Below are 57,671 nucleotides of genomic sequence, written 5' to 3'. Positions count from 1 at the left end.
CGACGGACAAAGTCCAAGCGTGTTTCTGGTTCGAAACGATGCATAACGTAGAAGTACCCCTCAGTGGCGAGTTTCATCGCCAACTCCTCGTTAATGACCGTTTGCATGTTAGCTGGCACAACGGGAATCTTGAACTTACGATTGCCGAGTGTGACAGACGTGTCCGCTTCAGAGCGAGACTCGATAATACACTTGTTTGGAATGAGTTGAATATCTTCGTAGTCGAATACAGTTGAAAAGTCCATTTAAATTCCCCTAAGTTTGAACAATGTTCGTGTTTTAATATTAATTTTGTTGCGTTCCACCCAACAAATCAATTATAACCGAACTAAAAGCAAAAACAAGCACAACTTCTCTATTTATTTGTGAATGTTCTGAGAGCTTGTTATAATAATTAAGTACGAAAGCCGTACATTAACGGGGTCGTTACGGAATCGACTGGCATTGTTCGTGCTAGTACTGCGTTTAGGGGTTGTGGCCCTATAATCCACTCAGAAGAATTAACTGCAAACAATTCACAAAACACTTACGCAGTAGCTGCCTAAAAAACAGCCTGCGTTGCCTATGCATAGCTTTGATTGTGGGTTAAGCTAGGTTTTAAAATTAAGCAATCTGCGCATATTTGTCTCCGCCTGGGGCAGGTATGAAGAGGATAATCAGGCTGGTCTAACTGATCGCCGCGCGGAATGGCGTGCACTAGACGAGATTTAAATTATTCAGCTATGAACGTAGATGTGTTAGTTACGAGATGGTAGGACAGGGGTTCAACTCCCCTCGGCTCCATATATAAGGTTGAAAACGTTGATATACCGGCGTTTTCCTTGATAAATAAGTGATTGGGTCGCAAAAAGGGCCGCAACTATGTTGTACTGAAATGTACTGTTTTGTATTAGTTGCGCCCCCAAATGTGACCCTCTTTTTTATGGGTTGAGACAATAAAAAATACCGTTGCTCGGTCACTGAGTAACGGTATCAATAACATAATTAAATTTAATATTGTGGCTGCCTGCCTTATGTCGTCTTACATGATTGTAAGGCGTTTTTTATTTTATACAAGCGCTCGTGATAATCGTTTACAGTGAGCCGTTAGTCGGGCATACTAGTCTATGCGGTGGATCGGCTTAATTACCCGTTGAAACCGTGGCAAGTTCTGCGATACATGGCGTCACTGTTCTCTCTACAATTTTTCTTGGAACAGGGAGGACATATAAAATGTTTCAAAGATTATCCGGGAGTTTAGAGTGGTTCACTTGGCAGCAAGTGGCATCTTTGCGGTGTTCGTGGTGTTAATTCTGATGTTACCTAAAATCATTCGTGCGATTGTCAGCGGTTACGTTGATGTTAAACGAGTGAATAGCGAGACAAAAGAAAAGACATCCACGTCCGAACACGAAGATGCCTAACCACTAAGAACTCTTGGAACTTGTCAGCCCTGTTAGTGTCCTACCACTAACGGGGCTTTTTCTATACACCTATATTACTAGGAGAAATGGCTAAAAGCAACAAAACAAGAGTAAAAATACAACGACATGCAATACTATGGCAATGGCAAAAACAACTAGTCGGCAATGTATGCCGGCATGTCGTATGTGTCTTGAAATGCTAAGACAAATGTTACCAGCCATTTTGAGTGCACTTTTGTATTTGGTAGCCTCCGGTAGGCTTTAATACCAAGCTTCAGATGATTTATCTGGTAAAACACCGGTATCTATTTTCACTCGAAGTAAGGAGCGCATCGCATGTGTTAGGTAAATTTTGCGAGGGTCATTTTCGGCGCTCCAAGTTGTTGCGCCACCGGTTTTTTTAAAGACGATACGCCCGATATCTGCCGGGTTTGATTTGTGATTTTCGACGTAATAGTGGTATTCAATAGTCGTCGCAGTTTCCTTGATTTTTGTAGTGGTTACCATATGGTTCGCCTGCACAATTTTTTATAAAACGCGTGTGTTCCTTCTCTTAGAATTTTATTGGTGCTTCTATAACAAGTGAGTAACATTCACGACAGCCGTTACCAACGCCAGAAATGCAACCAGCCAGTAAATGCGAATGTTGCTACTGCGACCCATGACAGTGAAAGCTACTGCCAAGATAAGTTGAAAGGCGACCCCGTACCAGGACGTGCTACCGTGAACGATCTCTAGAATTAACAACACAACCATTACAGGGACCAAGGCCCACTGGAATAGCCGTGCCAATTTAGTCATATCAGCCATTGTAATTCTCCCTCTAAATGAATGATGCTTTATCTAATTATCGCGCTACTGGCGGTGCGAATTCAATACTGATTTAGTGGGTTAAATGACAATAACACTTTTTTATTTGTCAAAACAAAGTAGTGGGTCCAGAATAATCGTCGTTGTAATACAAGCCGAAAAAACGGAGGTATCAAACATGGCAGCACATCCAATCGACTATGAAGTGATTGGTGGCAATTTTTCGACGGACAAAGCGCGCCAAATTTGGTCTGAAGAGGCCAAGTTGGAGAAGCAATTTATTGTGGAACAAGCGCTAGCCAAGGTGGAAGGTGCGCAAGGGTGTAATTCCCGCAAGCGCAGCTGACACGATTGTGAACTTGGCGTTCGGCGATTTAGACATTGATCGAATTGCCCAGATTTCACACGAAAAACAACATTCCTTGTTGGGATTAATTCAAGAAATGCAGCGCATCGCTGGCCCAGAAGCTGGTGAGTATGTGCATTTTGGGGCAACCACCCAAGACATTGTAGATACAGGACTTGTTTTGCAAGCTGCTGATCACTATGAACGGTACGAATCCCTTCTGGCAACGTTACGTAAGCAATTAGCAACGTTAACCAAGACGTATGCCCAAACGCCATATATGGCGCGGTCACATAATGTGCATGCGGTGCCAATTACATTTGGGTTTGTTTTAGCACGCTACCTAGATGAAATTCAGCGACACGTTGACCGGTTAACGCAGATGAAGGCCGACACATTAACAGGCGTCTTCGCTGGTGCGGTTGGATCGCATTCGGCACTTGGTATGGCCGGAATTGCGGTTGAAGAATCCTTGATGGCTGAGTTGCATTTACAAACTGAGACCGTTGCATGGCACAACGCACCCGATCGTTTGGTGGCGTACACTGGCGAATTGGCAATGTTGGGGGCAACGTTAGCCAAAATTGGTCGGCAATTCTATAACGAAGCTAGCACGGAAAATCAGCAATTAGCTGAGCCGTTTGTCGGGCAAGTTGGGTCGTCAACGATGCCACACAAGCGCAATCCAGAAAACTTTGAAGCGATTGCTGCATTGGCTGAGCCAATTTTTGCCGCGCAAACGCAGCTGATGCACGCGTTGTTGAGCGTCAATGAACGTGATGCAATTGCGTGGAAGCAATTGTGGCTAGCCTTGCCTGAAATTCACCAGTATGTTGATCGTCAGTTAACCTCGCTCATTGCGATGCTTGATGGTCTAGTGGTGAATGTCGACAAGATGCAGGAGAACGTGGCGCGCCTAGGTGATTTAGTCTATGCGGAGGACATTATGATGTTCTTAGCAGACCGTCTGGGTAAGCAAACCGCGCACGAAATTTTGTTCGAGGTGGCACAACGAAGCATTGACCAGCAAACGGACTTTTTGACCGATTTGATGGCGAATGCAGCGGTTGCCGAGGTAACAAGTTTGTCAGAATTAAAGACGGTGGCGTCATTTGAAAAGACGACCGTCGAAATCCCAACATTGATTGCACATGTTTTAGAGAAGGAAGTAGGTTAAACAACATGATGAAGAATACAAAGATGATGACGTTGGTTGCAGCAGGTGTCGCAGGACTAGCTTTGGCTAACATGCCAGTGCACGCTGCTGAGAAGACGATTACATTGGGATCAACTGGTGTGTCATATCCAACGTCTTATAAGGAAAATGATAAGTTGGTTGGCTTCGACGTTGAAGTTGCGAACAAGGCGTTTGCGGCAGAAGGATACAAGGTGAAGTGGGTTAACGGTGACTTTGATAGCTTGTTGCAACAATTGAGCAGCAAGAAGATTCAAGGTGTGTCAAACGCGGTTGCTTACAACAAGGACCGCGCTAAGCAATACCGTTTCTCAAAGTTGTACGCAACGTATAACCAACAAGTTGCCGTGCCAAAGGATAGCAAGGCCAAGAAGGTCAGTGATTTGGCTGGTAAGACGGTTGGCGCTGTGCAAGGGTCAACGAGCATCAAAAATTTGAATGCGTACAACAAGAAGGTTGATGTACGTGCCTTTGAGTCACGCGATGATGCCGTGACGGCTGCTAACGGTGGCAAGGTTGATGGTGTGACGAACTCAGGTCCAATTTTGAAGGCGGTGATCAAGGACAAGCAATTGGCTTTGAAGATGTTGCCTGACAAGATTGCAGCTGACCATGACGGTGCGGTCTTCACGAAGGATGCCAGTGGTAAGAAGGACGCGAAGACTTTTAACGCCGGCTTGAAGAAGTTGTACAAGGATGGCGAATTGCAAAAGTTGTCACACAAGTACTTCGGTGAAGATATTATCAATGGAAAGGCGCTTAAGTAATGTCATTTGATGTGCATTATATGATTGGTGTGATGCCAAAGCTCTTACCATATGTGCCATTGACCTTACTCTTGACCATCGGAACTGTTTGTAATCGCAACGCTGGTCGGCGCCGTCGTGACCTGGTTGCGTCGTAGTCGATATCGCTGGTTACAAGCGGTTGCTCGGTTCTATGTGTCAGTATTCCGTGCTGTACCCGGGGTCGTGCAAATTTTCTTGGCTTACTACGGTTTGCCTGAAATTATTCCTGCGTTGAAGACCTGGTCGCCAGAAGTGATGGTCATTTTAGCTTTGGGCTTCAAGTATGCGGCGTATATGGCCGAAACGTTCCGAGCAGCCGTTGATTCTGTTGATGCCGGGCAATGGGAAGCAGCCACCTCGTTACAGATTAATAAGTGGGCCTTCTTTAAACACGTGATGCTACCGCAAGCCGCCGTAAATGCAATTCCAGGGTTTGGCAATTACACGATTGGTATTTTGAAGGAAACTGCATTGGCCTTTGTCATTGGGGTGACGGAACTATTTGGTGAAGGTAAATTGATCGCTGGCGGTTCGTTTAAGTATATGGAAGTTTACGCAGCGGTCGCGATTATTTATTGGTTGTTGGTAGTGGCGTATTCGGCTTTGCAAAATAAGTTAGAACGCTATTATCGTCGGTACATGTAGGAGGGGAACATCATGACAATGGCAGTTAAGCAGTTGGTTGTGACGGTGCCAACGAATAAAAAGCATGTCACCAAGGAAGTGTTGCATGAGGTGTCGTTTGACATCCCCACCGCACAAGTCCTAACGATCCTCGGCCCATCTGGTGCAGGCAAGTCAACATTGATTCGCACGTTGAACGGCCTACAACCAGTTACGACTGGCAGTGTGCCAGATTTAGCTGGTCAAACAGCGATGGTGTTTCAACACTTTAACTTATTCGCAAATTTGACGGCGCTAGATAATGTTGCCTCGCCACTTTACCTGACTGGTCAGCAATCGAAAGCGGTCGCCCGCGAACGTGCAATGACGTTACTGGAAAAGTTTAATTTGGCTGGGGTTGCGACACAATATCCCAGTTCACTATCCGGTGGTCAGAAACAACGCATTGGCATTTTACGAGCCTTGATTACGGAAGCGCCGGTGCTGTTGTTGGATGAGCCAACTTCAGCGTTGGATCCGGAATCGATTCGAGAAGTGACGGACATGATTACTGAGGTGGCCAAGTTGCCTAACCGGACAATTATCTTAGTGACGCACGATATTGCGTTTGCACGTGATATTTCGGATGATGTGCTATTACTGGCGGATGGACGGGTCCAAGCGTTTGAACGTGCCGATGATTTCTTCGCACCTGAACAACAAAATACAGCTATCACAGCATTCCTAACACGTTAGGGTGCTGAAAAGTAAGGACGCAAACCGACTTGGGCTTGCGTCCTTTTTTAAATTTCTTATGAGGAATCCGCTGAAAGCTGGGCAGAGGCACTAAGCTCCCATATACTATTAATCAGTATGTTTAGGAGCTATTGTGATGAGAAAAGAAAAAGTGTGGGTATACGGCTTAATTATCATCCTTGTGTTGGAATACATTTGGGCGGTGGTTAACCACTTGTTCGGCTTTGGCGTGAATGTATTCTGGGGCTTGTTGTTGATTGGCCTGATTAACATTCTAGCGGATGAGTTATTACCTAAGTTAAGAACCGTTTATATCGCAGTAAACGGCGTCTTCTTGGCGTTGGTTGTGATTGGATCATTAGTGAGTTGGCAAGTGGAGCGCCATGAAAATCGGATTTCATTGGTCACACAAAGTGATTATCGCAACAACTTAAAGCGGACAACGGCAATCGCTGAAAATGAGTTGGACGCCGTTGTTAACGACCGTTCAAGTGGTGATTATTACATTTATATTGGTACGGCGGCATCCCCAGATAGTCGCAAGTTATCGCCAGTGATTAAGCAACTCGCGAAAAATCATGAAGTCTACTATTTCGATACAGGGGCGTACACGCTGAAGAAATCATTCCGAGACAGTCTTGAGGTGACAAACTTGCCATACGTGACGTATGTGCATAATGGTCAACGGACGACGGGCTTGAATGGTGGTAAGACGACGTTGCATGAGCTGCAACAGTTAGCTAAGAACCAGAAGTAAAAACTTGATAAAGACCTGGAACGCACAGTCAATCGACCGTGCGTTCTTTGTTATACTTGAAAACTGTAATTATTTGAGATTAGTAAAATAGCATTTTAAACAGAGGAGAGAAACATGAAGTTGTTTGAACGCTGGTTAGCGCACAGCTTTGATTGGCAATCATTGGGCTTGGCCTTACTGATCGTCATTGTGTCATTTTTATTGATTCGTGGTGTCGTCCGGGGCATTTTTCATTTTATTGAGAAGCGGATTCCGAAGCGCTTTGAGGCGTGGATTGACGTCTTGATGGCGTTTGAAAATCCAGCGCGCGTCGTCGTGCTGTTTTCAGGGTTACTGTTGGCTTTGCACACGGCCCATGCACCACATTTGCTGATTACATTTGCGACGCAAGTTTATCGCTCGATTCTAATTTTTAGTATCGGTTATGGGTTGTACACGTTGATGGGTTCATTGACAACGTTATTGGCGCACCTAGGCGAACGCGTGCACATGGAGATTGATTCGATTGTGATGCCATTCTTGACCCGTATTCTGCAATTTGTCGTCATGGCCTTAACGGTGACGATGATTTTGTCTGACTGGGGCATTAATGTGAATGGGGTGTTCGCTGGACTGGGGTTGGTTGGATTGGCTGTTTCGATGGCCGCCCAAGATCCAATCAAGAACTTGTTAGGTGGAATTATCATCATTACTGAAAAGCCTTTCCAAATCGGTGACTGGATTGCGTCACCGTCGGTTGAGGGAATCGCGGAAGATATTACATTCCGATCAACGCTCGTGCGGACATTTGATGGCGCTTTGGTGATTGTGCCGAATGCGACGCTATCGAATGAACCAATTACGAATTGGTCACGGATGGAGACCCGCAAGTTAACGTTGACGTTCTACTTAGACATTGCCACTAAGACGAAGGATATGATGGCGGCGATGGCTGATGTGGAAGCAATGCTGGCTGCTGACGACCGATTTGCGGCTGATACGCAAAAGGCGTACATCAATTCCGTGACGACACGGGGACATGAGTTTATGGCTGTCGCACAGTTCAAGATGCTGCCAGACGCTGACTGGGCCGGGACGCGAGCTGATATTAATATGAAAATTATTCGTATTTTGGCAGCCCATGATATTCAGTTATCAGCCGGCATTGAAGCGCCAATGGAAAATTAATCAAAACGGTAAGCCTGCGGGTTTACCGTTTTTTGTTAAACGCTAACCTTTTTTAAGTTATTTGGCTTTTTAGCGTGCGCAGACGTGTGAAGCCCGTTACAATAGATGTAACAATATTGAAATGAAAAGGGGAACTTGAGATGGCATCTGCATTATTAGCGATTGTCGTTGGCTTGGCTGCCGTCGCAAACTATACATTGTTTTCGGTCGTGCCAACCGGACTACCACAAGTCCTAAGTGTGATTGGTCAAGGCGTCTTATCGGTATTCGCCATTATCGTGTTTGTCACTTTCCAAGGGCGCAAAACATGGCGTGATTACGATGGCGTAAACGGTTGGACGGTCCCACGTGGGATTACTTGGGTCGCGCTGATCGGTACGCTGGGGTCATTCGTAGTGATGTTACTTGCGGTACTTGGTATCATTACAGGTCATATTTAACAAAAATTAGTTAACGTCGCGTTACCGTACTAGTAGCGCGACGTTAAACGTTTTACAAGGTTTTTACTATCCCTTTAAACGGTTGACGCTGTTAACCAAGGTCGGTATAGTAGACCAAGTTGAAAATTATAAATAGTTCTTTTAACCGTCAGTCAGAGAACTGGCCAAAGAGCGCGTCACCTAGGATAACTGTAGACTATTAGTGGGCCGCTCTGTACATTTTTGTAACGGAGTGGCCCTTTTTGTTTACCTTATACCTGGGTGCAAGGAGGGGAATATGGAAAAGCAGTTTGGTCAAGTTGAAGCGATTTCAACTGACAAGCGCACAATGTCAAACTGGGATATGTTTGCAACTTGGGTTGGTGCCAATGCCAACAACGGGACGTGGTACATCGGTGGTGTGATTGCCGCAGCGGGGATGTACACTGCGTCGACGACTTTGATTATTTCGGGATTGGTGTCATATGCCTTATTAGCACTTGCTTCGTTTATGGGCTTTAAAACGGGGTTGCCAATGATGGCCTTGACGCGTGCATCATTCGGTTTGCGTGGGTCATTCTTACCATCAATTATTAACATCGTGCAATTTATTGGATGGGCTGCCGCAAATACGTTTATCGCTGCGATTTCAATTTCGGTAATCTTCAAGGATTTGTTTGGCTGGCAAGCCTATACTGCAGGCGGCAAAGCTGGTTTGGTCATCGGGATTATCATCATGTCATTGTTGCACTTGGCATCAATTTCATTGGGTGAGCGTTCGGTCCGGATGATTGAACGTATTGGGATTATCTTGGTCGCAATTTTCGTGATTTGGGAATCAATTGTGGTCTTCCAACACGTGTCATTAGCGGATATCTTTGCCTGGACGCCACCAGCAAAGGTGCGTATCTCATCAGGGGCTGCAATCGATATCTTGGCCGCCTTTAACCTGGCCTGGGTAACGGCATCATCTGACTTCTCACGTTTCACGAAGCGTAAGTCAGGGGCAACGGGTTGGTCATTCTTGGGTGCTAACATTGGGCTATTCTGGTTTGCCTTCATTGGTTTGACGGCAACGATCGCAACGGCCTTGATGAACAACGCGTTTGATCCAAACGACTCAGATCCATCAACGATTGCGTCAAAGCTAGGCTTGGGGATTATCGCCTTGTTAGTTATTGTGATTACGTCAACAACGGCTAACGCGGTTAACTTGATGGCGGCTGGGTCAGCGTTGACCAATATGTGGCACAAGTTGAAGTTGACACCTGCTTTGTGGATTGTCACGATTGGTGCAACGTTGGTGTCATTCATTCCATTGTGGTTTGCCACTTTCTTGGATGCCTTCATTTTGTTCTTGGATTACATTGGTATGTTCTTGGGTCCAGAAATCGCAGTCTTCCTGGTGGATTTCTTCTTTATTCGTAAGGGACAATATGAGTTGTCAGAATTCACGAAGGTTGACGGTAAGTACTGGTACAATGGTGGCTTGAACTGGTTGGCTATCGGTGCTTGGTTGATTGGTATTGCCTTGTACTTCGGTTTGAAGTCAGTTGATATCATCAGTCAAACAATTGGTGTGACATTCGTAGCGATGGCATTAACGGGTGTTATTTATTACATCGCGGCTAAGCTACTTAAAAAGTAATAGAAAACATTAAGGCAACCTGCTTACAAATCGGCGGGTTGCCTTTTTTCGTCTATAATAGAGCTTTAGCGAAAATACGGGATGACAATTAAGCGAGGGACTTATGGCGAACTATTTAATTATTACTGAGAAACCATCTGCTGCCCAAAATTTCGTCAAAGCACTTGGCGGGAAGGTCGGTCAGTTTGAAGGCAATAACTTCAATATTACAAACCTCCGTGGCCACGTCATGACGTTGAAAGAACCAGAAGAAATGGTGCCAGCTGAGTTGCAAAAGGCCTACAAGTCGTGGACACTCAAGTACATGCCTTGGCAGATTAGCGACTTCAAGTGGCAACGGACGTACATTCGTAATCGTAACTTGCGGACGGGTAAGTCGGAATCAACGAAGAAAATTGTGGATGAAATCAAGGCTGAGTCGAAGAAGGGGTATGACGCCTTGGTTATTGCAACCGACACGGATCCATCTGGTGAAGGTGATTTATTGGCCTGGGAAGCAATTGATGCCATTGGCTGGCACGGCCAAGTCCTGCGCGCCAATTTTATGGATGAATCACCTAAGAGTATTAAGGCGGCGATGCGACAATTAACGGATGTGACAGATAAGTGGCAACACGGTGCTTACTTGAAGGGTGAAAGTCGTAACCGTTGGGACTTTATGTCGATGCAATTAACGCGCATTGCGACGACATCCGCCAAGAAAGCTGGTTATAAGGTCGTCGCCCGCGAAGGCCGGTTGAAGTCGGTCATCGTTTGGAAAATCTATGAACAACTAGAAGCGATTAAAAACTATGTTCGAACCCCTTTTTATGAAGTGAAGTTCAAGGACCCAGCTGGTCACGTGTTTGGTCGCGTGACAAAAGATGGCGACGTGATACCATGGCGATTTCCGAACAAGGCCGCGGCCGAACAAGATATGGCCCAGTATCACAGTAGTGCGGTGGCACACGAAAAGCACCAAACTCGGACCCAAGCACCAGGACGTTTGCTAGACTTGGCGGGGTTGGCCGCCGTGTTGGCACCGCGCGGGTATGCGTCAAAGGAAGTGTTGGCGACTTATCAAAAAATGTACGAAGCACAAGTGGTGTCGTACCCCCGTACCGAAGACAAGACGGTTACCCCGGAGCAATTCAATGAACTGCTCCCGTTGGTCGACCGGATTGCCAAGTTGGTGGGGGTTGATACGAGCTTGTTGACACACCGGCAACCACGGTCAACGCACGTGAAGCCACAAGGATCCCACGGGGCGAACCGGCCGGGTGTCAATGTGCCAGCTGATGTACAAAGTCTGAAAAAGTACGGCGACAGTGCGATGGCGATTTATGAAGTTCTGGCGAAGAACTACTTGGCGATGCTGGCGGAAGATTACGTGTATGACCACGTGACGGCCGACTTGGCCGATTACCCAAGTTTTAAAACAGCGTTCAATGTGCCAATTCAACTGAATTTTAAGTTGGTGTATGATTCATTTGCCGCCACACGCGTTGATGATGACGATGAGGATGAAAATGCGGGCGTGTTGGGACCAATGGCGGATCCGTACATTCATGAAGGCGCCAACAAGAAGCCACAGCAACCCACGACGAAGTGGATTATGGCGTACTTGGAAAAGCATAATGTTGGTACTGGAGCGACACGTGTGTCGACGTTATCCGACATGGGTAAGGGTCAAAAAGCGATGTTGCGTGAGGCTCGTGGTAAGTTGACACTAACGGAAACGGGTAATGTGTCAGCGGTCATGGTGAAAGGGACTTGGATTGCGTCGCCGAAGATTACCAAGCGTCTGTTTGAAATGATGGACGAAGTGGGCGAATTTAAAATGACGATGGACAAGTTGCTGGAATCAGTGACACAAGTGGTTGATCATGATATGCCGATTATGGTGGCGAACGCCGAGGCATTGCAAGCAACATTGGGGGCGCCAAAACCCAAGCCCGTGCGCAAGGTTAGCGAGAAAACAACTGGCACCTTCAATGGTGAAGAAATCACGTTTGCCAAAGAATGGAGCGGGCATAAATTTACGGATGACGAGCTCGCGAAACTATTGGCTGGCGAAGAAGTTAGTTTTGCGGCTAAATCAAAACGGGGTAAAGATTATACGGCAGTAGGGAAGTTGGCCAAGCAAACATACAAGGGTAGTACCTTTTATGGCTTTAAGTTGAATCCCAAACCTCGGAAATAGGGCTTCACTAAAAATGATATTCGTCATATACTTGATGTAAGTAAGAGAGTGTATTTTGTAGGTTAGGAAAAGGTATATGAATAAAAAGACAAAAGCAGGTGTGATTGCAGCAGTCGCAGGTGCTATGGGTGTGAGTGGGGTCGCACACATGGATGCTATTAAGCACGCCGTTAAGAAGCAAAGTGATATTACCGCTGAGACAAAAATTCCCGTCTTGTCTAGTTTGCTACAAAGCAAGAAGTCAACAGAAGCACGTGGTGTGACCACAACGTCAGATGTGGCTCGAAAGATTGTGAAGCGCGCTGGGGCAGCGATGCCACAACGTCAGACGCCGGCTAAGCATGCCGCAGCGAAGGCAACGACACCTGCATCAGAGATGCAAGTGGCCTTTAGTTCTGATTCAGCCGCACCAGTCGTAACCGTGGCTGCTTCATCAGAAGCAACGTCAGACTCAGCGACGTCAACTAAGGCCGCTAAGTCAGCAACGACTGAACAAACGGCAGCTGCTAGTTCAGCATCCGATGTTTTGACATCAGTTGCGGCGTCGTCAGCGTCTGAAAAGCGTGCGGCAAGTGTGTCAGCCGCACCAGTAACGCCCGCCGAATCGGCAGCGTTGGAGCAAATGACATCAACAGCGCCTAAGTCAACGGCGACAACGGGGACTTACACGGTGGTCGATGGTGATACGCTTTCAAGTATTGCAGCGGCCAATGGTGTGACCGTAGCTGCTTTGACGGCCGCTAATCCAACTTTGGATTTGGCAATGTTGTCAATTGGCCAAGTGCTAGTTGTGCCAGCAGCCGGGGCGTCAGTAACGCCAGTTGTTGTGGCAAGCTCAGCGGCAACTGAAGGGTCAACAGCTAGTGCTGCCTCATCAGTTGCAACTGCGGCATCATCAGCCGACGCTAACGATACAACGGTTGATAGTGCTGTAGCTACTGATGACACGACGACTGCCGTGGCTAGTTCAGATGTGACATCAACGGCTGCAACTGAGACGACTTTGGCAAGTGCAACGCCTGTCCAACAAGCAGCTGTTTCAGATGCTGTTGCACAATTGACGAGTGTTAACGCATCAGCAGCAGTTGATACGACAACGACGCCCGTGGCAACTTCAGATACGACGTCAGCGGATACTGACACTACGGCAGTAGCACCTGTTCAAACAGCAACCGCTGATACAACAGCCGCAACGCAATCAGTTTACGATCAATTTATCGCAGCTGGTGGAACTGATGCGCTTTGGAACAATATCGTTTTGCCTGAATCAGGTGGTAACCCAGATGCGGTTTCACCAAATGGCTACTTAGGCCTTGGACAAACCAAGAATGCTTGGGGTACCGGTTCAGTTGAAACCCAAACGACGGGGATGTTGAACTACATCAACGATCGTTACGGTTCGATCGACAATGCGATTAATTTCCGCGCACAAAATAACTGGTATTAAAAATAAAAGCACTTCGCATTATGTTGCGGAGTGCTTTTTTGCCGTTAGAATTGGACGATATGTGGTGCTGGTTCGTTGAACCCTGCTTGCAAAATTTCGATAACAGCTAGCATTTGGCTGTCAGAAATCAACTTTGGTGCGTTATTTACGATACTGTCGTAGGCAGCGTCGTAAATGCGGCCGTAGTCACCGTGAATGGTGGGGATGACCTTTTCAATGCGATCACCACTTGGGTTGAAGTAGGTTAATTGGCCATAATCTTGGGGCGCATCATCCCCGAATCCTGGCATACCCGGCATGATGCCAACCTTCAAGTCGTATTCTTGCTGATCGATGTTGTACTTAATGTACGTTCCAGCGGTACCATGCAGCACCCATTTCGGGTAGGCGACCGTCGCGAGTTCAGTTGCTTGGACAGTGGCCTTAAATGCATCTGGGTAGTGGAGGTTCACTTCAAATTGGTCATCTATTTTAGCACCGAGTTCACGAGTTGCCCGCAAGTCGTAGGTCGCACTGGTTGGCTTACCGAACAGGGCAATCATTTGGTCAACTAAGTGAACACCGTGACCGTACCAAGCACCGTCGATGGGACCGCCAGTGGTTGTCGCACTATTAGGTCGATAGTGGTCCATATGCACTTCTAATTCGATTGGTCGGCCCACATAGCCGGCATTTAAGACGTGTTGCAACGTTAAAAAGTCACTGTCAAAGCGTCGATTTTGGAAAGGCATGAAGAATAAGTTGCGTTCGCGAGCGATATCAACTAGTTCTTGCGCCTGGGTTAATGTTTCAACCATCGGCTTGTCCACAATCACATTTTTACCAGCCAAAAGCAATTGGCGGGCAGTGATGTAGTGTGCCGGCGCTGGTGTCACGACTACGACTAAATCGAGGGTGTCATCAGCAAGGATGTCGTTTAAATCAGTTGAGAAAATAGTACCTGTTGCTTCAAGTGCTTGCTGTTCGGCAGGGCGCTTGCCAAGTGTTGGCGTAACAACCCGAGTAATTCGGAACTTGTCTTGCCGTTGCATCAGGTAGGGAATGTGATAACGGTTGGTACTCTTACCAAAACCAACGTAAGCAATATTTAACATAAGATATTTCCCCCTTTACCCCATATTGTGTCCGAACTGCTAGGTGAATGCAAGGAATCATTTGTGAAATGACTGTCGAGGCAGGTGTCCGATATGGTATACTCTACTGAAAGTTAACAACATGAATTAATTGGGGAAGAAAAATGCTCATTAAGCAAGTATTTATTGAAAATGCGGACCAAGCCCAAGACGTCCGTGTGGTTGATGGCAAGTTTGTCGCCATTGCCAATCATTTAGAAGCGGTAGCCGATGAGCAAGTGATCGACGCAGCCGGTAAGTTGATGGTGCCACCATTTGTGGACCCCCATGTCCACTTGGACTCAACCATGACAGCCGGTGACCCAGAATGGAATGAAACAGGGACCTTGTTCGACGGGATTCGCATCTGGTCAGATCGCAAGGAAACGTTGTCACATGAAGATGTGAAGCAACGGGCCATCCAAGCGTTGCGTATTCAAGCAGCTCATGGTTTGCAATTCGTGCGTTCACACGTCGACGTGACGGATCCTAATCTAACGGCCTTAAAGGCGTTGCTGGAAGTTCGTGAAGAAGTAAAGCCATGGATGACATTGCAACTGGTGGCATTTCCACAAGAAGGCATATTGTCATTCCCAAGTGGTAAAGAATTGATGATCAAGGCCGCTGAAATGGGTGTTGATGCAATCGGGGCGATTCCGCACTTTGAATTCACCCGTGAATACTCGGTTGAATCATTGCACTTTGCCTTTGAAGTGGCTCAAAAGTATGGTTTGTTGGTTGATGCCCACACGGATGAAATCGACGATCCAGCTTCACGTGGTTTGGAAACAATGGCGACGTTGGCACTTGAAACGGGTCTCAAGGAAAAAGTGACGGCTTCGCACACCACAGCGATGGGGTCATATAATGATGCCTATGTTTACAAGTTGATGCGTTTGTTGAAGATGGCTGATATCAATTTTGTCTCAAATCCATTGATTAACATGTACCTCGGTGGTCGGTTTGATACCTATCCAAAGCGCCGTGGCTTGACGCGTGTGAAGGAATTGGACGCTGAGGGTATTAACGTGGCCTTTGGTGAAGACGACATTAAGGATCCTTGGTACCCAATGGGTAACGGTAACATGATGGATGTTTTGCACATGGGACTGCATGCAACGCAGATTATGGGTTACACAGAAATCATGAATTCGTACCGCTTTATTACTAAGAATGGTGCGCGTACGATGCAAGTGCAAGACAGTTATGGCATTGAAGTTGGCAAGCCAGCGAACTTCTTGATTTTCAACGCCAAGAACTGGTACGATGCTTTGAACGAACGTGCTGAACTGTTGTATTCCGTTCACAACGGAAATGTCTTGGTCGAAACCAAGCCAGCTGAAGTGACGGTTACATTACCAGAATAAATAGCAGAACGAGGTTTAGCCGATGTGGTTAGACCTCGTTTTTAAATTGGCGTGAGTGTGTCGTGCTTTCGCACGAGGCATGGTGGTTGGGGCGTGACTTCGCCAAAGATTCGCCTGGGTAAACTCCGCCGGCGCGAGCACCGGCTAGCTCCCAAATAATTGTGCTAAGGGTTTGGCTCCCATTTCCTTATCTAACCGGCGGTCGGCCGAACTTGTGAGTTCACCCAGGCGAATCGCTACGTCACGCCCCAACCACCATGCCGGCAGCCGAGATAGTCGTAATTTTATTGCGTTTCATTCATGGGTAAAGCTGGACATAAGTTAACCTTAACGAGGAACAGTGCCTGATTATGAAAGCATCTTGACGGAATCGATAGTAGTCATTACGTATCCGATTGACGTATATTTTGGGGGCAATTTTGGCTGAGATGTGACGGCCCATATTTTTCCGTCAATTTTGGTGAAACAAACAATTAAATCGTAAAAATGCTTGATAATTGAGGATGACTATCGAACAGATAGAGCACATCTTGGCTGCTGGTATGGGGTTTGGGTGGGGTGTTGTGGAGTTCTTGCGGCATTAGTAGGCGTTCGAGGGAGGTAGCGGCACCAAAGAAATCTTAGTGGTTGCGTATTTTGGACTCGCTTCGAGGCCAAAATGGGTAAGCACTTAGATAGATTGGGACCGTGTCCCAGCCTTCTAATGCAGCTAGACGGAGCGACGCCCCACCCAAACCCCATGCCTCGTCGCAACGCGACGACACAGACACAACACAACACAACACAACACAACACACATAACTAACTAACTCTAATAAAGACCACCCCATCAAAAACAGTCGTATAATGCTGTAAGAAAGTAAGCGAAGGGAGGCACGTGCAGATGACACGATTTTCAGAGGACGATACAGAAATGTATTTCTGGCGCCACAAATTGCCAGAACAAATTTACCGTAAAACAAGTTTTGCAAAACTCATGGCGTCGACACCGGAATCAGAAATGAAGGCGTTTGCCCGTGAAATCTTCGATAAACTTCCGCCAGAAGCGCAGCAACGGCAAGAATATGATCAATGGCTGTTAGCCTTGGTTGAAATGTTGCAGCAACCACATCCAGTGCCGGAAGTTATGACCGAGCTGACGACCGGGATGCTGGCGGATGAGACGTTGACGGCTGGGCAAACCGCTGTTTGGCAGAATATGCAAACGACACCATCACCAATTCAAATTGTGACAGGGCGGGCTGGTTCTGGTAAGTCATATATGATGGCGCGCCTAATTCGATTAGCCCAACAACAAGATGTGAACACGTTGTTGATAACACCAACCCACGCTGCAGCGACGAATGCCCGTGGTCTTGTCGAGCGTGCTATTGGTGATTTACTTGACGAACATGAACCGGATTACTTGCTGAAGCCAGTTGACCACGTCACCATTGCGACGGCGACTAGTTTCACATACCGCAATCACGATGCCATGACGGAAATTGCACGGACAGGGCATTTTTTTGAAGATGCTGAGAAGGCCAGTCGGTATCCAACGTATGACCTCATGATTGTTGATGAGGCATTTGCTGCAAATGTGCGGGCGTTAATCGACACGATTCTCTACGGCTTAGCAACTGGGGCGCAAATTCTGCTTGTTGGTGATCCACACCAGCTACCATCAGTCGAGAATGACCCAGTGCCGTTTTTGAACGCGTTGGTGCTGGCGAACTTAGCAAACCAGACGCCGACCCTACAACAAATTAAGCGGGCTAATTCGCCAATTATTGCGACGGTTGCGAATGCTGTGCTAGATGGCGATGTGGCCCAGATTGAAGCACCGACTGAATTAATGCCAGCCGAAGTGTTGCCGGATGTTTTCCTGACGCGGCCTTACACCTTTGTGCCAATGTCAGAAACGGCACTGTTGTTTGTGGTTGAAACGATCAAACGGGCCTTAATCGCTGAACCAGATAAGGAAACCGTGGCGCTCGTACCAACTAACGAACTCCGCAAGCTCATTAATGCAGCTGTGCAGAATGCGTTACTGGATACAGCTGTTTTGCGGACTGAAGTACCACTATGGGTACGTGATGATTTAACGTTATATCCAGGTGACCGTGTTCAAGTGATGCAGACGGTTTACGTGACGAACCAAGCGAGTGGCGCACACGAGAAGGTCCGGATGCGTGGGGGTGACCGTATCACCGTGGTTGATGTGATGCCGGATTACGACATGGTGTTGGTGCAAACTGTTGATACGCCGGATCCGATTTTAGTTGATTTGAACGAAAGCAGTCAGACTGGTTTTAATCCATTTTCGTATGGTCCAAAGTTGGTGAGTGTCCGTGAGAATTTGGATTTGGGGTACGCGACTACGATTCATAAAATTCAAGGATTTACGCTGGATAATGTGTTGGTTGTCTTGCCGATGATTTCAAAGTTCATTACGACCAATTTAATGTATTCGGCAGTAACACGGGCGGCGTCGCATTTAGCAATCGTCGCGTTTCCGGCGGAATTAAAGCAAACATTAGCCAATAAGGTGACACATGATCGCGCAGCTATGCGACGGGTGCAAGGATTGATTGCGTCACAGTAAGGCCATAACATTCATTAGAAATCCGTGTTCGCCATAGAAAACACGGATTTTCTTCTTGTCATACAGAATGTATATCCGGAAAATGGGAGAACCTAAGCAAAAGGCAACTTATTTTTTGTTAATTGCAACAAATCTGTATTTACGTTGTATAATGTTCCATATAAGGGAAATGCTATAAATTTGGTGATATTTTCCGCCCGGTGCGTCTGTTGCATTATGAAAGTGTGAACTTTGTTTGAACAGGCGCGAGATTTTGTAGACGTTCTGTGAAAAAGGCCCAAATATCAGACATCGTTTGTTATTGTGGTAGATGTACAAATAAAAGAATTTTAAATTCAAGAATTCATTAAAGACGGGGAATAAGAATATGAAACTTTTGATGGTCGAGGATAACACGTCCGTTTCAGAAATGATGGGCATGTTCTTTAAGAAGGAAAACTGGGATGCATCATATGCATACGATGGTAACGATGCCGTTGCCATGTTTAACGAAGAGCCAGATGCCTGGGATATGGTTATCTTGGACTTGAACTTGCCTGGTTTGGATGGTATGCAAGTGGCAGTTAAGATTCGTGAAGTCTCAAAGCATGTGCCTATCATCATGTTGACGGCGCGTGACTCAGAGTCTGATCAAGTGCTTGGGTTGGAAATGGGTGCGGACGATTACGTCACGAAGCCATTTAGCCCAATTACATTGATTGCACGTATCAAGGCATTGCACCGTCGTTCAGAAACGGCTGGTCAACCAGCTTCTTCAGAACCACAAGTGCACGAAGATTTCGATGTACAAACACGTACGTTCAAGTTGAACTCAAACACGCGTGAAGCTTACTTGAATGGTAATTTGATTCAAGATTTGACGCCAAAGGAATTTGATTTGTTGCGTGTCTTGGCTAAGAAGCAACGTCAAGTGTTCTCACGTGAGCAATTGTTGCAATTGGTTTGGGATTACGAGTACTTTGGTGACGAGCGTACGGTTGATGCGCACGTTAAGAAGTTGCGCCAAAAGATCGAAAAGGTTGGCCCTCAAGTCATCCAAACGGTTTGGGGTGTTGGTTACAAGTTTGACGATTCTAACGTGACGTCAGATGAAGAATCAGAAGCTTCAGCAAAGGCCTAGTAAGCGCGCGCCAAGACAGTTATACTAGTGGCAGTGGTGCTTACGAAATAAAAAAGAGAGTCAACGAAAGATAACCACGTCGCTTTTGACGTGGTTTTTTGGTAATAACAAATGAAAATGATGTACCAGCAAATGCTGGCCTTCTTCACCGTTATTATGGCAACTTTGGTAATTGTCGGGATTTTGTTTACACAATTTACGACAAAAATGATTGAGGATAATACTTATCATCAATTGAATCGATACGCTGTAGCGGTCGCCGAAGAAGCGATGCGTTTTAAAGCTGATGATGGATCATTTGCGTACTTCGACACGAAGGGGTTGGAGACCGATGCTTCATTGCTTGAACAACAGAATATTAACTTTACGCTCTATAATGCTGACCGGAAATTGGTGTATCCAGAAACGCAAGTGAAGGAAACTGCCAATGTGACAAACGCTGAGTGGGCCCAACTCAAGCAACACAAAATTATCCAGAAGCGTGGTGCAAAGCAAGCTAATCCGGCGGATAACTCAGCGGCTAATACAATGGATGTGATGAAACCGTTCTTTGATAATAAGAATAAGTTAATCGCAGTCGTTGTGACTCGAGCGAATGTATCGACCGTGGCGGATAACTTGGACATGTTACGCAAGAACTTGTTGATTGCCTTCTTGGTATCCGTCGTCGTCGCCGTCATGCTGAGTTTCATTTTGTCGCAGCTGATTGTTAACCGCTTGCGCTTGATTCAGTTGGTTACACGCCGGGTTGCGGGTGGTGATTACACCGCCCAAGTTGAGATGCATCGTCATGACGAAATCGGCGCGTTAGCTGAAGACGTTAATGTGATGACGGCGTCGCTGGCTGCACAAGAGCATGAAATCGAAGAACAAGAAGAGCGCCGTAAAGAATTCATGGCCAATGCTTCGCACGAAATGCGCACGCCGTTGACCACGATTTCAGGAATCGTGGAAGGGCTGCAATATGGTGTCATTCCGGAAGATGAAAAGATGCACTCATACGATTTGATTAAGTCTGAAGCGGATCGTTTGACGCGTCTGGTTAAGGATAATTTGGACTACGAACGTTTGCGTCAAAATAAGGTTGTGTTGAAGAAGAAGGAATTCGACTCAGTACCAGTGATTTCAAACTTGTTGAACCAATTGTCTGGTAAAGCTGATGTGGCGGGCGATGAGTTTAAGTTGAATGCTGACTCACCGGTACCGGTCATTGCTGACCAAGATCGCTTTATTCAAATCATCTTTAATATCGTGAATAACGCGATTCAGTTTACGGAGAACGGTGTAATCACGATTGACGCCTGGCGCGAACCAGGTGAGGCACATTACAAGATTGCGGATACCGGTATTGGGATGACGACTGATCAGGTTGATAAAATCTGGGAACGTTATTACAAAGCGGACCCATCACGAACGAAGAAGGGTGAGTCTGGCTTGGGGATGGCGATTATTCGTCAATTGATTGAAGTCCACGATGGCCAAATTTCAGTTACTTCGGAACCTAATGTAGGGACGACCTTCCATGTGGTAATTCCGGATTCACAAAAAAAGACAGATTAGGACATTGTTGTGCAGAAAAAAGGACCGATTTTTCGGTCCTTTTTTGTTGAATTCAACGCTAATTGACTTACAATTGTTAAGAATTGTTTGTGAAAATAGCACATGATCTATCAGGCGCGAACCCGTTAAACGCCTACATGATAGCGTTTTCAAGAACTTTGCGAAAACGTTTTAAAAAAGTTAGCGAAAAGTGTTGTGCAAACGCTTTCATCATGTTATGATAAATCTCGTTGATAAGTGAACAAAAAATATTTTGATTGTGAAGGAAATTTAAATATGTCAATTTTAATTGCTCTTATTCCAGCGTTGGCATGGGGATCTACTGGTCTAGTTACGACTAAGATGGGTGGAACAGCCGCGCAAGGAACGTTGGGAATGACGTTTGGTGCATTCGTATTCGGAATGTTGACGTTGGGACTATTCGTTGTCCCTCAAGCAGGTGCTGACTTTGCCTTTAACCCACGTATCTGGATTGTTGGATTCGTGTCAGGTTTGTTCTGGGCTGTTGGTACGGCTGGACAATTCGTTGGTTTCAAGAAGTTGGGTGTATCAGTTGGTAACCCACTTTCAACGGCCGGCCAAATTGTGTCAAACGCCTTGATGGCTGCGGCTGTTTTGGGTGAGTGGACGACTGGTCGCATGTGGACGTTTGGTTTGTTGGCCATCGTTGCTGTTGTGGTTGGTGCCGTCTTCACGGCTTTGCCTGACTCAAAGGCGCCAGCTGAAGTTAACCCTGAGCACGACTTCAAGGGTGGCTTGGTTGCTGTTTTGATTTCAACGATTGGTTACATGATGTACTTCGTGTTCCCTAACTTGTTGAACAAGATTGGTTACATTTCAAACTCAGTTCACAACCGTCACGACGGTTTGGATTACATGACTGCGATTGTGGGACCACAATCAATCGGTCAAGTGTTGGGTGCCTTCATCATCGTTATCTTCTTCATGAAGGAAGGTAAGACGATGTTCCAAAAGGGTACTTGGATGAACATTGTAACTGGTTTGGTTTGGGCTTTGGGTAACGTCTTCATGTTTATCTCAACGGCTAACCCAAACATCGGTCAAGCAACTGCTTCAACGTTGTCACAAACGGGTATCATCGTTGGTACGTTCGGTGCCATCTACCTATTGGGTGAGAAGAAGTCAAAGCGTCAAATGGTCTTTATTGTTATCGGAGCGATTTTGGTCGTTATCGGTGCCATTATGATTGCTAAGTTGAAGACTTTGTAAAATTAATGCTGATAAACACCTGCAGAGCATCAAGTTCTGCAGGTGTTTTTTCGCATAATTGACGTATTTTTTCGGTACGATTAGCGTGTGAAAGTACAAAAGGGGGAACTTATGGAAGCTAAGGACTATTTGGCAATTGATATTGGGGGCACACGGATTAAGTATGGTCTCTTAGATCGCGCGGGGACGTTAATCGAAAAGGGGGACGTGGCCACACCAAATGAAACGCTATCTGAATTTGTGGCGACGGTCCGTCAAATTGTGCAAACGTACCGTTTTCGAATTCGTGGGGTCGCGTTTAGTGCGCCCGGCAAGGTGGATCATGGGGATGAGACCATCTATGCAGGGGGTGCTTTGCCATTTTTAGACCAAGTTAATTTGGCTGATGAACTACAACTCGATATCCCAGTGGCCGTTGAAAATGATGGTAAGGCCGCCGCGCTCGCAGAATTGTGGCTCGGAAATTTGACTGGTATTGATAATGGTGCAGCTGTTGTACTGGGCACTGGTGTAGGGGGTGGCTTAATTTTGAACGGCGCCTTGCACACGGGGGCTCATTTTCAAGCCGGTGAATTGAGTTTTATGCATAAGGGCGAGACACGCTTTGACGAAGATTCATACGGGAAAATTGGTTCAGCTGTACAAATGATTGAAACGGTTGCGACGGTTTATGACTTGCCTGATGTAAAAGATGGTCGCGCAGTCTTTGAATTAATCAATTTGCGGGAAGGACCAGCTTGGGATATTTTCAAACGCTATACCGATGATTTGGTATTAATGCTATTAAATATGCAGGCAGTCATTGATGTGCAACGGTTTGTAATTGGTGGTGGGATTACGGCGCAACCGATTGTGGTGGAAACAATTCGTCAGTCTTACGAAGAGATGGTCGCCCGTCGTCCGCAAGTACGTGATGGCTTTACGACACCGGAGATTTTACTAGCGCGCTTTGGTAACGATGCAAATTTGTATGGGGCTTTGTACCATCTGCTACTGCGTCTAAATCACGAAGTATAATCATTCATAATTTTGACACAGTTGGTATAGGCCGTTGATATAAAATAAATGTAAGCGGAATCAGTCAGTATGGTAAAATGAATATCGAGATAGAGTTTATTTTTTGAGACTGTAAGCCGATCAATGAAGGGGACATAAAAATGACGATTACAGTAAATGAACTAGGCACAATGCCTAATGGTGAAGTCGCAAAGCAAATTGTTATTGAAAACGCCAATGGTCACAAGCTTGGCTTGGTATCATGGGGCGCTTCATGGCAATTCTTCCAAACGAAGTCAGGCGAAGAACTTGTCTTGGCTTATAAGGATGCGCAAGGATACTGGGACCACCCATATTTCTTGGGTAATGCAATTGGCCGTGTTGCCGGTCGTATCGATGGGGCATCATTTGAATTGAATGGCAAGACGTTCAATTTGAAGGCCAATGAAGGCTCAAATGCCTTGCACGGTGGGGCTGACAACTTTGCGAACCGCAATTGGGACTTTACGGTTGACGAGGCTGCTGGTTCAGTGACATTTACAACCACAATGACGGAAGCAATTGATAACTTCCCAGGTACGATGCCAACATCATTGACGTACACGTTCAATGATAATGACGAGGTGAGTTTGACGTTCGCCGCTGAGTCGGATGAAGATACGTTGTACAACCCAACGTCACACGCATATTTCAACCCAGCCGGTATTGACACGGATGCCCGCGAATTGCACTTGCAATTGGCATCACCACGTCATTTGGAATTCCGCGCAGATCAAATTCCAACGGGAAAGTTGTTGGAAACAGCTGGTACGCCGTTCGACTTCCAAGCGGGTGCTAAGATTGGTGACCAAATCGCAAAGATGAATGGCGCATATGATGCTAAGTTTGACGATGCCTTTGAGTTGGTTTACGACGCTGGCACACCATCTGCTATTTTGACAGATGAAAAGTCAGGTCGTGCAATCGAAATGACGACGGATCGTAATGCCGTTATTTTCTTCATTACGAATCCTGCTGTTGCTGATCACGAGGGTGACCGTGAGTGGTTTGATGCGAACCCATATAATGCAGTTGCGTTGGAAGCACAAACATTGTCTGATGCAATCCACCACCCAGAGTTTGGTGATATTGTTTTGCCAGCCGGTGAAAAGCGTTCATACACGACGACATACGCGTTTAAGAACTTGTAAGCTGAAAAGCGGGCATTGGTTTGACTGGTGCCCGCTTTTTGCTGGATTGGGGAGTAATTTGGTTGGGTAAGATGCCTAAACTTTTTTAAAACTAGCGTAAAAATCTAGATAACGTAATCGCTTTCAAGATTTTTTAGGAAGTGTTATAATTGGTCTATACCAAAAGCTATTAGGGGAAAACGAGGTAAGAATTTATGACGACGTTGACGTTTGACACATCAAAGTTGGCCGATTTTGTTGGTGAACAAGAATTAGGGATGATGCAACCATTGGTGACGGTTGCGGACCAAATGTTGCGCGATGGATCAGGGGCTGGCGCAGCTTATACAGATTGGCTACACTTGCCAACTGAGTACGACAAGGATGAATTTGCACGTATTCAGGCGGCAGCTAAGAAGATTCAATCTGACTCTAAGGTGTTGGTTGTCATCGGAATTGGAGGATCATACTTGGGTGCACGTGCAGCCATTGATTTCTTGAACGATTACTTCAATAACTACTACGGGGATGATGAGCGTGACTTCCCACAAGTGTTGTTTGCTGGAAACTCAATTGCACCAGCTTACTTGAACAGTTTGATTAAGGTCATTGGCGACCGTGACTTCTCAGTTAACGTGATTTCAAAGTCAGGAACAACGACTGAGCCAGCCATTGCCTTCCGTGTCTTTAAGCAAATGTTGGAAGAAAAGTATGGTGTTGAAGGTGCTCGTGAGCGTATTTACGCCACGACTGATGCTAAGCGTGGGGCTTTGAAGACGTTGGCTGATGCAGAAGGTTACGAAGAATTTGTTGTGCCTGATGGTGTTGGTGGTCGCTTCTCAGTTTTGACGGCTGTTGGTTTGTTGCCAATCGCTGCTGCTGGTGGTGATATCGAACAATTGATGGCTGGTGCCGCTGCCGGGGAAGCAGCTTACGCCGATGCTGATTTGACGAAGAACCCAGCATACCAATATGCTGCATACCGTAACATCTTGTACCGCAAGGGTTATACGACAGAATTGTTGATTAACTATGATCCAACTTTGGTTCAAATCGGTGAATGGTGGAAGCAATTGCAAGGTGAGTCAGAAGGTAAGGATGGCAAGGGCATCTTCCCAGCAACCGGAAACTTCTCAACAGACTTGCACTCATTTGGACAATACATCCAAGACGGTCGTCGCAACTTGTTTGAGACGTTGTTGCGCGTGACTGAACCAGTTTCAGACGTTGTGATTCCAGAAACAGACGCTGACGATGGTTTGGGTTATTTGCAAGGTGAGACCATGAGTTATGTGAACCGCACAGCTTCAGAAGGAACATTGTTGGCTCACGTTGACGGTGGCGTACCAAACATGATTGTTGAGCTTGATAAGCAAAACGAATTCGCTTTGGGACAAATGATTTACTTCTTTGAAGTTGCGGTAGCCATTTCTGGTTACTTGAACGGCATTAATCCATTTGACCAACCAGGTGTTGAAGCATACAAGCGCAACATGTTTGGTTTGTTGGGCAAGCCTGGCTACGAAGAGTTGACGGCTGAATTGAAGGCCCGTTTGTAAGAGATAGAAGTTAATGACGGAGAACTGCTTTGGTGGTTCTTCGTTTTTTAGTCGGTGGTTAGTGTCGACGCGTTGCGTCGACGCCTGAAAGCGCGGGACTATCTCCGACAAAGTTCAAATTGGGGCAACCGAATGGCGCGGACGCCATTCAGCGGGGCAAATAATTCCCCCTAATCCTTTAAGTCCTGCAGGAATTCTCCGAATAGCGCCGGCCATGCGGCATGTTGCCCCAATTTGAACGCTCCGATAGCCCCACACTTTCATGCTAGCAGCCGAGAGGTTCTGGTCTGTTATGGATGTACATCTACCGGAAAAACAAGTTAGCAGTTTAACTTAGTATTATGTGGTGGATGACTATCAAAGAAACAGAGGATTGCTTGGTTGCTGTGGCCTGCCCCGCCGAGCGTTTAGACCCAAGTGGACCTTGACCAGTGGGTGTGGGTTCTTAGCGGGTTTCCCGCTTAGAGCCACGAGGAGGTAAAGGTGTACGCTGCAACGCAGTGGATGCCGCTCCCCACAGGTCATGGTCTACTTGGGTTAGCGAGCCGAAAGAAGGGGCAGGCCACTCCGACCGGTAGGGCGGACACAACCCATAACCCAACTTTTTCCGAATAAAAAAGCACGCAATACTAGTTTTTAGACAAAAACTCTGCTAATATAATTCAGAAAGACATAAATCTAGGAGAATTCAATCATGGCAACTATTGGTATGAATGACTTGAAGACTGGTTTGACGATCGAGTACAACCAATCAATCTGGCGTGTGTTGGAGTTCCAACACGTTAAGCCTGGTAAGGGAGCAGCCTTTGTGCGTTCAAAGTTGAAGAACTTGCGTACGGGTGCTGTTAACGAAATCACTTTCCGTCCTGGTGACAAGTTCGAAACAGCTAACATCGAGACGACTGAAATGCAATACTTGTATGCTGAAGGTGACCAACACGTCTTCATGGATAACGAAACTTACGAACAAGTTTCAATCCCTGCTGACAAGATCCAAGATGCTTTGAAGTTCTTGTTGGAAAACATGAACGTTAAGATCACGACTTACGAGGGTGAAATCTTGGACGTTGAATTGCCTAAGACTGTTGAGTTGACTGTTAAGGAAACGCAACCAGGTATCAAGGGTGCTACTGCTAACGGTGGTGGTAAGCCTGCAACGATGGAGACTGGATTGGTTATCACTGTTCCTGACTTCATCAACGAAGGTGACAAGTTGGTTGTTAACACTGACAACGGTGGATCATACACGTCACGTGCCTAGTTTTAATTAGTAAAATCAGGTATAATAAACATACTGTTGAAAGCGCCGACCGGCAGCCGGCCGGCGCTTTCATTTTGAAGGAGGATAGTTCCATGGCAGAAGAAACCATTGTATTGGCGCACCCAAGCGACATTTCAGGTGAGACGCGTGTTAACACGCGCGTGCTTGAGATTATCGCCGGCTTGGCAGCGCAAGAAGTTGAAGGTGTTGCCCGCTTGCGTGGTTCATTGTCTGAGCGTGCTCAAGAAGCCTTTGGTCGTCGTATGCACGGTAAGGGCGTTGAATTGAAGCAAGGCGAAGCAGGATTAGAAGTAAATGTTTACGTTTACTTGAACTACGGCGTTAGCGTGCCTAAGGTTGCCCACGCAATCCAAGAGCGTGTCACTTCACAAGTAGCCGCAATGACTGAATTGCAAGTTACCTTGGTAAACGTACACGTACAAGGTGTTGTTTCAACAAAGCCAACGTTGACCGTTGACCCAAACAACTTGTTTGGCGATGACGACGATACGGAAGGGACTGAAGCATAATGGCATCATTGAACCGACACCAATTACGACAAGCCGCATTCCAATCTGTTTTCGGATTGGCAATGAATCCAGATGCGCAAGTCGAGGCAGTTGTCCAACAAGTATTAGATGGGGATCCAGAAATTACTTGGGAAGATGAACTACCAACGGATTTGTTGGACATGGTTAACGGTATCGTTGATCACCAAGATGAATTCGATTTGACGATTTCAGAATACTTAGCCGATGGTTGGACGATTGATCGTTTGAACTTGGCCGACGTCGTATTAATGCGTGTTGCAATGTACGAAGTAAAGTATGCTGAAACGCCAGCTAAGATTGCCGTTAATGAGGCTTTGCAATTGGCCCACGACTTTACAGATGATGCATCTCGTAAGTTCATTAACGGAATTTTGAACAAAGCCTTGACTCCTGGTGAGTAGGGCTGTATAGTATATATCTGTTAAGAAATAAAGTAACAGCGGACCTGTTGTTCACCTTGGCGAGTAAACTCGTCGGGTAAATCACTCATTATTGATTGATGATGAATGGCGGGTTATCGTGTGTCGCGATGACCCGCTTTTACTTTATTTCAAGTTTTTTCGGAGGTAAGGACCATAGCAAACGCGCGCCAACCACAACAACAACAAGATTTGATTAATGATCGCATTCGTGCTCGCGAAGTACGTTTGATCACTGATGATGGTGATCAAGGTATTATGTCTAAGGCAGACGCCCAGGCAATCGCAGATGAGCAAGAGTTGGATTTGGTATTGGTTCAGGCTAATGCCAAGCCACCAGTTGCTAAGATTATGGATTACGGAAAGTTCCGTTTCGATAGTCAAAAGAAGCAACGCGAACAACGTAAGAACCAAAAAATCGTCAGCATCAAGGAAGTTCGCTTGAGCCCAACGATTGATGACAATGACTTTAATACTAAGAAGAAGAACGCAGTTAAGTTCTTGGAGAAGGGTAACAAGGTTAAGGTTTCAATCCGTTTCCGCGGACGTGCTATCACGCACAAGGAAATTGGGCGTGAAGTGATGGACCGATTTGCAACTGATCTAGAGGAAATTGCAAAAGTTGAATCTAGAGCAAAGATGGAAGGGCGCAGCATGTTTATGGTGCTTGCACCCAAGGAAACTAAGTAATTAAACCAGTTTGGAGGACATATCAATGCCTAAGTTTAAGACACACCGCGCTTCAGCAAAGCGTTTTAAGAAGACTGCTAACGGTGGTTTGAAGTCAGGTAACGCCTTTACGTCACACCGTTTCCACGGTAAGACTAAGAAGCAGCGCCGTCAACTACGTGGAACTTCAATGATGAACAACACGACGTTGAAGACTTACGTTCACATGTTGAGCCGTTAATTTAAAGCTTTTACTTTAAGTTTTAATCGGTTCCGAATTATATTTTAGAAATTACTGGAGGAAATACCCATGCGAGTTAAGGGTGGTACTGTTACGCGCGCACGTCGCAAGAAGATGATCAAGTTGGCCAAGGGTTACCGTGGTCAACGTCACATCAACTACAAGGTTGCTAAGCAACAAGTTTGGAAGTCATGGTTCTATGCATTCCGTGACCGTAAGCAAACGAAGCGCAACTTCCGTAAGTTGTGGATTGCACGTATTAACGCTGCAGCACGTATGAACGGTTTGTCATACTCACGTTTCATGAACGGTTTGTCATTGATGGGTTCAACTTTGAACCGTAAGATGTTGGCCGACTTGGCAGTTTCAGACTTTGAAGCATTCTCAGCTTTGGCTGAAGCTTCAAAGAAGGCTTTGGCAGACAACGGTCAAGTTGTTCGCGAAGCTACTGCAGCTACTTCAGAGAAGGGTGTTAAGATTAACGCCGCTGCTCCTAAGGCTGCTAAGAAGGTTGTTTCATCAGAGAAGCCTTCAGACAAGAACACTGTTGCTGAAATCAAGGCATACTTGTCAGCTAACGGTATCGACTTCCCAGCTTCTGCAAAGAAGGCTGAGTTGTTGGCATTGGTTTAATGCTTAGTAAAACACGCGCTGAACGATAAGTTCATTGCGTGTTTTTTGTTTACACTAATTTTGTCGGTACAAATCCGAATTGGTATAGTTACAACTATTTCATCGATGGCTAAAGGTGGTTAAGTTGTATTTGGAGATCTAACGTGTAGTACAGCGGATTCTTCAATATTATGGGCATTGTTGGTTTTAAGGAATGGCGCAACGATTGCTGTTGTTATCCACAATGAAATTTTACTTATAATAAATGCGGACGTAGCCTGTGGAGAACTTTGAAGTTCTCTATTTTTTTGCACAAAATTTGCTAGTTTAGGATGCATTGTTCGTTTATTAAAGTGTCCTATACCAATTTCTGTGGATAAAACGTGTATAACTAGGAAAAATGTCGCATATTATCGAAAACCTGGTATTATAATATACGTCGTTTAAAACGAAATTAAAAAGCCCTCGGGTGGATAAGGGCACGCAATTTGCGTGTAACCTAATATAAGGAAGTAGGTAGTTTAGAATGGTATCTAAGAAAGTTATGATTGGTGGCGCTGTATTGGTTGTGTTGGCCGGAGGTGCCTATGCATTATCAGCCTCACACACGAGCGCAAGCAAGAATGATTTTTCACTCGCAATGGTTTCAGATGAAGGTGGTAATATTTCAGATCACTCATTCACGGAAATTTCTTGGAAGGGTGTGAAGAGTTGGGGAGAATCACACGATTTGAAGAAGGGTAAGGGTGGCTACGACTACTTCCTTTCAAAGACTCAGGCTGACTTTGATACAAACTTCCAACAAGCACAAGCTGCTAAGTTCTCGATGATTGCTGGTATCGGGTTTAACTTGCAAAATTCACTTGAAAAGGCGGCTAAGCAAAATCCAGATACAAAGTACGCTTTGGTGGATGCGCAAGCTAACCCAAAGTTGAAGAACGTCACATCATTGATGTTTAAGTCAGAACAATCATCATACTTGGCTGGTGTTGCTGCCGCGATGCAAGCGAAGGCTGAAGGTACGGATACAATCGGCTTTATTGGTGGTCAATATGGCCCTGTGGTTGGTCGTTTTGAATACGGATTCCGTCAAGGTGTGGCTTCAGTTGATAAGAACATGAAGGTAAGTTCAATTTATGCCGCCTCATATTCAGATGCGGCGAAGGGAACCTTGATTGCAAACACCATGATGGCTAAGAACATCAAGGTAATCTTCCACGTTGCCGGTGGAGTTGGTAACGGTGCGTTCACGGCTGTTAAGAGCCACAACCAAGCCTTGAAGTCAGACCAACTGGCCAAGGAAAAAGTTTGGATGATTGGTGTTGATATCGACCAGACACCACAAGGCGCTTACAAGACGGCTGATGGCAAGAAGGATAACTTTACCTTGACGTCATCGTTGACTGAAGTTGGTAACGGTTTGAAGAACGCGGCTAACGATGCCATGAAGGATAAGTTCCAAGGTGGTAAGACGGTTTGGTACGGTATTAAGGATGGTGGTGTTGGTGTCATCACATCAAACATGCCAGCCGATGAAAAGAAGGCTGTTACGGCCGACCAAAAGAAGATTGAAGACGGTTCAATCAGCTTGAAGTACACAGGTCAGTACGATGCGCCAAAGGCTAATCGCACATCATTAACAAACTAATAGATTATCAAACGTGCGAGGTTGTTTTAGCCTGGCACGTTTTTTAATGTAACTATGTGTTTCCAGTCTACTTCTCCAAAAACGTGTGGTACGATATGGGTAAATTGAGATCGGGGGATAATCTCATGGGACAACCAATTAAGTTAGGACAAAATGATTTTGAAGCAGTTTATGATTTATATCGATATGCTTTTCATAAAGAGCCACGAGGCGGTAAGGATGCACTACGCTATTTCTTTGGTCAAACAATTGCATATGGGGAGTTTGATGCACAACAGTTAACGAGTCAGGTGACGCAAATACCATTCCAAGTCAATTGGGGTGAACAATTGCTAAATGCAAACGGCATTGGTAATGTCAGTAGTTATCCAGAATATCGGGGTGACGGCGCAGCTTCACGTATTATGATGGTGGCACTACAAGAAGCGTATGAACGGGGTGACATCTTAAGCTATTTGGCACCATTTTCGTATGGCTTTTACGGCCGATTTGGGTACGCGCAAGCTTTTGATCGGCTACATCTCAGCTGGTCGGCGGAACATTTTCCACAGGGAAAGCGTCGTGGCGGGACAATCACACGGATGGCGTTTGATGAGGCGCAAGCTTTGATGGATGCCGTTTATGAGCGGGCCCCTCAGATGAAGCGAGGCGGGATTGAACGGGAAAACTGGTGGTGGGACTATTATTTTATGATGAAAACACCACATACCCAAGTTGTAATCTACCGGGATGACGATCACGAAACGCAAGGGTACGTGATGTACGAGTTCGTGGGGGAAACCTTTAAAATTCGTGAATGGGTCACTTTGACGACGGATGCATTGCTAAGTACGACCCGTTTTATCGGAAGTCATGCTGGTGCATTTAGTCGCTTCGAGTATGAAGCACCTGTCAGTGATTTGAACGAGCTCCCGGTGCTGCAACTCATGCCTGAACCACAGTATGAGGCCCGCGTTGTACCCTACATGCAGGCGCGAATTGTCAATTTGCCAGCTTTTGTGCAAGCACTTGATATCATGTTGCCAACAGAAGTTGTGTTTAATGTCACTGATGAAACTGCACCGTGGAATGGTGGTCGTTTTGAATTACGTGGTGGTGAGCTGACGCGGGTAGTGCAGTCAGAAGCACCGGCAATCACTGGTTCAATCCAAGCGTTTACGCAATGGCTAATGGGCTATCGGTCGTTAGATAATTTGTTGTTAACCGGTGATTTAACGACAGCTGATGCGAAAACGTTTAGCCTGCTACAAGCACAATTACCAAAGCAAAAGCCGGTGCTAGCTGATTATTTTTAACTATTAATAAAGGCCTGTGATAGATAATCACAGGTCTTTTTTTACTTAATATGAAAAAACAATTATAAAAGTGTTGACATTATTCTAATGTAATTCTAATATATTATTTGTTCCAGCGTTGAAGAGATGAGTACGAACAACAGCTATTAGCCAGAGAGTCGGCATTTGGTGAGAGTCGATAATAGCGTTGCTTGGAATAATGGTCTCGGAGTGGTTGTAAAGATGAGCTAGTAAGGTAAGTTTTTGCCGGGTGCGCCCGTTATTGCGCAACGATATATCCAATTTGATTTGGCGTATTGTGAGGTTAGGATAATCTAACAAACTCGGGTGGTACCACGGTGAAAAGTCGTCCCGTAAGTCTGTGCAGTTGCATGGGCTTACGGGATTTTTTGTTTAAAAGGGGAAATTAAATGACAGTGCAATTACTAAATGGTTTTACAGCTAAAGAATCTGACAAAACAACTTGTCGGCAAACCAAGCAACTATTGGTGTTGAATTTAATGCCGAATCGGGCCGTAACAGAACAGCAGTTTACGTCATTACTTAGTGGCACAGATGTTGATGTGGCTGTGACCTTTGCTATACCGGCTTCACATCGTATTCGCCACCATCCGGTAGCAGTCCAGCAGCGGTATACGACGCTTGCTGATATTAAAAATCGCTATTTTGATGGCGTGATTGTCACAGGCGCGCCACTGGACCAAACGCCAGAACAGGCAATTGATTTTTGGCCAGAATTTCAGGACTTTATGCGGTGGCAGGTGGACCATATTGCACGGCGTTTGTTTATCTGTTGGGGTGCCTATGCGGCAGGGCTGGTAACCAAAGATTTTTTACCAATCAAGCTGAACGACAAAATATTTGGGGTGACTGAAACGCAAGGGTTTATCATGCCGCAATCACGCTACTTCACCATTCCGTTGGCGAACGTCGATACAGGTCAAGTAATTGCTGGTGACAGGAAGACCGGCGCGACAATTATTCAAAACCAGCAAACGCGGACGGTCTATGTGACTGGCCATTACGAATATGGTCCAAATAATTTGGCAATGGAATTTCGTCGGGATCAGCGCCGGGGCATGCTGATTGCAAAGCCGACTGGTTACTTCGGGGATGATGGGCGACCGATGGCACACTGGCATGAACAAGGGATACATATTGTTGAACAATGGTTGAAAGACGAGGAAATTACAAATGGTTAAAGTGGCAACACAGTTAGTACAAGGGACAAATGGGTCGGAAGATGACCGGAGTGGTGCGGTGGTCGCGCCATTACATTTTTCAACAGCTTTTCGCCACCCTGGGTTAGGTGAATCGACAGGCTATGATTACTCACGCATGACAACACCAACACGCGACCTGTTGGAGGCTCAGTTGGCCAAAATTGAACATGGCACACAGGCCTTTGCGGTGAGCTCAGGAATGGCAGCGATTACGCTGGTGCTATCAACGATTCTGAAATCGCATGATCACTTTATTACGAGCGATGATTTATATGGTGGCTCATTTCGTTACTTCGATACTTTACGTGATCAGTATGATATTGCCTATGAAACGTGGAATGGCCAAGACATTGATGAATTAGTTTTGCGCATCCAGCCAAACACAAAAGCAATTTGGATAGAGACACCGTCAAACCCGACCATGAAGGTGATTGATATTCAAGCGGTGGCCAGTGTCGTGCATGCAATCAGGCCAGACATTTTAGTCATTGTCGACAACACATTTTTAACGCCTATTTATCAAAACCCACTGACCGAAGGGGCTGACATCGTTGTTCATTCCGCAACTAAGTATTTGGGTGGCCATAACGATATTTTAGCTGGTGCGGTCGTGGTCAAGGATGCGACTTTGTCAGATGCCTTACGCACCCAGCTGACGACCACGGGCCAAGTTCTGGATCCGTTTGACAGTTGGTTACTGATCCGCTCGTTGAAAACATTGGCTGTGCGCATGCGAGTCCATACTGAAAACGCGCAGTTATTGGCGAAACGTTTAGCGACATTGGCTGGTGTTGAGAAAGTGCTGTATGCGGGCGTGGGTGGCATGATTTCGTTCTACTTAGCGGAGGCATATGATGTCAATCAATTCTTACAAGCGCTAACGATTGGTTCTTTTGCGGAAAGTTTGGGTGGTGTCGAAACTTTGATTACGGTGCCATTTGTGCAAACGCACCATGATATGCCGGAAAGTCAGCGACTTGGGTTAGGGATTACGCCACAACTCATTCGCTTATCCGTCGGCTTGGAAGATGCGGATGATTTGTGGGCAGATTTAGCCCAGGCGATTCAGAAAGCAGGGCGCGCATGATACGAATTGGCATGTTAGGTTTTGGCACAATTGGTCGTTCGGTCTATGACCTTTTACAAGCGCACACCGAACGGTTTCCAGATATGCAAATTGTCAGTGTGGCGGTTCGCCAAATTACCGAACAGCGGATGACTTTATATCCGACGGTGCAATTTACGACAAACCCAGACACAATTGTGACCGCCTCGGACATTGATGTGGTGATCGAGGTGATGGGTGGGCAGACAGAAACGTATCGATATTTGCGACGGGCGCTCCATTCAGGTAAGCATGTCATCACAGCTAATAAAGATTTAATTGCAACCTATGGGGAAACGTTACAAAAAATTGCGAGTGCGCATCAATTGGCGTTGCTTTATGGTGCGTCGGTGGCTGGTGGAATTCCGATTTTAGATGCACTGACTAATCTACTACCTGGGGACGAGACAATGCAGGTTGGCGGCATCATTAATGGTACGAGTAATTTTATTTTGACGCAGATGAGCGATGCAGCAATGAATTATGATGATGCATTGGCTTTAGCACAACGGATGGGCATCGCTGAAGCAAATCCAGTTAATGATGTGGCCGGCTTTGATGCACGTTATAAGTTGGCGATTTTGGCTAAAACAGCCTTCGGTGCAAATGTCGTGACGACTCAGATTCCGACCCAAGGTATTCAGGAAATCAATGCAACCGTATTAGATGAAGTAAAACGACTGGGCTATGTTATCAAACCACTCGCGGTTGCCCGGCGGACTGGGCAAGAGTTAGCCATGACGGTGGGACCGCACCTAGTGCCGGCTGCGCATCTGCTCGGCAAAATTGATAATGTGCAAAACGCGGTTCAGGTAAAGACACGTAATATTCAGGATTTAGTTTTTACTGGGCCAGGGGCTGGCGCTAAGCCGACTGCAAGTGCGGTATTGTCAGATCTTGCGATTGTTCATGACATCGTGTGTGGCCGTCAACTGGTGCATGAGAAGCAGGCTTTGCAACAGCCAGTAATTACTGGGACGGCGGCTGGCCGCTATATTCGTGTGACGGCACCAGCTACTTATGAGATTGATGCCATTGCGCAGGCTAATCGAATCGGGATTAAAACCATGTGGGTGCGTAGTCACCGGGCCACAATCTTGACGGACACTGTTTCGCCAGCAACATTAGCCCGATTTGAAGCAGCTTTGCAACAGCAAATCGGTGCAAAAATCGAAATTGTTTTACCGGTTTACCAGGAGTAACAAGTCAGGTGTGGCTGACGACAGGATAACATCAGACTCGGATTCAAAACGATTGTTTTAGACTAAAAGTTAAAAATCGTCCGCAAATTAGGAGAGTTTTAGAATTTTTGACACTTCTCTCATGACGGGCTAATATTGCTGCTTGTATGAAACGATTTTAGAATTTGAACGAGGAACATGATGTTAATCAAACAACCGCGTTTTTCAGTATGGCTGAGACGCAAACAGTTAACAGAATGGCCCGGGGAAAGGGTTGTTCGTTGTCGTCGCCACCTGTATTAATTTATAACAACAATGTTAAGCATAAATACAAGGGGCATAAAAATATGAGTATTAAGAAGCAATTGTTAGCAGCATCGGTTTTGACCACGGTCGCATTGGCGGTGGGGGGATCATTAAGCCCGGTGTTCGCGGATAGCAAGTCAGACACATTTACCTACGCAATCAGCAGTGATTTGGAATCAACGAATCCAATCACAACTTCGGATCGTTGGGGCTTAACGTTTGATAATATTCAATACTCACCATTATTCCACGTGGAAGAAAATGGTTCATTGACGCCTGTTTTGGCAACGAAGGATACGGTCTCATCTGATGGCAAGACGATTACAGTCGATTTGCGTCAAGGAGTGAAGTGGAGCGATGGACAACCGTTCACAGCAGATGATGTTGTCTTCACGTATCAAAAGTTGGCTGATAAGGCGAACGGCAATTCCGATAAATTCTATATTAATAACAAGCCAATTCAGATTGAAAAGGTTAATGATCATCAGGTGAAGTTTATTTTGCCTGAAAAGTCAGCTTCAGCCGTCAATAATTTGGTAACCGAGAATTTCATTATTCCGAAGCACGTTTACGAAAATACGAAAGATTTTTCAGGTAGTTCATTGACGCCAGGCAATGTTGGTACTGGCCCATACACATTAGAGAGTTATAAGCAGGGTCAAGAAGTCCGTTTTGTCCGTAATGACAATTATTTTGGTGAAAAGCCAAAGTTGAAGCACGTGGTACTTCGCATTTTGACCGACCCGAACACGACTGATATCGCTTTAAAGAAGGGCGAAGTTGATGCATCGTTCGTTTTGCCAACTGAGTTGAAGAACTTAAAGGGCCATGACTTGGCCGTACACGCGTTCTCAGAGGATCGTGTGGGTTACTTGGGCTTGAATACACATGTTAAGAAGTTGGCAAATAAGTCAGTGCGTCAGGCGATTTTCTATGCACTAGATAAGAATGAAATGAATAAGGCGGCGTACCTCGATAAGAAGTATTACAATACGCCAACTTCATTCTTACCACCAAAGAATTCATTTGCGACGACTGATGTTGCGGCTTACAAGACGAACGTCGGCAAAGCAAAGGCACTCCTTAACAAAGCGGGTGTGAAAAATCTAACCCTTAACTTAGGGTATACGTCTGGGGATGCCGCACAAAAAATTCAAGGTAGCTTGATTGCCTCACAATTAAGTAAGGCTGGCATTAAGGTGAATGTTGAAGCGGTTGATGCCACCGCGTTGTCAACAGCTATTCACAAGAAGGATCAAACCAAGTACGATGCCTTTTTGAATGGCTACATCATGGGAACGGACCCTTATCAATACACGCCGTTGTACACGTCAACTGGTTTTGCTAACTACTGGCAGTACAAGGATCCAACTATTGATAAGTTGTTTACGAAGGGCGATTTAGAGAGTTCAGCGTCTGCTCGTCAAGCAACGTACAAGAAGTTACAACAAAAGATTGCGGATGCCGCAGTGATGTATCCAATTGTTGATAACAAGAAGATTTTGGTGATGAATAAGGACGTCAAGGGCTTCTCTGAGGCGAAGACTTTGCCAGTTTACACATTTGCTGACTGGTCAAAGTTGTCAAAGTAGACGGGAGACGCATATGTTAAAAACGATTTTTAGTCGTTTGCTGCAGGCGATTCCGTTATTAATTGTGATTTCGTTTTTAGTCTTTGGCATGATCCATCTCGCACCATTTGATGCAGTCGATGCAATCATTAAACCTAACATGTCACCTGGTGTTGTTCATGTATTACGCGAACGTTATGGTTTGGACAAACCTTTTCTGACGCAGTATGTGTTGTGGCTTGAAAATTTTGTCATGGGGCATTTTGGGCACTCGATTATTAACCAACAAGATATTGGTCAGGCGTTGGCTGAACGAATCCCCAACACGGTCATCTTAGTGTTGCCTGCGTATGCGACCTCAGTGGTAATTGCAACAGTGCTAGGCTTGATCGGCGGTCGTGCACCACAAAGTTGGGCAGGTCGGGTGATTGATACGGTGACTGCGGTTGGTTTAGCAACGCCGTCATTCTGGATAGCACTATTGCTAATTTACTTCTTGGGCTACGCAGCTAATTTATTCCCGCTCTTTGGAATGGGGAGTGCGCATCAGCCACTCGACGTTGTGTGGCACATGGTGTTGCCGTATATCACATTGGTTGTGGCGTACTTCCCGGAGCTCGCACGGTATGTCCAAAGTAAAACAATTGGTGAATACCAACAGGATTATGTGATGGTCCAACGGGCGTTCGGTGCAACTGAACGACAAATTCTATTCCACCACGTGTTACCAAATGTCCTATTGCCAATTGTGACGCAAATTGGGCAATCGTTACCATTACTCGTAACGGGCGCCATGATTACAGAAACGGTGTTCAGTTGGCCAGGCGTGGGGACTTACATGATGGATGCATCAGTCAAGCTAGATTATCCGGTTATTTTAGCGGTCATGTTGTTGTCAGCGACGTTGGTGGTAATCGGTAATTTGTTAGCAGATGTCCTTTATACCGTGGTTGATCCGCGGGTTAGGAGGTAATCATGCGCGAACGATTTAAAATGACCATTCGACAAAAGCCAACCTACTTAACGTGGTTGATTGTAATGGCAGTTCTGGTCTTAGCTGTCTTATTAGCACCAATTTTGCCCTTACATCCAAATGCGGTCGACGTGGTACACATGTCTCAAGGACCAAGCTGGCAACATTGGTTTGGTACTGACGATTTGGGGCGGGATTATTTAGCCCGCGTCGTGTATGGTGGTCGCATCTCGTTGGGGGTTGGTTTCCTAGCAATGTTGGTATCGGTTATTCTCGGTACCACAATTGGGGTGATGGCCGGTTATTTCGGTGGCCTAGCTGATACGGCCTTGATGCGGTTGCTAGATGTGTTTTCATCGGTGCCATGGTTGGTCTTGGTTGTGGTATTAAGTGCATTCTTACGACCAGGGCTAACTACGATTATTATCGTAATTAGTGCCTTTTCATGGATGTCGATTGCCCGTTTAGTTCGGGCCGAAACGGTCACGGTTAAGGAACGAGATTTTGTGAAGTACGCACAATTTGTCGGCATGTCGCCTTGGTATGTCATGTGGCATCATATTTTGCCGATGGTGACCCCAATTATTGTGGCAGCTGCAGGCGCGAATATTGCGAATGCGATTATGACGGAATCGGCTTTGAGCTTTTTGGGGATGGGGGTTCAAGACCCAGCTGCCTCATGGGGTTCGTTGCTGAACGCCGCCCAGTCACGGTTGCAGGATGCGCCGTACATGGCAATTATTCCGGGCTTGTTTATCATCATGACTGTTTTAGCCTTTAATAAACTGGGTAATTTACTACGAGATATGACATCACCGGAGGACAATCATGGTTAAACCTATTATTGACATGCAGGGCCTGACGGTGACGGTTCCAAGCAAACAGGGTACGATGGTCCCTATTTTGAATGGGGTGAATTTAACGATTATGCCCAATCAAGTATTAGGCCTAGTCGGTGAATCAGGTTCTGGTAAAACGATGACCATGCGCACAATCCTGGGGCTGTTACCGAAGGGTGCAACCGCCACTGCCGATGTCTGGCAGCTCGCGGGTGAAAATAGCCCGGTTGGCCAACACCAGCAGTTGCGAATGGCGATGGTCTTTCAGGATCCTTTAACGGGCTTGAATCCGGTCCGGACGATCGGCTTTCATTTAACCGAAGTGGTTAAGCGAGTCCATCCACGGTATTCACGTTTGCAACAACAAGCTGCGGCAGAGCAGGCACTTGAAAAAGTGAATATTCCCAAGCCAACGCAACGACTAAAACAATATCCACATGAGTTGTCAGGTGGGCTGCGGCAGCGTGTTTTGATTGCGATGGCCTTATTGGCGGAACCAGATGTCCTGATTGCAGACGAGCCGACCACAGCTTTGGATGTGACAGTTCAGGCACAAATTTTAACCTTGTTAAAAGATCTGCAACGGACAGAGGAGTTGACGATCATTTTTATCACCCACGATTTAGGGGTAATTTCAGCAGTCGCAGACAATGTTGCAGTCATGCGTGATGGTCAGATTGTTGAGGCGGGGACTAGCGCAGATATTTTCCAACAGGCGCAACATCCGTATACGCAGGCCTTATTAGCGGCGGTAACTGCCGTAACAGATGGTCACGCAAGTAGTTTACAGACTGTGCCACATACCGATAGACAACAACATGAAGAAATCTGGTTGTCGGCAACACATCGTGTCCTAGGGGGTGTACCAGATGGCCAATGAGTTACTAAAACTAACAAATATTACAGTGCAATACCCAGGGCGACATGGTAAACCAGAGTTAGTGGCGCTAGATGATGTCTCTTTAACAATTTACGAAGGTGAAACGCTTGGCTTGGTGGGGGAATCCGGTTCAGGGAAAACGACCCTCGGTCAAGTGGCGTTGTCACTATTGCAGCCGACTTCGGGTGAAATAGCCTTCGCTGGTCAGCCAATTACGAAACACAATCGGCGGACCGTTATGGATGACATGCAGCTGATTTTCCAGGACCCCTATGAATCATTGAACCCCAAGCATACTGCCTTAGAATTGGTCCGTGAGCCATTACGACGACACTTTGATCTGTCGACTGCCACTGAGATGGCAACACAGGCACTTGCAGCGGTGGGGCTAACACCGGCAGACGGTGAAAAATATCCAGTAGCGTTTTCCGGTGGTCAGCGCCAGCGCATCGGGATAGCCCGGGCGATTGTCGGTCAGCCTAAATTTATCGTGGCTGATGAACCAATTTCAGCGTTAGACGTGTCGATTCAGGCGCAAGTCCTATCATTAATGATGGCATTGCGTGAGCAACAAGCGTTGACCTATTTGTTTATCTCGCACGATTTAAGTAAGGTGCAGGCCATCTCAGATCGTGTCGCGGTGTTGTACTTTGGCCACTTAGTTGAATTAGGTCCAACGGCGGCAATCTTTGAAAACCCGTTACATCCGTATACGCAAGAGTTGCTTGCTGCAATCCCATCGATTGGTAAACCACTAATCGCGCAGCAACGGCAAACCATTACGGTTGGCACATCATGGGTTGAAGTGACGCCAGGGCATTTTGTCCGACAATAATCCAGATGAAGCTAATTGTCAGGGCCGGGACAAACGGGAGTTGTTCAGCCTTGCAATAATTAGCAAGTAGCAGTTGGAGCAAGCAGGCTAATGTCAGCCAAAGCAACCAGTCGGTTCCAGTCAACCAACAGGCACCAGCTGCTAATATATCTAAATCGCCATTTCCAAGAAATTTCTCTTGGAGGTGGCGATTTATTATTAAAGCAACGATATATGCCACAAAAATAGTTAGGCAGGGGAGATCATGCTGTAAACAAGCAATGAAAGTTGGACAGGCTAACCAGCGCGAATCAATTAATTTCATTTGCCAATCTTGTTTTGCTAAGATGAAAAGTGGCATAATAATGAAGACTTCTAAATAGTGCATAACGTCATCCTTTGTCTGTTTGCTGATTAAAGACGTGATATGGCGCAGTTTTTCCAAAAAAGACACGCCCGGAATTGTTTGCAAAATGAATGCCTATATAAAGGCATTTTTAAACGACTAAAAGGGTTGCAACATTTAGTAAGCAGTGTTATATTATTATTTGTGCTTTTAGTGAGCAGGGTGTTTGCGGTGACGCGACGTGCTGAACTCGTGAACGAAAAGTACCATTCAGCTACGTTTTTAGACTTGTTATTAAATGACACGCCTGGAAATGTGGACTACACATTATATAGAAAATTGAAAGGGGACTCTTAGACATGCCTACTATTAACCAATTGGTTCGTAAGCCTCGTAAGTCAAAGAGCACGAAGTCAAAGTCACCAGCTTTGAACTTCGGTTACAACTCACAATCAAAGAAGACGACTAATGTTTCTTCACCACAAAAGCGCGGTGTTGCAACTCGTGTCGGAACGATGACTCCTAAGAAGCCTAACTCAGCTTTGCGTAAGTACGCCCGTGTGCGTCTTTCAAACTTGATCGAAGTTACGGCATACATCCCAGGAATCGGCCACAACTTGCAAGAACACTCTGTTGTTTTGATCCGTGGTGGACGTGTTAAGGACTTGCCTGGAGTTCGTTACCACATCATCCGTGGTGCTTTGGATACTGCCGGTGTTGACGGTCGTATGCAATCACGTTCAAAGTACGGCGCAAAGCGTCCTAAGAAGAAGTAATTAAGGGAGGACATATAAAATGCCACGTAAGGGTTACACTAAGCAGGCTGAAGTTCTGCCTGATCCAATTTACAACTCAAAGCTTGTTTCACGTTTGATCAACCGCTTGATGCTTGATGGTAAGCGTGGAACTGCTTCAACTATCTTGTACGAAGCATTCGATCGTATCAAGGAAGCTACTGGTCAAGAGCCATTGGCTGTGTTCGAAGAAGCTTTGAACAACATCATGCCTGTATTGGAAGTTAAGGCTCGCCGTATCGGTGGTTCTAACTACCAAGTTCCTGTCGAAGTTCGTCCAGAACGTCGTGTAACGTTGGGATTGCGCTGGTTGGTGCAATACTCACGCGCTCGCGGTGAGCACACGATGGATGAGCGTTTGGCTAAGGAAATCATGGATGCTGCCAACAACACTGGTGCATCTGTTAAGAAGCGTGAAGACACGCACAAGATGGCTGAAGCCAACCGTGCCTTCGCACACTACCGTTGGTAATAACCAATTGATGGCTACAGTCGATATGACAGTAGCCATTTTTGTATAACTTACGGTATAATAGAACCAACGCAACTAACATGTGTTGGATGTAATAGAATTTCAAGGAGAAATACTCATGGCTAACAAGCGTGAATACCCATTGCTACGTACTCGTAACATTGGTATCATGGCGCACATCGACGCCGGTAAGACGACGACGACTGAGCGTATTTTGTACTACACTGGTAAGATCCACAAGATTGGTGAGACTCACGACGGAGCTTCACAAATGGACTTCATGGATCAAGAAAAGGAACGTGGAATCACGATCCAATCTGCTGCCACGACTGCCGTTTGGCGTGGATTCCACGACCAATACGACAAGGAACCATACCGTGTTAACATCATCGACACGCCAGGACACGTGGACTTCACTATCGAAGTTGAGCGTTCATTGCGTGTTCTTGACGGTGCGGTTGCCGTTCTTGACGGTGCTGCCGGTGTTGAGCCACAAACTGAAACAGTTTGGCGTCAAGCTGAGACGTACGAAGTACCTCGTATCGTCTTCGTTAACAAGATGGACAAGATGGGTGCTGACTTCCAAATGTCAGTTGACTCATTGAAGTCACGTTTGGACGCTAACGCAAAGGCTGTTCAATGGCCAATCGGTGCCGAAGATGACTTTGAAGCCATCATCGACTTGATTGAAAAGGTTGCTTTGTACCCAATCGATGATTTGGGTGAAAAGTGGGAGAAGCGCGAAATCCCTGCTGACTACGCTGAGTTGGCAGAGGAGAAGTACAACGAATTGGTTGAAGCCATCGCTGATGTTGATGACGATATCATGGAAAAGTACTTGGGCGGAGAAGAAATCTCTGAAGCAGAATTGAAGGCTGCTATCCGTCGCGCAACGATCGCTTTGGAGTTCTACCCAGTTCTTGCAGGTTCAGCCTACAAGGATAAGGGTGTGCAAATGATGCTTGACGCGGTTGTTGACTACTTGCCATCACCAATGGACGTTAAGCCATACATCGCAACGGACCCAGATACTGAAGAAGAAGTTGACTTGATTGCCGACGATGACAAGCCATTCGCGGCTTTGGCATTTAAGGTTATGACGGACCCATTCGTTGGACGTTTGACTTTCGTTCGTGTTTACACGGGTACTTTGGAGTCAGGTTCATACGTTTTGAACACGTCTAAGGGAAAGCGTGAGCGTGTTGGTCGTTTGCTACAAATGCACGCTACGAACCGTACTGAAATCGACGAAGTGTTCTCAGGTGATATCGCTGCCTTGATCGGTTTGAAGGATACGACGACTGGTGACTCATTGACTGCTACGGATCACCCATTGATCTTGGAGTCAATGGAGTTCCCTGACCCAGTTATCCAATTGGCTATCGAGCCAAAGACGAAGGCTGACCAAGACAAGATGTCAACTGCTTTGCAGAAGTTGGCTGAAGAAGACCCATCATTCCGTGCTGAGACGAACCCAGAAACTGGTGACACGTTGATCTCAGGAATGGGTGAGTTGCACTTGGACATCATCGTTGACCGTTTGCGTCGTGAATTTAACGTTGAAGCTACTGTTGGTGCGCCACAAGTTGCTTACCGTGAAGCATTCACGCAAACTGTTCAAGCACGTGGTTACTTTAAGCGTCAATCAGGTGGTAAGGGACAATACGGTGACGTTTGGATTGAATTCTCACCAAACGAAGAAGGTGCCGGATTCGAGTTCGAAGATGCCATCGTTGGTGGTGTGGTTCCTCGTGAATACATCCCTTCAGTTGAAGCTGGTTTGAAGGACTCATTGAACAATGGTCCTTTGGCTGGATTCCCATTGGTTGACTTGAAGGCTAAGTTGTACGATGGTTCATACCACGATGTCGACTCATCAGAAGCTGCCTTTAAGATTGCTGCATCATTGGCTTTGAAGGAAGCTGCAAAGACTGCTGGTGCCGTTATCTTGGAGCCAATCATGAAGGTTGACATCGTTGTTCCTGAGGATAACTTGGGTGATGCAATGGGTCACGTTTCTGCCCGTCGTGGTATGTTGGAAGGACAAGAGCAACGTGGTAACTCAATGATGATCCACGCTAAGGTTCCTCTTTCAGAAATGTTCGGATATGCAACGACTTTGCGTTCAGCTACGCAAGGACGTGGAACTTTCCAAATGGCCTTTGACCACTACGAAGCTGTTCCTAAGAACGTTCAAGAAGACATCATCTCAAAGTACGGTAAGGGTTCAGACGCTGAGTAATTTTAATTACCAGCGACTCACTTACTAATTGAGTTGAAAAATTAAGGATGAAGATAATTCTTTCGAGTTATCTTCATCCTTTTTTGTTTGGTTCCAGTCCGATTTCGTGGCCTTTTTTTCAACAATCTGCTTAAATAGTAAGCGACATGTATTAATAAACGGGAAATAATCGGGACAAAACTGCCGTATTGTTATAATCAAAGGTGTTGTTAGTCTGATTTACCTCAATTCTCACTACTAATAAGAATTGGACTAGCAACATCCCCGTGAGTCGGTTTGAAACAGGAGTGTTTTGAACCGCTTTTTTTAGAGAGTCGCAGAGTTTAGAGGAGAGTTTTGCTATGTTAAAGACAATTGGTCAAGTGATCAATGATGTGAGGCGAGAGAAACATATCTCTTTAGCGCAAATAGCAGATTTGGGCATTAGTAAGTCCCGCTATTATCGGTTTATCGATGGTGAAATTGATATGCCGATGTTTGACATTATGACGATTATGGACGCGCTGACCCTATCATTCGCAGAATTGGGTCAGTTGACCAATAAAGCGTGTCTACAGGATATTACGCTACATTGGTTGTTAACAACAGATATTGCGGAATTGACTGATCGCGCGAACGGATCAGATGAACAGGATACCGATTTTCGGCGGTTGATTTTTGCCTATGCACTTGCATTGCGTGAAGATAATATCAAACGAGATCAAGATGAGGCTATTTTCCAGCGTTTAGTAACCTTGGAGGCTTTCACACTTATTGACTTGGTTGGCTTCGCATTAATTGCACCGACCATCTCAGCTGATAAGTTCAAATTATTGTATGTTCGTTACGCTGCTGGCATGGCTAATTTTCAGAATTTTTTGAATAGTGATATTTATGATTTGGTATTAACGATTCACATGGCTGCAATTGATAAATTACTCTTACAGCCGGAGAATCGTAGTTACAATAGTACGATGTTTGTAATTGAAACAATCCTAAATCAATATACAGAACCACAATATATGGAACTGCGATTACTGCAGCAAGTCATGCAATTGCTAAAGACAACCACTGATGGGGTGACGTTTACGACGACTAACCGAATGACAACATTGCTTTTAAGCGCCAAGACACATCAAATTGCAGTGATGAAGACGCGCTTAATGAGCCTCGATTTGAGCGCGTTGTGGACTGAATTCCAAGTTGGTGCGTCAAAGTTTTGGGTAAAGCCGAATGAACATGTGCAACTACCGAAGTTTTCAACGTTACCACCAGAAGAAATGTTTAATCACTATGGTGACGTGTTCCGCTGGATTATAAAACAAAAACATGTGACGCCTGGTATGGTTGTTGATGCTGGTGTTTCGACTTACAAGCTATATAAGGCTTACAATGAGAATGGTTATCTGCAACTAGAAGAATTATTGAAATTAATGCATCTATTAGACCTGATGCCAAGCGACATCGATGTTGTTTTGCGACGCCGTTTGATTAATGTCACTAACTCGACTTGGTATCAATATAGTTGGCAACACATTCAACCACTTGGCTATGATGCGCTTGCAAGATCAATGCAGTTAAAATACGAGACTGATCACCAACGCAAGGATTTGGAGGCATACTTCGAATTTAAGGCCTTGGATGGATTATTTGTGCATCAGAATTGGTTACAAAGTCCAGCGGCTGCTGAATTAAGTAAGACAATCAGTGATGAATTGATGGCGATGGAAACATGGACGTACGCAGAGTTCCGTGTGGCACGGTATGCCATGTTGCACATCGAAAATCCGGCAGGTATTCAGATGTGGGCACAATTGTTGAATCGGGCGATGAGGAAAGTTGATCAACGTTACATCAACCGCAATACGGTGCTTGATATTTTCGAATGGCCTTTGTTACGGGCTATCTTGCTGGGGAAGCGAGAATTAGCAGAAACCTTGTTGCAGGTGGCACAGGTGCCTGATACTGATCCGGCTGATGTGATGGTGTTTGGACGTGGTCAGCAACGCTTATTTGATATTTACGCGGCTATTTTGCATGATCACCCCCATGCGCGACGTGATTTACAAGAGCATCTAAGTGATTTTGTTGTGCTAGCTGGTGATCGTAAGTTCAGTGATGCCTATCAAAAAATCCTACGACCATTGTGGGAAGAATAGTAAAAAACGCACGTTTCGAATTATCGGAGCGTGCGTTTTGTTATGTGCCGTAACATACAAAATTGCTTATTTTTGGTAAAATAAAGGTTATGTAAAGAAAGGTGGTACTCAGTAATTGGCACAACCCATTATTGAATTTAAGCACGTGGCTAAGCAATACGATGATACAGTCGTATTGAAGTCTGTCGATTTAGAAATCGAAGCAGGAAAGTTCTATACCTTGTTGGGACCTTCTGGATCAGGTAAGACGACGATTTTACGTTTGATTGCTGGATTTTTGGAAGCCTCATCAGGTGACATCCTGTTTGAAGGGGAACGCATTAATGACGTTCCAGCTGAAAAGCGCCGTGTTAACACGGTTTTCCAGAACTATGCATTGTTCCCAAATATGAATGTTTTTGAGAACGTTGCCTTCGGAATGTCGATTAAGGGTAAACCGAAGAATGAAATTAAGGCCAAGGTCGCTGAAATGCTTGAACTCGTCAAGTTGGGTGGCTATGAGGACCGTGAAATCTCTGAATTGTCTGGTGGACAACAACAACGTGTGGCAATTGCGCGAGCATTGGCTAACGACCCTGAAGTGTTGTTGCTCGATGAACCATTGTCAGCATTGGATTACAAGTTGCGTAAGGACATGCAATACGAATTGCGTGAAATCCAAAAGCGTTTGGGCATCACGTTTATCTTCGTGACCCACGATCAGGAAGAGGCGTTGGCAATGTCAGACTGGATTTTCGTCACGAACGAAGGTGAAATCGTTCAAAATGGTACACCAGTTGATATTTATGACGAGCCAATCAATCATTTCGTTGCCGACTTTATCGGCGAATCAAATATTGTACCTGGTGTAATGCGCGAAGACTATTTGGTGTCATTTGCCGGTAAGGAATTTGAAAACGTCGACGGTGGTATGCGACCAAATGAACAAGTTGAAGTCGTTTTGCGTCCGGAAGACTTGGATTTGGTTGCTGAAGAAGATGGTAAGCTCGTTGTGACGATTGATGACCAATCATTCCGTGGCGATTACTACGAAATCACTGCGCACGATGATGATCAAAATGAATGGCAAGTTCAAGCGACGAACCCAGCTGTTATTGGCGAGCGACGTGGGTTGTACTTCGACCCTGAAGATATCCACATCATGCGTTTGAATGAATCAGAAGAAGATTTCGATGCTCGATTGGAGCAATACGACGATTCTGAGGAAGACGAGGAGGGCGCTGATGAGCAATAAGAGAACTTTCAGCTACACCGTTCCGTACATTTTGTGGCTCGTTCTCTTTGTCGTTGCGCCAGTTGTGCTGTTGATTGTGCAATCATTTGGCAACATCTACGGCCACTTTACGCTCGACAACTACGCGACCTATTTTAGCTCAGGAACGTATTTACGGATGACATTTAATTCCGTGTTCTTTGCCTTTATTGTGACGGTAATTACGTTATTAATTAGTTATCCAATGGCTTATATTATGAGCCGTTTAAAGAATGCCCAATTCTGGTTGTTGTTGGTCATTTTGCCAACTTGGGTGAACTTGCTGCTGAAGGCGTATGCGTTCATCGGTCTGTTCTCTAAGACAGGCACCGTGAATAACTTTTTGTCATTCATCGGTATTGGGCCACATCAAATTATGTTTACGGACACATCATTTATGATTGTGGCGGCGTACATTGAAATTCCATTTATGATTATGCCAATCTTCAATTCATTGGTTGAATTAGATCGTAGTTTGATTAATGCAGCCCGTGATTTGGGGGCAACGCCTTGGCAAACGTTGACTAAGGTCATCATTCCAATGTCAATGAGTGGCGTCAAGGCTGGTATTCAAGCGGTCTTTATTCCAACATTGTCATTGTTCATGATTACGCGTTTGATTGGTGGAAATCGTGTCATTACCTTGGGAACTGCCATCGAGGAGCACTTCTTGGTGACGCAAAACTGGGGAATGGGATCAACCATCGGCGTTATTTTGATTATCGCGATGGCTGCAACAATGTTCTTCACGCGTGATCGTAAGAAGAAGGGAGGTCGCCGTCGTGGATAATAAGCCAAAGAAGTGGTCGTACATTTACTTGGTCTTCGTGTTCATCTTGATGTATGCGCCTATCTTTTATTTGATTTTCTACTCATTCAATAAAGGTGACTATATGAATGGCTTTGACGGCTTTTCATTGCGTCACTACCAGGACATGTTTGCGGATACACGCTTGATGGAAATCTTGGTCAACACGTTTATCGTGGCTTTGCTGTCATCAGTGTTGGCAACGTTGATTGGAACCTTTGGTGCTTTGGGCATCTACAATACCAAGCACCGGACGACGAAAAATCTATTATTGTCATTGAACAACGTGTTGATGGTGTCACCTGATGTTATCGTCGGTGCCAGCTTCCTGATTTTCTTCACGATGATTGGCATGAGTTTGGGCTTCGGATCAGTGGTCTTGTCCCACATTGCCTTCTCAATTCCAATTGTTGTGTTGATGGTTTTGCCTCGTTTGAATGAAATGAACCCAGCCTTGATTGATGCGGCCCGTGATTTGGGTGCCTCAAACTATCAAGTATTGTCACGTGTGGTGTTGCCATATGCCTGGCCTGGTATTTTGGCTGGTTTCTTTATGGCGATTACGTACTCACTTGATGATTTCGCAGTGACGTTCTTCGTAACAGGTAATGGTTTCTCAACGTTGTCAGTTGAAATTTACTCACGTGCCCGTCAAGGAATCGATTTGTCAATTAACGCGCTGTCAGCGTTGATGTTCTTGTTATCATTGCTGTTGGTAATCGTTTACTACTTCATTTCAAACTACAGCGTGAAATCAAGTAAGAAGAAGCGTGGTGGCGCAGCAGGAATGGTGGTGCATCAATAATGAAGAGATTAGCATGGTTAACTGGGATTATCCTGGCCGTTGTCGCTTTGTTGTTCGGTATTAACGTTGCGCTACAAAAGTCGGCTGAATCAGGATTGAAGACCGGTTCAAATAAGACCTTGACGATTTACAACTGGGGTGACTACGTTGATCCGTCACTGATTAAAAAGTTCCAAAAGGAAACGGGGTACAAAGTGGACTATGAGACATTTGACTCAAACGAAGCGATGTACACAAAGATTAAACAAGGTGGGACGCACTATGATTTAGCGGTGCCATCAGACTATATGATTCAAAAAATGAAGAAGGCCCATATGTTGGTTAAGCTTGATCACGGTAAGTTAACAGGCTTGAACAACTATGATAAGCGCTTCATGAACCAACCATTTGATCGTGGCAATCAATACTCAGTACCTTATTTCTGGGGTACGTTGGGAATTGTTTATAACGACAAATATGTTAAGGCGGGCGACATTAAGACGTGGAACGACTTATGGAACCCGAAGTACAAGAATTCAATCATGTTGATTGATTCATCACGTGACATCATGGGGATGACGCTTGCTTCAAGTGGCGAGTCGGTGAATACTAAAAGTATTCCTGAATTGGCCGCAGCGAAGGGAAAGTTGGACACTTTGATGCCAAATGTGAAGGCGATTGTCGCCGATGAAATCAAGATGTACATGGCCCAAGATGAAGCTGCCTTGGCGGTGGATTACTCAGGGGATGCAGCGGAAATGATTGCTGAAAATAGCCACTTGCATTACGTGGTGCCATCAGATGGTGGTAACCTCTGGTTCGATAACATTGTGATGCCCAAGACGGTTAAAAATAAGCCAGCCGCTTATGCTTTCTTGAACTTCATGAGCCAACCAGAAAACGCAGCAAAGAATGCTGAGTACGTTGGTTATGCCACACCAAATAAGGCCGGTAAGGCGCTGTTGCCAAAGTCGATTCGTGACGATAAGCAATGGTACCCAGCCGAAAAGACCTTGTCACACTTGGAAGTGTATCAAGATCTTGGCCCATACTGGGTCGGCCAATACAACGATTACTTCTTGGAATTCAAGATGACGAATCGTTAAATCTAAACGCTACTGGATGTAAGATTCAGTAGCGTTTTTGTTGTGTCCGGGAATTAGTTTGGGGTATTTCTGATTAGTGAACGTGACATAATAGTACGGGAAATTTTATGGTGGATGATTTATTAGAGGTAAACTAACTTATCAGGAGGGATTTTTTCATCGCTCCTGATAGGTTAATTATGCGGCTACTCACGTTTTAAGCTAAATTTTCCTACTCTTAGATGCAAGTTCTCTCTCGAATTTTCTTGTTTCTAAAACCCGGGTTCTTCCCTGCCCGGATACATATTGAAGCAACGACTTGATGACAAAAAAATTATCGAGTAGCTTTACAATTATTTATGGATTACTGAAATTTGATGTTTTTCTAAAGCTAAGCAACGTATAATTAGTTGTACTGCGTCTTAGCAGAATAACGACAGGTGGGAGTTTTAATCCATGAAAAAGATTAAACCAGAAATTATTATTGCCGTTGTGGCTGTCATTTTGGTTGCTGGGGGTGTTGGCTTTGCCATGAAGTCAGCACAACAACCAAATGTACCAACACCACAACTTTCTACAAAGGTCGCCAAGAACGAGAGTGAAGTGGTGATGCATACGTCAAAGGGGAACATCAAGATTAAGTTGTTCAACAAGTATGCACCTTTGGCAGTTAAGAATTTCATTACGCACGCTAAAAAAGGTTACTATAACAACACAACGTTCCACCGTGTTGTAAAGGACTTTATGATTCAGGGTGGTGACCCCAAGGGAACTGGCCAAGGTGGTGCGTCAATTTGGAAGGGCAAGAATAAGAAGATTGATAGTGGGAATGGTTTCAAGAACGAAATCAGTAAGTCACTATTCAACATTCGTGGGGCCCTATCAATGGCCAACGCTGGTGCTGATACCAACGGTTCACAATTCTTCATTAACCAAAACAGCGATGATCAAACAAGCAAGATTAGCCAATCTGATTATCCAGAAAAGATCTTCCAAGCCTACAAGAAGGGTGGAAATCCATCATTGGACGGATCTTACACGGTCTTTGGCCAAGTTATTTCTGGGATGAAGGTTGTTGATGAGATTGCTGACCAGAAGGTAAAGGATAATGGGTCAGGCGAAAAGTCAAAGCCAGTTGATCCAGTTAAGGTCACATCAATCGATGTTGTGAAGGAAGCAAAGTAAAGCATTCATAAAAAATGCCATGCCTCGAAGTTGAGACATGGCATTTTTACGTTAACCAGCACTTTCCGTTTGGGCATCACGCGCAGCAGCGGTGTTGTTGACCAAAAGTTGGAAATAGTTATCAAAGCCGGGCTTATCATAGCTTTGCATCAAAGCGATAAAATCAACCGTTGACCATTCACTTACAATCACGGCACCATCATTATATTGCAATGAACGTGCAATTGATGAGGTGTTTTCTACCAAGTAGAAGGTGTCGTTTGTGTCTAAGTACAAGAGTTGCAATTTAATATTACGATTTGCACCCAATGCAGCTTTAGTTGCCAAAAATGGATCTGACACTAGACGCTGACTAACATTCTCGTGACGAAACTTGTGAATCGTCTCCAACGTGTTACCGATAATCTTCATAGATGGATCCTCGACTTTATCGAATAATGAGAAATTAAAAATTACTCTAATAACATTTTAATAAAACGTTGATGGATATTATCATACCACTAGTTATAGAAAAGGGCTAGATGGTTATGTGTCCAAAAAAAGAAAGACATCAACCTGCGAGTTTGGTCGACGTCTTTCTTGTTCTTTTAACTATTGAACAATCAAAACGTCTGACTTGGCGTTTTGAACAACGAATGAGGCAACTGAACCAACCAACAAACGCTCCAACGTGTTCAAGCCTGACTTACCAAGCATGATCAATTCGTTACCGTGGTCAGCAGGGAAGTCGCGGGCGATAACCGTCTTTGGTGAACCAAAACGGACGTGGATGTTAACATCCTTAGCGCCTTCGTTGTGAGCAAGTTCTTGGTACTTAGCCAACTTTTCTTCGGCGTCTTGTACCAATTGGTAAACCACATCACCAGAAATTGACATGCCGGCCAAGCCTGACAATGAGTTTGTATCGATGACGTACAACAAATCCAACGTCGTGTTGTTACGAACGGCAACCGCAGCTGCCTTCTCAACTAACACCGTTGAAATCTTTGAACCGTCAACGGGCGCCAAAATGTTCTTGTATGCAATCTTATCTTCTGCCATGGTTCTGTACCATCCTTTTGTAATCCTTAGGAAGCACATATGTATGTGTTCCTTTGATGTATTTTATTATATACCTAATGATACAATAATGTAAGCGTTTACCGTGAGATATTTATGAGATTAAACAGTGATTGGTTTTTGTGATTTCATTTGCATTATAGCCTAAAATGTTGTGAAAGTTTGTCATTGCGTGTCCGAATTTCTTTTACTTGCACATGGTTAGCAGAGTGTGTATACTAATTGTTATGCGATGAGTCGAGAAGATCATGTTCTGATCTTTGTAAACGGTCCTCATATAACAGCCGCATTGCTGGAGGATGAGATAGGGAGTTGTGGAACTCGCTTCTCTGCACATGACTAACTTCGGTTTCGACCGTTGGTGTACGTTGACTGGTGGGCAACCACCACATGAGCTAGAGCATGTCAATTCTAGCATTGCCAAGCGGAAAACGTCGGTCTTCGGACCGGCGTTTTTTGCATCCAATTGTGTCCTGAAAATAGCCAATTTAAGGTCATATGTAGTTTTATGCGCTATAATATGTATGTAAGTTACATGCGATTGGGGGATATGACCATGGAGAAGCTAATTCAAATTCGTATTGAAGAAGAAATTCGTAATGCAGCCGATGAGGTATTTCGTCGCAATGGTTTAACAACGCAACAAGCGGTAAAAATGTTTTTGACACAGGTGGCTAATAACGGACAATCACCATTTGATAATCTGTTTACACCAAAACAACAGTAGTTTGAAAAAACGCCATTTGTGTGATGCAAATGGCGTTTTATTGTTTCTTCATAACATGTTGCGATATGGTTTGCTATAATGAAAGTATTAAAACCTGGGGGATGAATATGAAAACAGTTACTTTTCGTCGTTTCTCGTTTTGGCAACGATTGCTAATCAATACAGTGATGTTGCTTGCTTTGGCGGGATTGTTCCACCAAGGTCTTTACATTAGTAACTTTGTGACAGCCATCTTAGCAGCATTAATCTTAGGTGTGTTAAATGCTTTGGTGAAGCCTGTGCTCCAAATATTGGCGCTGCCATTTACTATTTTAACTTTTGGCTTGTTTGGGTTGATCGTGAATGGGGTAGTACTTTGGCTCGCTTCGCAGATTATTGGGGATGGGTTCCGCTTTGCTAGTTTTGGCTGGGCGGTTTTCATCGCAGTGGTGATGTCGATTGTTAATTTGATTATCTCAAGTTACTTTAGTCGTAAAGACGACGCTGAAAAATAAGGAAGACAACGGATATGGCAAAGAAGATTACAGTTAAAGATTTGCTGGCCAACACGCACGTAAACTTGGTGGCTGGTGAGGAGTATCTGGATCGCGAAATTACAACGGCAGATATTTCAAGGCCTGGTTTGGAAATGACCGGGTACTTCAATTACTATGCACCAGAACGCGTGCAATTGATGGGAATTACGGAAACGTCATTTGCCCACCGTATGAACCACGATGAGTTATTGATGGTTGCACGCAAGATGATGCAACCCAATACACCAGCTTTTGTCGTTTCAACCGGACGCCAATTGCCCGAAGAGTTTATGCAAGCGGCAATTGAGGCGAAGATTCCGGTATTGGCAACTGATTTGACATCATCACGAATTTTGTCGAATATGACTTACTTCTTAAGTGGTGGTTTGGCTGAACGCCAATCAGTTCACGGGGTTCTGGTTGATATCTTTGGACTTGGTGTGCTGATCACCGGTGATTCAGGGGTTGGTAAGTCTGAAACCGCGCTAGAATTGGTGCAACGTGGTCACCGTTTAATTGCGGATGATCGTGTTGACGTGTACGCGCAAGATGAGGAACGCCTTGTTGGTGAGCCACCTGCTATTTTGCGTAATTTGATGGAATTGCGTGGTGTTGGGATTATTGATGTCATGAACTTGTTTGGTGCTGGTGCGGTGCGTTCACACGCAACGATTGCCTTTAACTTGCACTTGGCTAAGTGGACAGATGATCAAAAGGTTGACCGTCTTGGAAATGGTGAAGAGAACATTCGCATCCAAGGTGTCGATTTGCCACGCTTTGTGTTGCCAGTTCAAACCGGTCGTAACTTGGCTGTTTTGATTGAAACGGCAGCTAAGAATTTCCGTGCTAAGAAGATGGGCTTTGATGCAACGGAAACATTTAATGATAATTTAAATCGTCTAATTGCCGAAAATTCGGAAAATTAAGCGAAATTATTAAGAAAACCCCGTTGTGACGGGGTTTTTCACTTTAAAGCATTTTCAAATTAATGGTTTATGGTATTATTATTGTGTTAGTTTTGGCGTCAGACCAGCACTAACAACAAGGAGGAACATTGTGAGCAATGAAGTGATTGCAGTGCTTGGCGCCGGTTCATGGGGAACGGCCCTCGCAAATGTTGCTGCCGAGAACGGGCATGACGTGCGTCTTTGGACGTACAAGCCTGAACAAGTAGTTGAGATTAATGAGCAACACCGCAACAGCAAGTATCTTGGTGATAACCCACTCGACGAGGGTGTCGTTGCCACTGCAGATATGACTGAGGCTGTGCGTGATGCAACCATCGTGTTGAGCGTCGTGCCAACGAAGGCCACACGTGAGGTATCAAAGCACTTGTCTGAAGTCTTGGCAGAGTTGGATCAACAAATTGTGTTGATTGCCGCAACAAAGGGATTGGAGCCTGGTACTTATAAGCGCGCATCAGAGATGCTTGCTGAAGAGGTACCAGCGACGCAACGTTTGGGACTTGGAATTATTTCTGGTCCATCACACGCTGAAGGGGTTATCAAGCATGACCCAACTTTGGTATCAGCTGTTAGCGAAGATTTGGCAACTGCCGAACGTGTGCAAGCAGCTTTTACTAATAATGTCTTCCGTGTATACACGAACACTGATTTGATTGGAGCCGAGTTTGGGGCGGCTCTCAAGAACGTGATTGCTATTGGTGCAGGGGCCCTTGAGAGCCTGGGATTTGATGCAAACGCCAAGGCAGGATTGTTCACTCGTGGATTGGCTGAAATTAGCCGATTGGGTCAAGCATTCGGTGCGAACCCAATTACATTCATGGGCTTGTCAGGCGTTGGTGATTTGTTTGTTACTGCCACATCAGTGCACTCACGTAATTATCGTGCAGGGGTGCAATTGGGTGAAGGTAAGAAGCTTGATGACATCGTCGAAAACATGGGGATGGTCATCGAAGGTATTTCAACGACTAAGGTTGCGCACGAGCTAGCCTTGAAGAAGCACGTTGAAATGCCAATTACATCTACAATTTATCGCGTCTTGTACGAAGGTCAAGATATCAAGGAAGCCATCAATGAGTTGATGGGTCGTCCAGTTTCACAAGAAGGGAAGTAAATTCATATGAAGCCAGTACGTAAGGCTATTATCCCAGCAGCAGGTTTGGGAACTCGTTTTTTGCCAGCAACTAAGGCCTTGGCCAAGGAAATGTTGCCAATTGTTGATAAGCCAACGATTCAATTTATCATCGAAGAAGCTTTGGCTTCAGGTATCGAAGATATTGTTATCGTCGATGGAAAGTCAAAGCGTTCAATCGAAGATCACTTCGATTCAAACCCTGAGTTGGAAAACAACTTGAAGGAAAAGGGTAAGGATGAATTGTTGAAGTTGGTTGAAGAGACGACTGACATCAACTTGTACTTCATCCGTCAATCACACCCACGTGGTTTGGGAGATGCTGTTTTGACGGCCAAGTCATTTATCGGCGACGAGCCATTCG

Annotated in this window: 58 protein-coding genes, 1 other RNA gene, 1 pseudogene and 1 other annotated feature (2 of these 61 cut by a window edge); of the genes and pseudogenes, 53 read left to right on the top strand and 7 right to left on the bottom strand. The window is 45.4% G+C overall.

The annotated features are described in order from the left end of the window. Positions 1 to 245 carry the beginning of a GMP reductase gene (locus ESE_RS0101655; RefSeq protein ID WP_010370198.1) on the bottom strand. 742 nt of this gene lie to the left of the window's left edge, so only the first 245 of its 987 coding nucleotides appear in the window; its start codon is at positions 243 to 245; its stop codon lies off the left edge, out of view. Between the two features lie 174 nt (positions 246 to 419). Here ESE_RS0101655 and ssrA point away from each other — a divergent pair. Further along, positions 420 to 786, top strand: a transfer-messenger RNA (tmRNA) gene (gene ssrA / locus ESE_RS12015). A gap of 455 nt (positions 787 to 1,241) precedes the next feature. After that, complete coding sequence (locus tag ESE_RS12205) at positions 1,242 to 1,403, top strand: hypothetical protein (protein WP_010370195.1); 162 nt, start codon at positions 1,242 to 1,244, stop codon at positions 1,401 to 1,403. Positions 1,404 to 1,664: 261 nt separating this feature from the next. On the opposite strand, the gene ESE_RS11280 is transcribed toward ESE_RS12205, so the two are convergent. After that, entirely contained in the window at positions 1,665 to 1,910 is a 246-nt protein-coding gene (locus tag ESE_RS11280; RefSeq protein ID WP_010370192.1) for a hypothetical protein, read from the bottom strand. A 66-nt stretch (positions 1,911 to 1,976) separates the two neighbouring features. Continuing rightward, positions 1,977 to 2,213: a hypothetical protein gene (locus ESE_RS0101640; RefSeq protein ID WP_010370189.1), complete on the bottom strand. Its 237-nt coding sequence runs from the start codon at positions 2,211 to 2,213 to the stop codon at positions 1,977 to 1,979. 178 nt (positions 2,214 to 2,391) lie between these two features. Here ESE_RS0101640 and ESE_RS12430 point away from each other — a divergent pair, with 178 nt between their 5' ends. The 12 genes from ESE_RS12430 to ESE_RS12420 all read left to right on the top strand — a co-directional run bounded on the left by ESE_RS12430 (position 2,392) and on the right by ESE_RS12420 (position 13,521). Further along, positions 2,392 to 2,559 carry a hypothetical protein gene (locus ESE_RS12430; RefSeq protein WP_010370185.1) on the top strand — a complete coding sequence of 56 codons (168 nt, stop codon included), beginning with the start codon at positions 2,392 to 2,394 and terminating at the stop codon, positions 2,557 to 2,559. Next, positions 2,525 to 3,736, top strand: a complete 1,212-nt coding sequence (locus ESE_RS11275) for a lyase family protein (protein WP_010370182.1) — start codon at positions 2,525 to 2,527, stop codon at positions 3,734 to 3,736. Before ESE_RS12430 ends, ESE_RS11275 begins: the two co-directional genes overlap by 35 nt. A 5-nt stretch (positions 3,737 to 3,741) precedes the next feature. After that, positions 3,742 to 4,521 (top strand): transporter substrate-binding domain-containing protein, encoded by a 780-nt coding sequence (locus tag ESE_RS0101630; protein WP_010370180.1) that lies wholly within the window; start codon positions 3,742 to 3,744, stop codon positions 4,519 to 4,521. Then, the gene (locus tag ESE_RS12425; protein WP_010370175.1) at positions 4,521 to 4,658 is read left to right on the top strand and encodes a hypothetical protein; all 138 of its coding nucleotides are present in this window, start codon (positions 4,521 to 4,523) and stop codon (positions 4,656 to 4,658) included. The genes ESE_RS0101630 and ESE_RS12425 overlap by 1 nt, the downstream gene beginning before the upstream one ends. Next, complete coding sequence (locus ESE_RS11270; RefSeq protein WP_010370171.1) at positions 4,639 to 5,187, top strand: amino acid ABC transporter permease; 549 nt, start codon at positions 4,639 to 4,641, stop codon at positions 5,185 to 5,187. Before ESE_RS12425 ends, ESE_RS11270 begins: the two co-directional genes overlap by 20 nt. Positions 5,188 to 5,199: 12 nt before the next feature. Next, positions 5,200 to 5,901: an amino acid ABC transporter ATP-binding protein gene (locus ESE_RS0101620; protein WP_010370169.1), complete on the top strand. Its 702-nt coding sequence runs from the start codon at positions 5,200 to 5,202 to the stop codon at positions 5,899 to 5,901. A 136-nt stretch (positions 5,902 to 6,037) separates the two neighbouring features. Continuing rightward, entirely contained in the window at positions 6,038 to 6,658 is a 621-nt protein-coding gene (locus ESE_RS0101615; protein ID WP_029237424.1) for a hypothetical protein, read from the top strand. A gap of 114 nt (positions 6,659 to 6,772) precedes the next feature. Further along, positions 6,773 to 7,825 (top strand): mechanosensitive ion channel family protein, encoded by a 1,053-nt coding sequence (locus ESE_RS0101610; protein ID WP_010370165.1) that lies wholly within the window; start codon positions 6,773 to 6,775, stop codon positions 7,823 to 7,825. 140 nt (positions 7,826 to 7,965) lie between these two features. Further along, positions 7,966 to 8,265, top strand: a complete 300-nt coding sequence (locus ESE_RS0101605; protein ID WP_010370163.1) for a hypothetical protein — start codon at positions 7,966 to 7,968, stop codon at positions 8,263 to 8,265. 277 nt (positions 8,266 to 8,542) lie between these two features. Then, entirely contained in the window at positions 8,543 to 9,892 is a 1,350-nt protein-coding gene (locus ESE_RS0101600) for a cytosine permease (RefSeq protein ID WP_010370162.1), read from the top strand. 103 nt (positions 9,893 to 9,995) lie between these two features. After that, positions 9,996 to 12,074: a DNA topoisomerase gene (locus tag ESE_RS0101595; protein WP_010370160.1), complete on the top strand. Its 2,079-nt coding sequence runs from the start codon at positions 9,996 to 9,998 to the stop codon at positions 12,072 to 12,074. A 76-nt stretch (positions 12,075 to 12,150) separates the two neighbouring features. Continuing rightward, the gene (locus ESE_RS12420; protein WP_010370158.1) at positions 12,151 to 13,521 is read left to right on the top strand and encodes a LysM peptidoglycan-binding domain-containing protein; all 1,371 of its coding nucleotides are present in this window, start codon (positions 12,151 to 12,153) and stop codon (positions 13,519 to 13,521) included. A gap of 44 nt (positions 13,522 to 13,565) precedes the next feature. On the opposite strand, the gene ESE_RS0101585 is transcribed toward ESE_RS12420, so the two are convergent. Continuing rightward, positions 13,566 to 14,615, bottom strand: coding sequence for an oxidoreductase (locus tag ESE_RS0101585; RefSeq protein ID WP_010370155.1), 1,050 nt, complete (start codon positions 14,613 to 14,615; stop codon positions 13,566 to 13,568). Positions 14,616 to 14,758: 143 nt separating this feature from the next. On the opposite strand from ESE_RS0101585, the gene codA reads away from it, so the two are divergent. The 25 genes and pseudogenes from codA to ESE_RS0101465 all read left to right on the top strand — a co-directional run bounded on the left by codA (position 14,759) and on the right by ESE_RS0101465 (position 41,827). Beyond that, the gene (codA, locus tag ESE_RS0101580; protein ID WP_010370153.1) at positions 14,759 to 16,000 is read left to right on the top strand and encodes a cytosine deaminase; all 1,242 of its coding nucleotides are present in this window, start codon (positions 14,759 to 14,761) and stop codon (positions 15,998 to 16,000) included. A gap of 883 nt (positions 16,001 to 16,883) precedes the next feature. Next, entirely contained in the window at positions 16,884 to 18,584 is a 1,701-nt protein-coding gene (locus ESE_RS0101575; protein WP_010370150.1) for an ATP-dependent DNA helicase, read from the top strand. A gap of 367 nt (positions 18,585 to 18,951) precedes the next feature. Continuing rightward, positions 18,952 to 19,704, top strand: a complete 753-nt coding sequence (locus tag ESE_RS0101570) for a response regulator transcription factor (protein ID WP_010370148.1) — start codon at positions 18,952 to 18,954, stop codon at positions 19,702 to 19,704. 111 nt (positions 19,705 to 19,815) lie between these two features. Beyond that, positions 19,816 to 21,264 (top strand): sensor histidine kinase, encoded by a 1,449-nt coding sequence (locus tag ESE_RS0101565; protein WP_010370145.1) that lies wholly within the window; start codon positions 19,816 to 19,818, stop codon positions 21,262 to 21,264. A gap of 276 nt (positions 21,265 to 21,540) precedes the next feature. Continuing rightward, on the top strand, positions 21,541 to 22,494 hold the full coding sequence (locus ESE_RS0101560; protein WP_010370141.1) for a GRP family sugar transporter: 954 nt from the start codon (positions 21,541 to 21,543) through the stop codon (positions 22,492 to 22,494). 111 nt (positions 22,495 to 22,605) lie between these two features. After that, positions 22,606 to 23,511, top strand: a complete 906-nt coding sequence (locus ESE_RS0101555; protein ID WP_010370139.1) for an ROK family protein — start codon at positions 22,606 to 22,608, stop codon at positions 23,509 to 23,511. 140 nt (positions 23,512 to 23,651) lie between these two features. After that, positions 23,652 to 24,680: an aldose epimerase family protein gene (locus ESE_RS0101550; protein WP_010370136.1), complete on the top strand. Its 1,029-nt coding sequence runs from the start codon at positions 23,652 to 23,654 to the stop codon at positions 24,678 to 24,680. 194 nt (positions 24,681 to 24,874) lie between these two features. Continuing rightward, positions 24,875 to 26,218 carry a glucose-6-phosphate isomerase gene (locus ESE_RS0101545; protein WP_010370133.1) on the top strand — a complete coding sequence of 448 codons (1,344 nt, stop codon included), beginning with the start codon at positions 24,875 to 24,877 and terminating at the stop codon, positions 26,216 to 26,218. Positions 26,219 to 26,912: 694 nt separating this feature from the next. After that, positions 26,913 to 27,479 (top strand): elongation factor P, encoded by a 567-nt coding sequence (gene efp / locus ESE_RS0101540; RefSeq protein WP_010370129.1) that lies wholly within the window; start codon positions 26,913 to 26,915, stop codon positions 27,477 to 27,479. A gap of 92 nt (positions 27,480 to 27,571) precedes the next feature. Further along, positions 27,572 to 28,009, top strand: coding sequence for an Asp23/Gls24 family envelope stress response protein (locus ESE_RS0101535; protein WP_010370125.1), 438 nt, complete (start codon positions 27,572 to 27,574; stop codon positions 28,007 to 28,009). Beyond that, entirely contained in the window at positions 28,009 to 28,431 is a 423-nt protein-coding gene (nusB, locus tag ESE_RS0101530) for a transcription antitermination factor NusB (protein ID WP_010370123.1), read from the top strand. The genes ESE_RS0101535 and nusB overlap by 1 nt, the downstream gene beginning before the upstream one ends. Positions 28,432 to 28,641: 210 nt before the next feature. Beyond that, on the top strand, positions 28,642 to 29,139 hold the full coding sequence (infC, locus tag ESE_RS0101525) for a translation initiation factor IF-3 (protein ID WP_010370121.1): 498 nt from the start codon (positions 28,642 to 28,644) through the stop codon (positions 29,137 to 29,139). Between the two features lie 25 nt (positions 29,140 to 29,164). Beyond that, on the top strand, positions 29,165 to 29,359 hold the full coding sequence (rpmI, locus tag ESE_RS0101520) for a 50S ribosomal protein L35 (protein ID WP_003608101.1): 195 nt from the start codon (positions 29,165 to 29,167) through the stop codon (positions 29,357 to 29,359). A gap of 69 nt (positions 29,360 to 29,428) precedes the next feature. After that, positions 29,429 to 29,842 (top strand): annotated as a pseudogene (gene rplT, locus ESE_RS0101515) (50S ribosomal protein L20); the annotation flags it as partial. After that, positions 29,837 to 29,992 carry a HeH/LEM domain-containing protein gene (locus ESE_RS12520; RefSeq protein WP_223824476.1) on the top strand — a complete coding sequence of 52 codons (156 nt, stop codon included), beginning with the start codon at positions 29,837 to 29,839 and terminating at the stop codon, positions 29,990 to 29,992. The pseudogene rplT and the gene ESE_RS12520, both read left to right, overlap by 6 nt. A 505-nt stretch (positions 29,993 to 30,497) precedes the next feature. Beyond that, complete coding sequence (locus ESE_RS0101510) at positions 30,498 to 31,619, top strand: BMP family lipoprotein (RefSeq protein WP_010370113.1); 1,122 nt, start codon at positions 30,498 to 30,500, stop codon at positions 31,617 to 31,619. Between the two features lie 125 nt (positions 31,620 to 31,744). Next, positions 31,745 to 32,914, top strand: a complete 1,170-nt coding sequence (locus tag ESE_RS0101505; protein WP_010370108.1) for a GNAT family N-acetyltransferase — start codon at positions 31,745 to 31,747, stop codon at positions 32,912 to 32,914. 109 nt (positions 32,915 to 33,023) lie between these two features. Next, positions 33,024 to 33,271, top strand: a binding site (T-box leader). A gap of 53 nt (positions 33,272 to 33,324) precedes the next feature. Then, on the top strand, positions 33,325 to 34,116 hold the full coding sequence (locus ESE_RS11265) for a homoserine O-acetyltransferase/O-succinyltransferase family protein (protein WP_010370105.1): 792 nt from the start codon (positions 33,325 to 33,327) through the stop codon (positions 34,114 to 34,116). Then, a complete protein-coding gene (locus ESE_RS0101495) occupies positions 34,109 to 35,224 on the top strand; it encodes a trans-sulfuration enzyme family protein (protein ID WP_010370102.1) in 1,116 nt (371 codons plus the stop codon). Before ESE_RS11265 ends, ESE_RS0101495 begins: the two co-directional genes overlap by 8 nt. Next, positions 35,221 to 36,444 (top strand): homoserine dehydrogenase, encoded by a 1,224-nt coding sequence (locus ESE_RS11260; protein WP_010370099.1) that lies wholly within the window; start codon positions 35,221 to 35,223, stop codon positions 36,442 to 36,444. The genes ESE_RS0101495 and ESE_RS11260 overlap by 4 nt, the downstream gene beginning before the upstream one ends. A 326-nt stretch (positions 36,445 to 36,770) precedes the next feature. Continuing rightward, the gene (locus ESE_RS0101485) at positions 36,771 to 38,321 is read left to right on the top strand and encodes an ABC transporter substrate-binding protein (protein WP_010370096.1); all 1,551 of its coding nucleotides are present in this window, start codon (positions 36,771 to 36,773) and stop codon (positions 38,319 to 38,321) included. Between the two features lie 13 nt (positions 38,322 to 38,334). Next, a complete protein-coding gene (locus tag ESE_RS0101480; protein ID WP_010370092.1) occupies positions 38,335 to 39,273 on the top strand; it encodes an ABC transporter permease in 939 nt (312 codons plus the stop codon). Between the two features lie 2 nt (positions 39,274 to 39,275). Beyond that, positions 39,276 to 40,109, top strand: coding sequence for an ABC transporter permease (locus ESE_RS0101475; protein ID WP_010370089.1), 834 nt, complete (start codon positions 39,276 to 39,278; stop codon positions 40,107 to 40,109). Further along, a complete protein-coding gene (locus tag ESE_RS0101470; protein WP_010370085.1) occupies positions 40,102 to 40,992 on the top strand; it encodes an ABC transporter ATP-binding protein in 891 nt (296 codons plus the stop codon). The genes ESE_RS0101475 and ESE_RS0101470 overlap by 8 nt, the downstream gene beginning before the upstream one ends. After that, positions 40,982 to 41,827 carry an ATP-binding cassette domain-containing protein gene (locus tag ESE_RS0101465; protein ID WP_010370083.1) on the top strand — a complete coding sequence of 282 codons (846 nt, stop codon included), beginning with the start codon at positions 40,982 to 40,984 and terminating at the stop codon, positions 41,825 to 41,827. Before ESE_RS0101470 ends, ESE_RS0101465 begins: the two co-directional genes overlap by 11 nt. On the opposite strand, the gene ESE_RS0101460 is transcribed toward ESE_RS0101465, so the two are convergent. Beyond that, complete coding sequence (locus ESE_RS0101460) at positions 41,772 to 42,194, bottom strand: hypothetical protein (RefSeq protein ID WP_029237422.1); 423 nt, start codon at positions 42,192 to 42,194, stop codon at positions 41,772 to 41,774. The genes ESE_RS0101465 and ESE_RS0101460 overlap by 56 nt on opposite strands. Positions 42,195 to 42,511: 317 nt before the next feature. Here ESE_RS0101460 and rpsL point away from each other — a divergent pair, with 317 nt between their 5' ends. From rpsL to ESE_RS0101415, 9 genes are all read left to right on the top strand, one after another. After that, positions 42,512 to 42,928, top strand: a complete 417-nt coding sequence (gene rpsL / locus ESE_RS0101455; protein ID WP_003608097.1) for a 30S ribosomal protein S12 — start codon at positions 42,512 to 42,514, stop codon at positions 42,926 to 42,928. Between the two features lie 19 nt (positions 42,929 to 42,947). Next, positions 42,948 to 43,418: a 30S ribosomal protein S7 gene (gene rpsG / locus ESE_RS0101450; protein ID WP_003608096.1), complete on the top strand. Its 471-nt coding sequence runs from the start codon at positions 42,948 to 42,950 to the stop codon at positions 43,416 to 43,418. A 118-nt stretch (positions 43,419 to 43,536) separates the two neighbouring features. Next, a complete protein-coding gene (gene fusA / locus ESE_RS0101445; RefSeq protein WP_010370077.1) occupies positions 43,537 to 45,660 on the top strand; it encodes an elongation factor G in 2,124 nt (707 codons plus the stop codon). A gap of 341 nt (positions 45,661 to 46,001) precedes the next feature. Continuing rightward, positions 46,002 to 47,798 (top strand): helix-turn-helix domain-containing protein, encoded by a 1,797-nt coding sequence (locus ESE_RS0101440; RefSeq protein WP_010370074.1) that lies wholly within the window; start codon positions 46,002 to 46,004, stop codon positions 47,796 to 47,798. Positions 47,799 to 47,913: 115 nt separating this feature from the next. Further along, positions 47,914 to 49,032, top strand: a complete 1,119-nt coding sequence (locus ESE_RS0101435) for an ABC transporter ATP-binding protein (RefSeq protein ID WP_010370071.1) — start codon at positions 47,914 to 47,916, stop codon at positions 49,030 to 49,032. Next, positions 49,022 to 49,840 carry an ABC transporter permease gene (locus tag ESE_RS0101430; RefSeq protein WP_010370068.1) on the top strand — a complete coding sequence of 273 codons (819 nt, stop codon included), beginning with the start codon at positions 49,022 to 49,024 and terminating at the stop codon, positions 49,838 to 49,840. Before ESE_RS0101435 ends, ESE_RS0101430 begins: the two co-directional genes overlap by 11 nt. Positions 49,841 to 49,889: 49 nt before the next feature. After that, the gene (locus ESE_RS0101425; RefSeq protein ID WP_050790578.1) at positions 49,890 to 50,663 is read left to right on the top strand and encodes an ABC transporter permease; all 774 of its coding nucleotides are present in this window, start codon (positions 49,890 to 49,892) and stop codon (positions 50,661 to 50,663) included. After that, positions 50,663 to 51,748 (top strand): ABC transporter substrate-binding protein, encoded by a 1,086-nt coding sequence (locus ESE_RS0101420; protein WP_010370062.1) that lies wholly within the window; start codon positions 50,663 to 50,665, stop codon positions 51,746 to 51,748. The genes ESE_RS0101425 and ESE_RS0101420 overlap by 1 nt, the downstream gene beginning before the upstream one ends. A 435-nt stretch (positions 51,749 to 52,183) precedes the next feature. Then, the gene (locus ESE_RS0101415) at positions 52,184 to 52,912 is read left to right on the top strand and encodes a peptidylprolyl isomerase (protein WP_010370059.1); all 729 of its coding nucleotides are present in this window, start codon (positions 52,184 to 52,186) and stop codon (positions 52,910 to 52,912) included. A 51-nt stretch (positions 52,913 to 52,963) separates the two neighbouring features. Here ESE_RS0101415 and ESE_RS0101410 read toward each other — a convergent pair whose 3' ends face one another. Together ESE_RS0101410 and ESE_RS0101405 are read right to left on the bottom strand one after the other, a co-directional pair. Continuing rightward, entirely contained in the window at positions 52,964 to 53,323 is a 360-nt protein-coding gene (locus ESE_RS0101410; protein ID WP_010370055.1) for a hypothetical protein, read from the bottom strand. A gap of 180 nt (positions 53,324 to 53,503) precedes the next feature. After that, complete coding sequence (locus ESE_RS0101405; protein WP_010370050.1) at positions 53,504 to 53,953, bottom strand: universal stress protein; 450 nt, start codon at positions 53,951 to 53,953, stop codon at positions 53,504 to 53,506. 574 nt (positions 53,954 to 54,527) lie between these two features. Here ESE_RS0101405 and ESE_RS0101400 point away from each other — a divergent pair. The 5 genes from ESE_RS0101400 to galU all read left to right on the top strand — a co-directional run. Beyond that, a complete protein-coding gene (locus ESE_RS0101400; RefSeq protein WP_010370047.1) occupies positions 54,528 to 54,698 on the top strand; it encodes a type II toxin-antitoxin system RelB/DinJ family antitoxin in 171 nt (56 codons plus the stop codon). Between the two features lie 107 nt (positions 54,699 to 54,805). Continuing rightward, positions 54,806 to 55,192 carry a phage holin family protein gene (locus ESE_RS0101395; protein WP_010370044.1) on the top strand — a complete coding sequence of 129 codons (387 nt, stop codon included), beginning with the start codon at positions 54,806 to 54,808 and terminating at the stop codon, positions 55,190 to 55,192. A gap of 14 nt (positions 55,193 to 55,206) precedes the next feature. Then, positions 55,207 to 56,139, top strand: coding sequence for an HPr(Ser) kinase/phosphatase (gene hprK / locus ESE_RS0101390; RefSeq protein WP_010370041.1), 933 nt, complete (start codon positions 55,207 to 55,209; stop codon positions 56,137 to 56,139). A 130-nt stretch (positions 56,140 to 56,269) separates the two neighbouring features. Then, the gene (locus tag ESE_RS0101385) at positions 56,270 to 57,289 is read left to right on the top strand and encodes an NAD(P)H-dependent glycerol-3-phosphate dehydrogenase (RefSeq protein ID WP_010370039.1); all 1,020 of its coding nucleotides are present in this window, start codon (positions 56,270 to 56,272) and stop codon (positions 57,287 to 57,289) included. 6 nt (positions 57,290 to 57,295) lie between these two features. Then, a protein-coding gene (gene galU / locus ESE_RS0101380; RefSeq protein WP_003608080.1) for a UTP--glucose-1-phosphate uridylyltransferase GalU crosses the window boundary here: on the top strand, positions 57,296 to 57,671 show its beginning. The gene runs 500 nt beyond the window's last position; 376 of the gene's 876 nt are visible here — the first part of the coding sequence; the start codon lies at positions 57,296 to 57,298; its stop codon lies off the right edge, out of view.

It is taken from the genome of Weissella cibaria KACC 11862, from assembly GCF_000193635.1.
GTDB lineage: Bacteria > Bacillota > Bacilli > Lactobacillales > Lactobacillaceae > Weissella > Weissella cibaria.
The sequence above is the reverse complement of the archived record's forward strand: the minus strand, read 5'-3'. Positions and strand labels throughout refer to the sequence as shown.

Bases quoted from the DNA above. Each gene is read 5' to 3' on its own strand.
- ESE_RS0101395 (WP_010370044.1), top strand. From the start codon at position 54,806: ATGAAAACAGTTACTTTTCGTCGTTTCTCGTTTTGGCAACGATTGCTA.
- fusA (WP_010370077.1), top strand. From the start codon at position 43,537: ATGGCTAACAAGCGTGAATACCCATTGCTACGTACTCGTAACATTGGT.
- ESE_RS0101615 (WP_029237424.1), top strand. From the start codon at position 6,038: ATGAGAAAAGAAAAAGTGTGGGTATACGGCTTAATTATCATCCTTGTG.
- efp (WP_010370129.1), top strand. From the start codon at position 26,913: ATGGCAACTATTGGTATGAATGACTTGAAGACTGGTTTGACGATCGAG.
- ESE_RS0101600 (WP_010370162.1), top strand. From the start codon at position 8,543: ATGGAAAAGCAGTTTGGTCAAGTTGAAGCGATTTCAACTGACAAGCGC.
- ESE_RS0101495 (WP_010370102.1), top strand. From the start codon at position 34,109: ATGGTTAAAGTGGCAACACAGTTAGTACAAGGGACAAATGGGTCGGAA.
- ESE_RS12420 (WP_010370158.1), top strand. From the start codon at position 12,151: ATGAATAAAAAGACAAAAGCAGGTGTGATTGCAGCAGTCGCAGGTGCT.
- ESE_RS0101485 (WP_010370096.1), top strand. From the start codon at position 36,771: ATGAGTATTAAGAAGCAATTGTTAGCAGCATCGGTTTTGACCACGGTC.
- ESE_RS0101505 (WP_010370108.1), top strand. From the start codon at position 31,745: ATGGGACAACCAATTAAGTTAGGACAAAATGATTTTGAAGCAGTTTAT.
- ESE_RS11260 (WP_010370099.1), top strand. From the start codon at position 35,221: ATGATACGAATTGGCATGTTAGGTTTTGGCACAATTGGTCGTTCGGTC.
- ESE_RS0101415 (WP_010370059.1), top strand. From the start codon at position 52,184: ATGAAAAAGATTAAACCAGAAATTATTATTGCCGTTGTGGCTGTCATT.
- ESE_RS0101510 (WP_010370113.1), top strand. From the start codon at position 30,498: ATGGTATCTAAGAAAGTTATGATTGGTGGCGCTGTATTGGTTGTGTTG.
- ESE_RS0101605 (WP_010370163.1), top strand. From the start codon at position 7,966: ATGGCATCTGCATTATTAGCGATTGTCGTTGGCTTGGCTGCCGTCGCA.
- ESE_RS0101570 (WP_010370148.1), top strand. From the start codon at position 18,952: ATGAAACTTTTGATGGTCGAGGATAACACGTCCGTTTCAGAAATGATG.
- ESE_RS0101480 (WP_010370092.1), top strand. From the start codon at position 38,335: ATGTTAAAAACGATTTTTAGTCGTTTGCTGCAGGCGATTCCGTTATTA.
- ESE_RS0101405 (WP_010370050.1), bottom strand. From the start codon at position 53,953: ATGGCAGAAGATAAGATTGCATACAAGAACATTTTGGCGCCCGTTGAC.
- ESE_RS0101630 (WP_010370180.1), top strand. From the start codon at position 3,742: ATGATGAAGAATACAAAGATGATGACGTTGGTTGCAGCAGGTGTCGCA.
- ESE_RS0101535 (WP_010370125.1), top strand. From the start codon at position 27,572: ATGGCAGAAGAAACCATTGTATTGGCGCACCCAAGCGACATTTCAGGT.
- codA (WP_010370153.1), top strand. From the start codon at position 14,759: ATGCTCATTAAGCAAGTATTTATTGAAAATGCGGACCAAGCCCAAGAC.
- ESE_RS11265 (WP_010370105.1), top strand. From the start codon at position 33,325: ATGACAGTGCAATTACTAAATGGTTTTACAGCTAAAGAATCTGACAAA.
- ESE_RS0101560 (WP_010370141.1), top strand. From the start codon at position 21,541: ATGTCAATTTTAATTGCTCTTATTCCAGCGTTGGCATGGGGATCTACT.
- ESE_RS0101475 (WP_010370089.1), top strand. From the start codon at position 39,276: ATGCGCGAACGATTTAAAATGACCATTCGACAAAAGCCAACCTACTTA.
- ESE_RS11280 (WP_010370192.1), bottom strand. From the start codon at position 1,910: ATGGTAACCACTACAAAAATCAAGGAAACTGCGACGACTATTGAATAC.
- ESE_RS0101420 (WP_010370062.1), top strand. From the start codon at position 50,663: ATGAAGAGATTAGCATGGTTAACTGGGATTATCCTGGCCGTTGTCGCT.
- ESE_RS12425 (WP_010370175.1), top strand. From the start codon at position 4,521: ATGTCATTTGATGTGCATTATATGATTGGTGTGATGCCAAAGCTCTTA.
- ESE_RS0101620 (WP_010370169.1), top strand. From the start codon at position 5,200: ATGACAATGGCAGTTAAGCAGTTGGTTGTGACGGTGCCAACGAATAAA.
- ESE_RS0101550 (WP_010370136.1), top strand. From the start codon at position 23,652: ATGACGATTACAGTAAATGAACTAGGCACAATGCCTAATGGTGAAGTC.
- ESE_RS0101465 (WP_010370083.1), top strand. From the start codon at position 40,982: ATGGCCAATGAGTTACTAAAACTAACAAATATTACAGTGCAATACCCA.
- ESE_RS0101565 (WP_010370145.1), top strand. From the start codon at position 19,816: ATGAAAATGATGTACCAGCAAATGCTGGCCTTCTTCACCGTTATTATG.
- ESE_RS0101610 (WP_010370165.1), top strand. From the start codon at position 6,773: ATGAAGTTGTTTGAACGCTGGTTAGCGCACAGCTTTGATTGGCAATCA.
- ESE_RS0101585 (WP_010370155.1), bottom strand. From the start codon at position 14,615: ATGTTAAATATTGCTTACGTTGGTTTTGGTAAGAGTACCAACCGTTAT.
- rpsG (WP_003608096.1), top strand. From the start codon at position 42,948: ATGCCACGTAAGGGTTACACTAAGCAGGCTGAAGTTCTGCCTGATCCA.
- ESE_RS0101640 (WP_010370189.1), bottom strand. From the start codon at position 2,213: ATGGCTGATATGACTAAATTGGCACGGCTATTCCAGTGGGCCTTGGTC.
- ESE_RS0101470 (WP_010370085.1), top strand. From the start codon at position 40,102: ATGGTTAAACCTATTATTGACATGCAGGGCCTGACGGTGACGGTTCCA.
- ESE_RS0101400 (WP_010370047.1), top strand. From the start codon at position 54,528: ATGGAGAAGCTAATTCAAATTCGTATTGAAGAAGAAATTCGTAATGCA.
- ESE_RS0101575 (WP_010370150.1), top strand. From the start codon at position 16,884: ATGACACGATTTTCAGAGGACGATACAGAAATGTATTTCTGGCGCCAC.
- ESE_RS0101595 (WP_010370160.1), top strand. From the start codon at position 9,996: ATGGCGAACTATTTAATTATTACTGAGAAACCATCTGCTGCCCAAAAT.
- ESE_RS0101425 (WP_050790578.1), top strand. From the start codon at position 49,890: ATGTATGCGCCTATCTTTTATTTGATTTTCTACTCATTCAATAAAGGT.
- ESE_RS0101410 (WP_010370055.1), bottom strand. From the start codon at position 53,323: ATGAAGATTATCGGTAACACGTTGGAGACGATTCACAAGTTTCGTCAC.
- ESE_RS0101460 (WP_029237422.1), bottom strand. From the start codon at position 42,194: ATGCACTATTTAGAAGTCTTCATTATTATGCCACTTTTCATCTTAGCA.
- nusB (WP_010370123.1), top strand. From the start codon at position 28,009: ATGGCATCATTGAACCGACACCAATTACGACAAGCCGCATTCCAATCT.
- rpsL (WP_003608097.1), top strand. From the start codon at position 42,512: ATGCCTACTATTAACCAATTGGTTCGTAAGCCTCGTAAGTCAAAGAGC.
- ESE_RS12430 (WP_010370185.1), top strand. From the start codon at position 2,392: ATGGCAGCACATCCAATCGACTATGAAGTGATTGGTGGCAATTTTTCG.
- ESE_RS0101545 (WP_010370133.1), top strand. From the start codon at position 24,875: ATGACGACGTTGACGTTTGACACATCAAAGTTGGCCGATTTTGTTGGT.
- ESE_RS0101555 (WP_010370139.1), top strand. From the start codon at position 22,606: ATGGAAGCTAAGGACTATTTGGCAATTGATATTGGGGGCACACGGATT.
- ESE_RS0101430 (WP_010370068.1), top strand. From the start codon at position 49,022: ATGAGCAATAAGAGAACTTTCAGCTACACCGTTCCGTACATTTTGTGG.
- hprK (WP_010370041.1), top strand. From the start codon at position 55,207: ATGGCAAAGAAGATTACAGTTAAAGATTTGCTGGCCAACACGCACGTA.
- rpmI (WP_003608101.1), top strand. From the start codon at position 29,165: ATGCCTAAGTTTAAGACACACCGCGCTTCAGCAAAGCGTTTTAAGAAG.
- ESE_RS0101440 (WP_010370074.1), top strand. From the start codon at position 46,002: ATGTTAAAGACAATTGGTCAAGTGATCAATGATGTGAGGCGAGAGAAA.